At 62.3% G+C, this 56,687-nt stretch carries 54 protein-coding genes and 2 pseudogenes (1 of these 56 running past the window's edge); 27 read left to right on the plus strand and 29 right to left on the minus strand.

Annotated elements, in window-relative coordinates:
• The 6 genes from FNJ47_RS07980 to FNJ47_RS08005 all read left to right on the plus strand — a co-directional run.
• A partial coding sequence (locus FNJ47_RS07980; protein WP_163152348.1) for a TOBE domain-containing protein occupies positions 1-667 on the plus strand: 667 nt, incomplete at its 5' end.
• 12 nt (positions 668-679) lie between these two features.
• Positions 680-1,795 (plus strand): ABC transporter ATP-binding protein, encoded by a 1,116-nt coding sequence (locus FNJ47_RS07985; RefSeq protein ID WP_430649362.1) that lies wholly within the window; start codon positions 680-682, stop codon positions 1,793-1,795.
• A gap of 2 nt (positions 1,796-1,797) precedes the next feature.
• Positions 1,798-3,378 carry an FGGY-family carbohydrate kinase gene (locus FNJ47_RS07990; protein WP_163152350.1) on the plus strand — a complete coding sequence of 527 codons (1,581 nt, stop codon included), beginning with the start codon at positions 1,798-1,800 and terminating at the stop codon, positions 3,376-3,378.
• The gene (locus tag FNJ47_RS07995) at positions 3,371-4,411 is read left to right on the plus strand and encodes a 2-hydroxyacid dehydrogenase (protein WP_163152352.1); all 1,041 of its coding nucleotides are present in this window, start codon (positions 3,371-3,373) and stop codon (positions 4,409-4,411) included. The genes FNJ47_RS07990 and FNJ47_RS07995 overlap by 8 nt, the downstream gene beginning before the upstream one ends.
• Before the next feature lie 35 nt (positions 4,412-4,446).
• On the plus strand, positions 4,447-5,175 hold the full coding sequence (locus FNJ47_RS08000; RefSeq protein ID WP_165445594.1) for a class II aldolase/adducin family protein: 729 nt from the start codon (positions 4,447-4,449) through the stop codon (positions 5,173-5,175).
• Positions 5,172-6,680 (plus strand): glycerol-3-phosphate dehydrogenase, encoded by a 1,509-nt coding sequence (locus FNJ47_RS08005; protein ID WP_163152356.1) that lies wholly within the window; start codon positions 5,172-5,174, stop codon positions 6,678-6,680. The genes FNJ47_RS08000 and FNJ47_RS08005 overlap by 4 nt, the downstream gene beginning before the upstream one ends.
• A 519-nt stretch (positions 6,681-7,199) precedes the next feature.
• Here FNJ47_RS08005 and FNJ47_RS08010 read toward each other — a convergent pair.
• The 9 genes from FNJ47_RS08010 to FNJ47_RS08050 form a co-directional block, all read right to left on the minus strand.
• Positions 7,200-7,808, minus strand: coding sequence for a sll1863 family stress response protein (locus FNJ47_RS08010; RefSeq protein ID WP_163152358.1), 609 nt, complete (start codon positions 7,806-7,808; stop codon positions 7,200-7,202).
• 149 nt (positions 7,809-7,957) lie between these two features.
• Positions 7,958-8,119, minus strand: coding sequence for a hypothetical protein (locus FNJ47_RS08015; RefSeq protein WP_163152360.1), 162 nt, complete (start codon positions 8,117-8,119; stop codon positions 7,958-7,960).
• A gap of 61 nt (positions 8,120-8,180) precedes the next feature.
• Positions 8,181-8,969 carry a 3-hydroxybutyrate dehydrogenase gene (locus FNJ47_RS08020; RefSeq protein ID WP_163152362.1) on the minus strand — a complete coding sequence of 263 codons (789 nt, stop codon included), beginning with the start codon at positions 8,967-8,969 and terminating at the stop codon, positions 8,181-8,183.
• A gap of 72 nt (positions 8,970-9,041) precedes the next feature.
• On the minus strand, positions 9,042-9,833 hold the full coding sequence (locus FNJ47_RS08025; protein ID WP_163152439.1) for an acetoacetate decarboxylase: 792 nt from the start codon (positions 9,831-9,833) through the stop codon (positions 9,042-9,044).
• Positions 9,834-9,861: 28 nt separating this feature from the next.
• Positions 9,862-11,034: a DUF3734 domain-containing protein gene (locus FNJ47_RS08030; RefSeq protein WP_163152364.1), complete on the minus strand. Its 1,173-nt coding sequence runs from the start codon at positions 11,032-11,034 to the stop codon at positions 9,862-9,864.
• A gap of 40 nt (positions 11,035-11,074) precedes the next feature.
• Positions 11,075-11,677, minus strand: coding sequence for a PepSY domain-containing protein (locus FNJ47_RS08035; protein ID WP_163152366.1), 603 nt, complete (start codon positions 11,675-11,677; stop codon positions 11,075-11,077).
• Between the two features lie 31 nt (positions 11,678-11,708).
• Positions 11,709-12,290 (minus strand): hypothetical protein, encoded by a 582-nt coding sequence (locus tag FNJ47_RS08040; RefSeq protein ID WP_163152368.1) that lies wholly within the window; start codon positions 12,288-12,290, stop codon positions 11,709-11,711.
• A gap of 103 nt (positions 12,291-12,393) precedes the next feature.
• Positions 12,394-12,576, minus strand: coding sequence for a hypothetical protein (locus tag FNJ47_RS08045; protein ID WP_163152370.1), 183 nt, complete (start codon positions 12,574-12,576; stop codon positions 12,394-12,396).
• Positions 12,573-12,779 carry a hypothetical protein gene (locus FNJ47_RS08050; RefSeq protein ID WP_163152372.1) on the minus strand — a complete coding sequence of 69 codons (207 nt, stop codon included), beginning with the start codon at positions 12,777-12,779 and terminating at the stop codon, positions 12,573-12,575. The genes FNJ47_RS08045 and FNJ47_RS08050 overlap by 4 nt, the downstream gene beginning before the upstream one ends.
• A 134-nt stretch (positions 12,780-12,913) precedes the next feature.
• On the opposite strand from FNJ47_RS08050, the gene FNJ47_RS08055 reads away from it, so the two are divergent.
• The 3 genes from FNJ47_RS08055 (at position 12,914) to FNJ47_RS08065 (ending at position 14,342) form a co-directional block, all read left to right on the plus strand.
• Complete coding sequence (locus FNJ47_RS08055) at positions 12,914-13,174, plus strand: hypothetical protein (RefSeq protein WP_347341627.1); 261 nt, start codon at positions 12,914-12,916, stop codon at positions 13,172-13,174.
• A 71-nt stretch (positions 13,175-13,245) separates the two neighbouring features.
• A complete protein-coding gene (locus FNJ47_RS08060) occupies positions 13,246-13,683 on the plus strand; it encodes a hypothetical protein (protein WP_165445595.1) in 438 nt (145 codons plus the stop codon).
• A gap of 8 nt (positions 13,684-13,691) precedes the next feature.
• Positions 13,692-14,342 carry a TetR/AcrR family transcriptional regulator gene (locus FNJ47_RS08065; RefSeq protein WP_163152374.1) on the plus strand — a complete coding sequence of 217 codons (651 nt, stop codon included), beginning with the start codon at positions 13,692-13,694 and terminating at the stop codon, positions 14,340-14,342.
• 49 nt (positions 14,343-14,391) lie between these two features.
• Here FNJ47_RS08065 and FNJ47_RS08070 read toward each other — a convergent pair whose 3' ends face one another.
• A complete protein-coding gene (locus FNJ47_RS08070; protein ID WP_163152376.1) occupies positions 14,392-15,039 on the minus strand; it encodes a TetR/AcrR family transcriptional regulator in 648 nt (215 codons plus the stop codon).
• A gap of 207 nt (positions 15,040-15,246) precedes the next feature.
• Here FNJ47_RS08070 and FNJ47_RS08075 point away from each other — a divergent pair, with 207 nt between their 5' ends.
• From FNJ47_RS08075 to FNJ47_RS08125, 11 genes are all read left to right on the plus strand, one after another.
• Positions 15,247-16,116: a histidine kinase dimerization/phosphoacceptor domain -containing protein gene (locus FNJ47_RS08075; protein ID WP_347341628.1), complete on the plus strand. Its 870-nt coding sequence runs from the start codon at positions 15,247-15,249 to the stop codon at positions 16,114-16,116.
• Positions 16,113-17,237 (plus strand): efflux RND transporter periplasmic adaptor subunit, encoded by a 1,125-nt coding sequence (locus FNJ47_RS08080; protein WP_163152378.1) that lies wholly within the window; start codon positions 16,113-16,115, stop codon positions 17,235-17,237. Before FNJ47_RS08075 ends, FNJ47_RS08080 begins: the two co-directional genes overlap by 4 nt.
• Positions 17,234-18,310, plus strand: coding sequence for an efflux RND transporter periplasmic adaptor subunit (locus FNJ47_RS08085; RefSeq protein WP_163152380.1), 1,077 nt, complete (start codon positions 17,234-17,236; stop codon positions 18,308-18,310). Before FNJ47_RS08080 ends, FNJ47_RS08085 begins: the two co-directional genes overlap by 4 nt.
• Positions 18,307-21,453 (plus strand): efflux RND transporter permease subunit, encoded by a 3,147-nt coding sequence (locus FNJ47_RS08090; protein WP_163152382.1) that lies wholly within the window; start codon positions 18,307-18,309, stop codon positions 21,451-21,453. Before FNJ47_RS08085 ends, FNJ47_RS08090 begins: the two co-directional genes overlap by 4 nt.
• A gap of 785 nt (positions 21,454-22,238) precedes the next feature.
• A complete protein-coding gene (locus tag FNJ47_RS08095) occupies positions 22,239-23,636 on the plus strand; it encodes an amidase (RefSeq protein ID WP_206685296.1) in 1,398 nt (465 codons plus the stop codon).
• Between the two features lie 248 nt (positions 23,637-23,884).
• Complete coding sequence (locus FNJ47_RS08100; RefSeq protein WP_235999656.1) at positions 23,885-24,367, plus strand: fumarylacetoacetate hydrolase family protein; 483 nt, start codon at positions 23,885-23,887, stop codon at positions 24,365-24,367.
• Between the two features lie 73 nt (positions 24,368-24,440).
• Positions 24,441-25,181 carry a GntR family transcriptional regulator gene (locus tag FNJ47_RS08105; RefSeq protein ID WP_163152388.1) on the plus strand — a complete coding sequence of 247 codons (741 nt, stop codon included), beginning with the start codon at positions 24,441-24,443 and terminating at the stop codon, positions 25,179-25,181.
• Between the two features lie 18 nt (positions 25,182-25,199).
• Positions 25,200-25,997, plus strand: coding sequence for a transporter substrate-binding domain-containing protein (locus FNJ47_RS08110; RefSeq protein WP_163152448.1), 798 nt, complete (start codon positions 25,200-25,202; stop codon positions 25,995-25,997).
• A 29-nt stretch (positions 25,998-26,026) separates the two neighbouring features.
• The gene (locus FNJ47_RS08115; RefSeq protein WP_163152390.1) at positions 26,027-26,689 is read left to right on the plus strand and encodes an amino acid ABC transporter permease; all 663 of its coding nucleotides are present in this window, start codon (positions 26,027-26,029) and stop codon (positions 26,687-26,689) included.
• A gap of 2 nt (positions 26,690-26,691) precedes the next feature.
• A complete protein-coding gene (locus tag FNJ47_RS08120) occupies positions 26,692-27,345 on the plus strand; it encodes an ABC transporter permease subunit (protein WP_163152392.1) in 654 nt (217 codons plus the stop codon).
• On the plus strand, positions 27,329-28,066 hold the full coding sequence (locus tag FNJ47_RS08125) for an amino acid ABC transporter ATP-binding protein (protein ID WP_163152394.1): 738 nt from the start codon (positions 27,329-27,331) through the stop codon (positions 28,064-28,066). Before FNJ47_RS08120 ends, FNJ47_RS08125 begins: the two co-directional genes overlap by 17 nt.
• 189 nt (positions 28,067-28,255) lie before the next feature.
• Here the strand turns inward: FNJ47_RS08125 and FNJ47_RS08130 are convergent, their stop codons facing one another.
• The 4 genes from FNJ47_RS08130 to FNJ47_RS08145 all read right to left on the minus strand — a co-directional run bounded on the left by FNJ47_RS08130 (position 28,256) and on the right by FNJ47_RS08145 (position 31,680).
• Positions 28,256-29,527 (minus strand): MFS transporter, encoded by a 1,272-nt coding sequence (locus FNJ47_RS08130; RefSeq protein WP_163152396.1) that lies wholly within the window; start codon positions 29,525-29,527, stop codon positions 28,256-28,258.
• Positions 29,528-29,589: 62 nt separating this feature from the next.
• A complete protein-coding gene (locus tag FNJ47_RS08135; protein ID WP_163152398.1) occupies positions 29,590-30,384 on the minus strand; it encodes an SDR family NAD(P)-dependent oxidoreductase in 795 nt (264 codons plus the stop codon).
• A 110-nt stretch (positions 30,385-30,494) separates the two neighbouring features.
• Complete coding sequence (locus FNJ47_RS08140; RefSeq protein ID WP_163152400.1) at positions 30,495-31,361, minus strand: TauD/TfdA dioxygenase family protein; 867 nt, start codon at positions 31,359-31,361, stop codon at positions 30,495-30,497.
• A gap of 160 nt (positions 31,362-31,521) precedes the next feature.
• Complete coding sequence (locus FNJ47_RS08145; protein ID WP_163152402.1) at positions 31,522-31,680, minus strand: hypothetical protein; 159 nt, start codon at positions 31,678-31,680, stop codon at positions 31,522-31,524.
• A gap of 141 nt (positions 31,681-31,821) precedes the next feature.
• Here FNJ47_RS08145 and FNJ47_RS08150 point away from each other — a divergent pair, with 141 nt between their 5' ends.
• On the plus strand, positions 31,822-32,841 hold the full coding sequence (locus FNJ47_RS08150; protein WP_163152404.1) for an AraC family transcriptional regulator: 1,020 nt from the start codon (positions 31,822-31,824) through the stop codon (positions 32,839-32,841).
• Positions 32,842-33,790: 949 nt separating this feature from the next.
• On the opposite strand, the gene FNJ47_RS08155 is transcribed toward FNJ47_RS08150, so the two are convergent.
• From FNJ47_RS08155 to FNJ47_RS08200, 10 genes are all read right to left on the minus strand, one after another.
• Positions 33,791-33,973, minus strand: a complete 183-nt coding sequence (locus tag FNJ47_RS08155) for a hypothetical protein (protein WP_163152406.1) — start codon at positions 33,971-33,973, stop codon at positions 33,791-33,793.
• Between the two features lie 34 nt (positions 33,974-34,007).
• The gene (locus FNJ47_RS08160; RefSeq protein WP_430649363.1) at positions 34,008-35,336 is read right to left on the minus strand and encodes a cytosine deaminase; all 1,329 of its coding nucleotides are present in this window, start codon (positions 35,334-35,336) and stop codon (positions 34,008-34,010) included.
• Positions 35,337-35,386: 50 nt separating this feature from the next.
• Entirely contained in the window at positions 35,387-36,286 is a 900-nt protein-coding gene (locus tag FNJ47_RS08165) for a LysR family transcriptional regulator (protein WP_163152408.1), read from the minus strand.
• 71 nt (positions 36,287-36,357) lie between these two features.
• The gene (locus tag FNJ47_RS08170; RefSeq protein ID WP_163152410.1) at positions 36,358-37,347 is read right to left on the minus strand and encodes an isopenicillin N synthase family dioxygenase; all 990 of its coding nucleotides are present in this window, start codon (positions 37,345-37,347) and stop codon (positions 36,358-36,360) included.
• 115 nt (positions 37,348-37,462) lie between these two features.
• Entirely contained in the window at positions 37,463-38,203 is a 741-nt protein-coding gene (locus FNJ47_RS08175; protein ID WP_235999660.1) for an ABC transporter permease, read from the minus strand.
• Between the two features lie 64 nt (positions 38,204-38,267).
• Positions 38,268-39,038 carry an ABC transporter ATP-binding protein gene (locus tag FNJ47_RS08180; RefSeq protein ID WP_163152414.1) on the minus strand — a complete coding sequence of 257 codons (771 nt, stop codon included), beginning with the start codon at positions 39,036-39,038 and terminating at the stop codon, positions 38,268-38,270.
• Positions 39,039-39,043: 5 nt separating this feature from the next.
• Positions 39,044-40,036: an ABC transporter substrate-binding protein gene (locus tag FNJ47_RS08185; RefSeq protein WP_163152416.1), complete on the minus strand. Its 993-nt coding sequence runs from the start codon at positions 40,034-40,036 to the stop codon at positions 39,044-39,046.
• A 977-nt stretch (positions 40,037-41,013) separates the two neighbouring features.
• Positions 41,014-41,346, minus strand: coding sequence for a hypothetical protein (locus FNJ47_RS50460; RefSeq protein ID WP_206685297.1), 333 nt, complete (start codon positions 41,344-41,346; stop codon positions 41,014-41,016).
• A gap of 159 nt (positions 41,347-41,505) precedes the next feature.
• A complete protein-coding gene (locus FNJ47_RS08195; protein WP_163152418.1) occupies positions 41,506-42,537 on the minus strand; it encodes a glutathione S-transferase family protein in 1,032 nt (343 codons plus the stop codon).
• Positions 42,538-42,568: 31 nt separating this feature from the next.
• Positions 42,569-43,348: an SDR family oxidoreductase gene (locus tag FNJ47_RS08200; protein ID WP_163152420.1), complete on the minus strand. Its 780-nt coding sequence runs from the start codon at positions 43,346-43,348 to the stop codon at positions 42,569-42,571.
• A 128-nt stretch (positions 43,349-43,476) separates the two neighbouring features.
• Here FNJ47_RS08200 and FNJ47_RS08205 point away from each other — a divergent pair, with 128 nt between their 5' ends.
• Positions 43,477-44,379: a LysR family transcriptional regulator gene (locus tag FNJ47_RS08205; RefSeq protein ID WP_163152422.1), complete on the plus strand. Its 903-nt coding sequence runs from the start codon at positions 43,477-43,479 to the stop codon at positions 44,377-44,379.
• A gap of 308 nt (positions 44,380-44,687) precedes the next feature.
• Here FNJ47_RS08205 and FNJ47_RS53860 read toward each other — a convergent pair whose 3' ends face one another.
• Positions 44,688-44,954 (minus strand): ABC transporter substrate-binding protein, encoded by a 267-nt coding sequence (locus FNJ47_RS53860; RefSeq protein WP_347341629.1) that lies wholly within the window; start codon positions 44,952-44,954, stop codon positions 44,688-44,690.
• Between the two features lie 350 nt (positions 44,955-45,304).
• On the opposite strand from FNJ47_RS53860, the gene FNJ47_RS08210 reads away from it, so the two are divergent.
• Positions 45,305-45,487: a hypothetical protein gene (locus FNJ47_RS08210; protein WP_163152424.1), complete on the plus strand. Its 183-nt coding sequence runs from the start codon at positions 45,305-45,307 to the stop codon at positions 45,485-45,487.
• 460 nt (positions 45,488-45,947) lie between these two features.
• On the opposite strand, the gene FNJ47_RS54650 is transcribed toward FNJ47_RS08210, so the two are convergent.
• Complete coding sequence (locus FNJ47_RS54650) at positions 45,948-46,169, minus strand: hypothetical protein (RefSeq protein WP_430649364.1); 222 nt, start codon at positions 46,167-46,169, stop codon at positions 45,948-45,950.
• A pseudogene (locus FNJ47_RS08220) lies at positions 46,120-46,740 on the minus strand (IS5 family transposase); the annotation flags it as partial. The gene FNJ47_RS54650 and the pseudogene FNJ47_RS08220, both read right to left, overlap by 50 nt.
• Positions 46,741-47,290: 550 nt before the next feature.
• On the opposite strand from FNJ47_RS08220, the gene ltrA reads away from it, so the two are divergent.
• The 4 genes from ltrA (at position 47,291) to FNJ47_RS08240 (ending at position 54,845) form a co-directional block, all read left to right on the plus strand.
• Positions 47,291-48,745, plus strand: a complete 1,455-nt coding sequence (gene ltrA / locus FNJ47_RS08225; RefSeq protein ID WP_347341630.1) for a group II intron reverse transcriptase/maturase — start codon at positions 47,291-47,293, stop codon at positions 48,743-48,745.
• Positions 48,746-48,881: 136 nt separating this feature from the next.
• Positions 48,882-50,777, plus strand: coding sequence for an adenylate/guanylate cyclase domain-containing protein (locus FNJ47_RS08230; RefSeq protein WP_163152426.1), 1,896 nt, complete (start codon positions 48,882-48,884; stop codon positions 50,775-50,777).
• Complete coding sequence (urtA, locus tag FNJ47_RS08235) at positions 50,774-52,075, plus strand: urea ABC transporter substrate-binding protein (protein WP_163152428.1); 1,302 nt, start codon at positions 50,774-50,776, stop codon at positions 52,073-52,075. Before FNJ47_RS08230 ends, urtA begins: the two co-directional genes overlap by 4 nt.
• Positions 52,076-52,397: 322 nt before the next feature.
• Positions 52,398-54,845: an arylsulfatase gene (locus FNJ47_RS08240; protein WP_430649365.1), complete on the plus strand. Its 2,448-nt coding sequence runs from the start codon at positions 52,398-52,400 to the stop codon at positions 54,843-54,845.
• Between the two features lie 269 nt (positions 54,846-55,114).
• Here FNJ47_RS08240 and FNJ47_RS51105 read toward each other — a convergent pair.
• Positions 55,115-56,539: pseudogene (locus FNJ47_RS51105) on the minus strand (serine hydrolase domain-containing protein).
• Positions 56,540-56,559: 20 nt separating this feature from the next.
• Positions 56,560-56,687, minus strand: partial view of a tyrosine-type recombinase/integrase gene (locus FNJ47_RS08255; RefSeq protein WP_163152435.1) — the 3' portion only. 508 nt of this gene lie beyond the right edge of the window; the window shows 128 of its 636 coding nt (coding positions 509-636); the start codon falls outside the window, past its right edge; it ends in the stop codon at positions 56,560-56,562.

Consider the following 56,687-nt stretch of genomic DNA (forward strand, 5'->3'; position numbering starts at 1 on the left):
GCTGATCGGTAACCCGGACGTGCTGCTGCTCGATGATCCCTTGCGCAACGTCGACGCCAAGCTGCGCTACGAGATGCGGCTCGAGCTGCCGAACCTGCTGCGGCGCGGGACGGCTGCCGTGCTCTACGTGACCCAGGACTATCGCGAGGCGATGGCGATCGCCGACCGCATCGCGGTACTGATTGATGGCCGGCTCGCGCAAGTCGCGACGCCCGCCGATATCTATGCCCAGCCCGCCTCGGTCGCGATCGCGCGATTGTTCGGCGATCCGACCATCAACCTCGCCGAGGTATCTCCAGTTGTAGAGCACGGCATGCTGTCGGCCGCCGTTGCAGGCGCCAGAATGCGGCTCGGGAGCGCCGATCGGGCAGCGTCGCTCGGTTCATGCTGGCTTGGCGTCCGGCCGGAGGATCTGGTGGTGTCGTCTGCGTCGGCTGACGATGGCATCCCGGCGCGTATTCTCGCGATCACGCCGATGCATGAGAAGGCGGTACTGCTGCTCCGTCTCGCCGACGGAACGGAGTGGCTGGCGGCGCTGCCGCCGGATGCGCCGCAAGGTGCCGCCGACGATACGGTTTTCATCCGCTTCGCGCCTGAAGCTGCGATGCTGTTCGATCGCGCAACCGGGCTGCGGATCGGGCCGTCGCCCCGGCTCAAGGCGGCATAGGAGCGGATGGTCATGGACATGCTCGAGCTTCGAGGCATCGACAAGGTCTACCAGAGCCGCGGCAAGCCGCCGGTGCATGCCGTGCGCGCGCTCGACATGGCGGTCGAGAAGGGTGAGATCGTCGCGCTGTTGGGATCGTCGGGCTGCGGCAAGACCTCGACATTGCGCATGATCGCGGGGTTCGAGGACGTCTCGGCCGGATCGATCGCGCTCGGCGGACGGCGGATCCACGAGCTGCCGCCGGCGCGGCGCAAGGTCGCGATGGCCTTCGAGGGCTACTCGCTCTATCCGCCGCTCACGGTCCGTGAGAACATCGCGTTCGCACTGAAATCCGCCCAGCTGCCACGAGCTGAGGTCACGCGTCGCGTCGACGAGATCGCCCGCCTGGTCGAGATCGAGGACATCCTCGACAGCTATCCGCGCGCGATCTCCGGCGGCCAGCAGCAGCGCGTGTCGCTGGCGCGGGCGCTGGTGCGCGACGCCGATCTCTATCTGCTCGACGAGCCGATGGGGCAGCTCGAGCCGCAGCTGCGCGCGGTGCTGCGCGGCCGGATCAAGAGCCTGCTCGCCGAGCGCGGCATGACCGCGATCTTCGTCACCCACGACCAGACCGAAGCGAGCGCGCTGGCCGACCGCATCGCGGTGATGGAAGGCGGCGTGCTGCAGCAGTTCGCCAGTGAGAAGGAGCTGAAGGGCCGGCCGGCCAATCTGTTCGTCGCGAGCTTCATCGGCGAGCCGCCGATGAACCTGCTCGACGCCGAGGTGGCGCGCTCGGATGGCGGCTTCCGCCTGTCGGTCGGAACCGACATGCGTTTCGATATCGGCGGCGCCGGGCTGGACCGTGAGGTAGTGAAGGCGCTCGCCGGCACATCCGAGGTGCGGATCGGCATTCGTCCGCAGAAGATCGCGGTCGGGACCGGCGGCGTCAGGGTCAAGGTCGTCTCCAACCAGTGGCTCGGCGATCAGTCGCATATCGCCGGCGATTGCGGCGGCCGCATGCTGATCGCAGTCACGCCGGGCCGCGTCGCCGCACGGCCGGGCGAGATTGTCCCGTTCGCGCTGGAGCCGCGTCACCTGCACATCTTCGGCAGCGACGGAAGCTGCATCCGCCATGCGGAGGTGTCGTGACGATGGCAGCTTCTGCAAGCCGCGACGTCATCATCGGCATCGATGCCGGCACCTCGCTGATCAAGGCGGTAGCGTTCACGCTCGCCGGCAAGCAGCTTGCCGATGTCTCGCGGCCGAATGCGTACAGCAGCCTGGCCGGTGGCCATGTCGAGCAGGATATGGCGCGGACCTGGAGCGACACGGTCGCGGTCATTCGCGCCCTCGCGAAGTCAGTGCCCGACTTGTCCGCACGGATCGCGGCGATCGCGGTGACCGGGCAGGGCGACGGGACCTGGCTGATCGACGACGACGGCCGGCCGGTTGCTCCGGCGCTGCTGTGGCTCGACTCGCGCGCCGGACGGCTGGTCGAGGCGATCCGCGGCAGCGAGCGCAATGCGGCTCTCTATCGCCGTACCGGCTCCGGGCTCAATGCCTGCCAGCAGGGGCCGCAACTGGCATGGCTGCAGGCGCATATGCCTGAGGCGATCGCGAAGGCGACAACAGCCTTCCACTGCAAGGACTGGCTCTATTTCCTGCTCACGGGCGAGCGCGCTACCGATCCGTCGGAGGCCACGTTCTCCTGCGGCGAATTCCGCAAGCGAGGTTTCGATGTGGAGACCGCGAGGTTGATCGGTATCGCCGAGCTGACGCGCCTGTTCCCGTCGGTCGTCGACGGTGCGGTGATGACGCATCCGCTCAGCGCGGCCGCGGCCACGGAGATTGGGCTGCCGGAAGGCGTGCCGGTCTGTCTTGGTTATGTCGATGTGATCTGCAACGCGCTCGGTGCCGGGCTGTACGATCCGTCGCCGGATGTCGGCTGCACGATCCTCGGTTCGACCGGCATGCATATGCGGCTGGTGTCGAGCGCAGACGCGGTGACGCTGAACCGCGAGGCAACCGGCTACACCATGGCGTTCCCGGTGCCGGGTCACTATGCCCAGATGCAGTCCAATATGGCGGCGACGCTGAACATCGACTGGATGCTCGATCTCGCATGCGACTTGCTGGCGGCGGAGGGCGTCACGCGCACGCGCACCGAACTGATCCGCCGGCTCGACGATCAGGTGCTGCGGGCCAAGCCCGGCGAGGTGCTGTTCCATCCGTTCATTTCCGATGCCGGCGAGCGCGGGCCGTTCGTCGCGCATGAGGCCAGCGCGCAATTCTTCGGCCTGCGCTCGCGCCACCGCTATGGAGATTTGATGCGCGGCGTGATGGAGGGCTTGGCGTTTGCCGCACGGGATTGCTATGCCGCGATGGGGACGCTGCCGCGCGATGTCAGGATCACCGGCGGCGCGGCGAAGAGCCGTGCGCTCGGCGCAATTCTCGGGGCGGCGCTCGATTGCGACGTCCGCATCTGCAGCCGCACCGAGGCGGGCGCCGCAGGCGTGGCGATGATCGCGGCCGTGACGATCGATGCCTATCCCGACATGCGCGCCTGCGCCGAGCAGTGGGTTGCGCCGCATCTGAGCGCTCCGCAATCGCCTGACGCCACGCTGGCGAAGCGCTACGCCAGCATCTTCCCGACCTATCTCGATGCCAGGCTGGCGTCGCGGCCGGTCTGGAAGCAACTCGCCGCGCTGCGCGCCGGAGGCGACCATGTCTAAGTCCATCGCCATCGTCGGCGACCGCTTCATGCTGCCCTCGGTGTTCGCCGAGCACATCCGCTCAGCCTGCGGCAATGACGTCGATATCCGGACCCTGGAGCAGCCCTGGCCGGACGAGCCGATGGAGCACGGCTACGCCGGCTCGAAGCTCGATGGCCTGAAGGAATTCATGGGGCAGCCGGACGAGATCATCGACTTCATCGGCGATGCCGAACTCCTCGTCACCCACCTGGCGCCGATCTCGCGTTCGATGCTGGAGCGGCTGCCGACGCTGAAGTTCATCGCGGTGTCGCGGGGCGGCCCTGTCAACATCGACATGCAGGCGGCGCGCGACCACGATGTGCTGGTCGTCAACACGCCCGGCCGCAATGCGAGTGCGGTAGCGGAGTTCACCATCGGCGCCATTCTCGCCGAGACCCGCTTGATCCGCAGCGGCCATGAGGCGCTGCGTGGCGGCGAATGGCGCGGCGATCTCTATCGTGCCGACCGCACCGGGCGCGAGCTCGGCGAGATGACAGTCGGCATCGTTGGTTACGGTGCAATCGGCAGCCGTGTGGTCAAGCTGCTGAAGGCCTTCGGCTGCAAAATCCTGGTCGCCGACCCCTATGTCCAGCTCAGCGCTCAGGACCGCAATGATGGCGTCGAACATGTCGCGCTCGGCGAATTGCTCGGCCGCGCCGACGTCATTACGCTTCACGCGCGCGTCACGCCCGAGACCACCCGCTTTATCGGGCGCGAGGCGCTGGCCCGGTTCAAGCAGGGGGCGTTCCTGATCAACACCGCACGCGGTCCGCTGGTCGATTACGAGGCACTGTATGATGCGCTGGCATCGGGGCATCTTGGCGGCGCCATGCTCGACACTTTCGCGGTCGAGCCCGTCCCGGCGGACTGGCCGCTCTTGCGACTTCCCAACGTCACGCTGACGCCGCACATTGCCGGCGCTTCGGTGCGTACCGTCACCGTGGCCGCCGAGCAGGCGGCCGAGGAGGTTCGCCGCTTCCTGGCCGGCGAGCCACCACGCAATCCGTGCTGAAGACGCAATCTGTGTTGAAGAGAAAGGCATTACGTATGACCCGTGAGGAACGACAATTGCGCGAGGCCGTTATCGCCAAGTGCCGATGGATGAATGCGTCGGGTCTCAACCAGGGGACATCAGGCAACATTTCCGCCCGCTACAAGGACCGGATGCTGATCACGCCGTCGGCGACCCCCTACGATTCGATGAAGCCGGAGATGATCGCCTCGATGCCGCTGGAGGGCGACTACGGCACGTGGGAGGGACCGCTGCAGCCGTCCACCGAATGGCGCTTCCATCTCGACATCACGCGCGCCCGGCCCGATGTCGGCGCCATCGTCCATACCCATTCGACCTATGCGACCGTGCTCGCGATCGCGCGCAAGCCGATCCCGGCCTGCCACTACATGATGGCGGCGTTCGGCGGCGCGGACATCCGCTGCGCCGGCTACGCGCGCTACGGCACCAAGGAATTGTCCGATCACGCGATCGTCGCGCTGGAAGGCCGCAATGGCTGCCTGCTCGCCAACCACGGCATGATCGCGCTGGGCGCGAATCTCGACAAGGCGATGTGGCTCGCGGTCGAGCTCGAGACCATCGCGAAGCAGTATTATCTCTCGCTCGCGCTCGATTCGCGCGTCATCCTCACGGATGAGGAGATCGCCGATACCGCGAAGGGGTTCTCCACCTATGGCCTGCAGGCGCCAAAGCCGACCAAGGCACGCGCGACGGCGAAGGCGGCGCCGCGCCGCGCCGAGAAACGGCGTAGCAGCAAGCGATGACGGGCGCTGCGCCGGTCGCAGGCACGAATCACGGGCTGGTCGATATCGCTGTCATCGGTGGCGGCATCAATGGCGCCGGCATCGCCCGCGACGCGGCTGGTCGTGGGTTGAAGGTGCTGCTCTGCGAGAAGGATGATTTCGCCGAGGGCACCTCGTCGCGCTCGGGCAAGCTGATCCATGGCGGGCTGCGCTATCTCGAATACTACGAATTCCGCCTGGTGCGCGAGGCGCTGATCGAGCGCGAGGTGCTGCTCGCGTCCGCGCCCCACATCATCTGGCCGATGCGCTTCGTGCTGCCGCACTCGCCGGAGCAGCGGCCGGCCTGGCTGGTCCGCACCGGGCTGCTGCTCTACGACCATCTCGGCGGCCGCAAGCAACTGCCGGCGAGCCGCAGCCTGGATCTGTCGCAGGCCCCTGAAGGCGCGCCGCTGCATCAGGAGTTCCGGCGAGGCTTCGAATATTCGGATTGCTGGGTCGACGACAGCAGGCTGGTGATCCTGAATCTGATCGATGCGGCACAGAACGGCGCCCGTATCCTGCCGCGCACGCGAGCGGTGCGTGCGCGCCGCGATGGCGAGGTCTGGCTGCTGGAGATGCAGGGCCACGACGGCACGGCGCAAACCGTGCGATCGCGCGCGCTGGTCAACGCCGCCGGTCCGTGGGTCCAGGATGTCATCCAGGGCGTGGCCGGGCTGAACTCGGCGCAGAGCGTGCGGCTGGTCAAGGGCAGCCACATCGTGGTGCCGAAATTCTGGGCCGGGCCGCAGGCCTATCTGCTGCAAAATGCCGATCGCCGGGTGATCTTCGTCAATCCCTATGAGAACGATCTCGCGTTGATCGGCACCACCGACATTCCCTATCAGGGGCGCGCCGAGGACGTCGCGATCGGCGCGGACGAGACCGACTATCTGTTGCAGGTGCTGCGCCGCTATTTCCGCACGCCGCCGCAGCCGAGCGAGATCGTGCACGCCTTCTCCGGCGTCCGGCCGCTCTATGACGACAATGCCGACAATCCGTCGGCCGTGACCCGCGACTATGTGTTCGAGGTAGACGGCGCCGAGGGCGCGCCGCCGCTGCTCTCGATCTTCGGCGGCAAGATCACGACCTACCGGCGGCTGGCGGAGCAGGCGATGCAGCGCCTCGCGCCGTGGTTTCCCAAACTGTCGTCGGCCTGGACCGCGAACCGGCCGCTGCCGGGCGGCGACCTCGGCGGCAGCTTCGATGATTTCTCGAATGGGCTGGCGCGCGACTATCCCGATCTGCCGCGAACGCTCATTCAGCACTATGCCCGTCTTTACGGGACGCTTGCGCGCGAACTGTTAGGGCCGGCGCGTACCTCCGTCGATCTCGGCCATCATTTCGGCGGTGACTTCTATGAACGCGAGGCGGCGTATCTCCGCGAGATGGAGTGGGCCAGGCGTTCTGCCGATTTCCTGGATCGACGCACCAAGCACGGCCTGCATCTGACGCCGGCGCAGCGGCACGCGTTTGAGAATTACCTGTAGAACGGATCCGCATCCGGGCGGGGCGCGCTCCGGTCAAGTCATCGGTCCATTGGTGGGCCCGGCAGGACTCGAACCTGCAACCAGACCGTTATGAGCGGCAGGACAAGGGATGCGGCCGTTGATTTTTCAGCATTTTTTGTGATGTTTGGCCGCGTTTATCGCTCTTGGAGGGATCGTTTCTGGTGCGAAACTGGTGCGGTCGGCTTAGCCTTCGATCCCGACCGCTGAACGGCTTGGCTCGCGGGTTCGACTTCCACTCTCTCCGCCATTTCTACGATCTTGTGCGCCGGACTACGATATCGTCCGATTTCGTGCGCCTTGAATTCGTTGTTCGTGTCGGATGCACGCCAACGGCTAGCTATGATTACTCCAAGGTCGCAACTCCGAAGGCATCGATCAGAGGCAGAACGACAAAGCCTGGAGTTAGCACACGAACATGGTTCAGCTTGATAGGACCAATGCCCGTTTAGCCCGACGGCACCCCGGGAGGCTGCATGTCTCTGGGTGAAGTGAGTGCGCTCAGCTCTTCGAGCTAGAGCCCTTCAGCGCATTCCAAGCTGCTTGATTGGCCCGATCGAACGCCTTGCGGGATTCCGCGAGCGCTGCGCTCAGCACGGACCATGACTCGCTGCCGGCCTGCTTTAGCTGCTGCAGACGCGCTTCCGCCTCTGATGCATCGAATTTCATCTGCTTGAGAGCGGCATCGAAGTCCCCGGTGTGGGTTGCCGCCACCTTGCCGGCCGCCACCCGGAACTTGTCTGCGGCCTCGCGCCAAGCCTTTGCCTGCGCGGCGGCGATGTCCTTGAAAGTCGCTTGCTGCTGCTCGAGCTGCTTGCCGGCGCCTTCGAAGTAGGTCTTCATCTGCGCCTCGAACCCGCTCCATTGCTTCTCGAGTTCTGTCCTGCTGCGTGCCCAAGCCGCTTCGCCGGCTTCGGCTTGCATCTTGAGCTGCACCTGGAATTCGTCGCGGCGCTTCTTCAGATCGGCGATGATCTGCTCTGCTTTGACCTTGGATTCGGCCTTCGCCTGCCCGGTCTTCACCTCGAACGAGGCGAGTGCGGCATCCATCTCGTCGATGCGCTCCTTGGCCCAATTCAGGTAAAAATGCACGCTGCTCTGCTCTGTCATGATCGTCTCCGCTGACTGCTTGAATTGAATGATCTCCCAGGTCGACCCTGCAGATGTTGACTTGAGTCAACTGCCCCGATTGTCTGGTGCCGCGTCCCTCAGGCCGCGAGATAGGGAAACAGCCTTGCCCCGTTACCGTGCGCCGTTGATCAAGTGCGCGACGGTCCGGGAGCCATCGCTGCGTAGAAGTCGCTCGGAGCCATCAACTCGGCATCGCCTGGCAGCACATCCTCGTTGAATATCTCCTCACAGGCGCGGAGAGCGTTGGCAAGGCGGTTATCTTCCGAAGGGTTGAGCTGGAAATGGCGCATAGTCTCGTTCCGGTTGGCTCGCCTGACAGGAGACATGATTGAAAGCTCCGTGAATAACTGGCTAGGCGACCGTCCAGCCCCCATCCATCGAGAGGTTGGCGCCCGTGATTTGAGCGGCATCGTCGCTGCACAGGAACAGTGCCAGCGAAGCAACCTGTTCGACGGTGACGAACTCCTTGGTCGGCTGCGCGGCGAGCAGGACATCATTGATGACCTCATCCCGCCGCATGCGCCGGGCCGCCATCGTGTTCGGAATTTGCTTCTCGACGAGCGGCGTCCAGACGTAGCCGGGGCTGATGCAGTTGCAGGTGATCTTCGAGCGAGCGAGTTCCAGTGCCACGGTCTTGGTAAGGCCAGCAATGCCGTGCTTGGCTGCGACATAGGCCGACTTGAAGGGCGAGGCGATCACCGAATGGGCCGATGCCGTATTGACGATGCGTCCCCAGCCGCGCGTCTTCATGCCTGGCACCGCCGCGCGGATGGCATGGAAAGAGGCAGACAGGTTGATCGCGATGATCGCATCCCACTTCTCGGCGGGGAATTCCTCGATCGGCGAAACGTGCTGGATGCCGGCGTTGTTGACGAGAATGTCAACGCTGCCGAAGGTCTCCTCACCGAGAGCGATGAGCTCGGCAATCTCGCTTGGCTTCGTCATGTCGGCGGGCGAGTAGATCGCCCTGACCGTGAAATCGCGTTCGATAGCGGCGCGCTCCTTTTCAATATCGCCGGGCGCGCCCATGCCGTTGATGACGACGTTGGCGCCCGCGCCGGCGAAGGTTCGCGCGCACGCGAGGCCAATGCCGCTGGTCGAGCCGGTGACGACAGCTGTCTTTCCGTTCAGAATTCCCATCTCGTACACTTTCTTCTTACAAATGCGAATGACGATAGGTGCTACGCCGGAGATCGCGACGCCCAGTTGGATCTACAAGACCAGAGCTTTCTCGCCGGCTCGAATCGAGCCGCGAGCCGGCTGCTGCAGATAGTCGTGCACCACCTTTCCGAGGCCGAGTGTAAGGTCGGCGCGGATGTGGACGGCAGAGACGATCTCCAGGACCGGCAGTTCAGCAACCGGCGCCAAGGCATGCGGTGTCAAGGCGAGGGCCGCGGGTCCGGTCCAGGCACCCTTCAGCACGACGTCCTTAAGATGGTATTCGACGAGCTCGCAGATGCGGGGGCTACCGTCGACGTGTGGGATGATCTTGAGCAGGAAGTTCGGCTCGTTCAGAGCCGCCTTGATTATCGACAAGTCGGCCGCGCGGTGCTTGTAGCCCATCGTTCCGGTCGCAACCCGGAGCGGGCCGTAATCCAGCGTGCCGATCAATGTGTCGATCTCGGTTCGCAACGTCGGCTGGGCGAGCTTCTTCGGAAAGCCCCATAGCTCGCGCCCGCCCGCAATGGGGCCTTCGTCGTTGAGGAACATGCAATGCGTATAGCCGCCTTTGCGTCCGCGGAAGGAGACGGGGATGACCTGTCCGCTTTCCGTGTAATCGCCAAAGCCGGTCGAATCCGGCATGCGAATGAATTCATACTTGACCAGAGCTTCTCGCACGTCGACCTCAAGTGGCTCCGGAACCACCGCCTGGAGCTTGGCCGGGTCGGTGCGATAGGTGATGATCAGGTATTCGCGATCGACGAACCGGTAAGGCCCTGGCGGATAGGCCGGGTTGGTCAGCGGCATCGCAAAGGCTCGTTGTTTCACGTCAATCTCGCGCATTTGTGCTCTCCAGGCAGTTGGGGTGGGCCTACTCGCGGCCGTCTTGTTCGAGATCAAACGTGAAGACCCCGTCGGGGCTCGAAGGCCGCGCGAGCACCTCGGGATGGCGCAGTGTGCGCAGCGCGTCGTGGTAGCCAGCCTGCCAGTGGTCCAGCATTGAAAGGCGCGAGAACTCGTAGTCCTTGGAGTGCCCCTCGTGATTGCGCGCGCGATAGATCAGATGGACGATGTTGTAGACGTTGCGGGACACTGCCGTGCTGAGGAGCTTTACGTTCTCGTGCTGACTGAGATCGTCAGGGAGCCGGCCAAGCAGATCCGTGAGTGCGCGCCGCAGGCGCTGGACGCGCTTGAACTGGTCGGTGCTGGCGCGCGTGCGGCTCGAATACTGGATCTCCTTGTGCCGCGTGACGACCTCAGCCATGTTGCGCGGAAGTTGACCGCGGGCGCTCCAGAGGTCGACCTGGAACGCGAGCATGTCCTGCGGGGCATCTGATTCGATCACCCATTGCAGCGGCGTGTTGGAGACGAGACCGCCGTCCCAATAGTGCTCCCCTTCGATTTCCACGGCGGGGAAGCCCGGCGGCAGCGCGCCGCTTGCCATGATATGCTCGGGCCGGATCGTATGGGTCGTGTTGTCGAAATAGACGAAATTCCCTGTTCGCACGTTGACCGCGCCCGCGCTGAAGCGCGTCGTTCCGTCATTGAGACGATCGAAATCGACCAGGCGCTCCAGCGTGGTCTTGAGCGCGCGTGTGTCGTAAATGCTGGTGGCATCGTTGGTGCCGCCGAGTTGCAGCCAGGGCGGGATGGGACGGGCGGAGAAAAATCCGGCTGCGCCGCACGTCGCTGCCAGGCCGGCGCTCATTTGATTGATGAGGTTGCGCGTGTTGTCGCTCTTCCCCCAATCAAGGAAAGGCGTTCCGGATAAGTCCCAGGGCGCCGTTGAAGTGACCTGGGTCCAGAAGTCGCGCAGGCGCTCGACACGGGACTCAGGAGGGTTGCCGGCGATAATGGCGGCGTTGATGGCTCCGATCGAAATGCCGGCAACCCAATCGGGATGAATGCTGGCTTCGGCCAAGGCTTCGTACACGCCCGCCTGATAGGCGCCGAGCGCGCCGCCGCCTTGCAACAGCAGCGCGATGCAGTCAAAGGGTAACCGCCGTTGCGCGGAAAAGAGCTCGGATCGAGGCTGGAAGTTCATGGTGCGGTTGCTCTTGAGTTTTGCGATGTGAACACGCGTTTCAGCGCTGGCTTGCGCTCTGCTTTCCGACTTTGGGCGGCTCGAGCATCACTTCTTTCAAATGGTCCCCGGCGGCGACGACGACCACGAAATTCAGCTTGCCTTCCTGTCTCACGAGACCACCGGCCAGCGCACTGCCGCTCGCAGCTCTCTCGGCGACCTGCACCGCATCCGACATTTCCTGCTTGATCCATTTCAAGGCAATCATGTTGGCGAGAACGTCCCGATCCAGTTCCTTCAGGGAAGACTCCACCTCCTTGCCCGTAACGCTTTCGGTATTTGCATCGACGGCGTTTTCCCACACGCTTTCATTTCTCATGGTGCGAACGCGGTAGACGGGCGGGTTGGCAAGCTCAAAGCTGATGTCGGCAGTCTTCGAGCCGTCATGCAGGCGCTCGGCGACCTCAATTGCCCGGCTGAGCGGGACTCGTATGGCGCGGAATTCCGTGAGCACGCGCCGAATCGCAGCGTCCTCGGCTTCGCTTTGCGCCGTCGCGCTCGGCCTGTCCGCGTCTGCGGGATTTTGTGCCACGTCGGCAACGGCGCCGGTCGCCGTGAGCGCGGCGGACCATACGATCAGGGCAAACAAATGCTTCTTCGACATTGGTGAACCTCTTCTAAAGTTGGTCGATCGCCTACCAAAGGCGAGTGAGGGCGAACGTATCGCTGCAAGAGCTGTGGCGTGCCGAGCCGCAACGGCCATGCGGTGTCGCGCGCCGCGCGGCCCGACGTCGTCTCTCGGCAGAGAGGTGAGAAAGCTCGTGGGCTATCTCCGACGAAGCCAATGCAATGGAATTTCGGGAGACGTCCTCGACCGCCGACTGTGCGAGACTGCTGCGCAGTTGTGGGGGCATCGTCACGGGAGAAACCTCGTTTTCATCGGTTTGCGCGTCCGAGCCCGTGCTTCGAATCGCATCGGGTGCATGACCCGGCTGCGAAGCGGCTGCGGCGATCTCCTTGTCAGCGGATGCCGGCAGGAGCTGATTGGCATCGATCACGACACGCTCCGGTCCCTTGAGGTCGGAGTGGGTGCGAATTGTAGGCCGTACAAGATCCGGTTCCGCAAAGTGGTCCGGCAGCTGCGCAGGCAGCACCCAGCCGGTCGCCAAAAGCAAGCACGCCAGTACACTGCCGACCGTGACAAGATAGCCGCGCAAGGGAAGGCCGTGATCAGTCGATCGGCTTGCGTGCGTGAACTCGAGGGATCGTCGGTTCACGGCCGCGTCCCCTGGCAGCGATAAGTCGGTCTCATTGTCAGATACTCCAAAGGCGCGATGCCGCTTCGCGTGCTCGGCGCTTGCAGTTTCATTTCGGCGAAGTTCAGCACGCCAGGACTCCGGACGTCGTCTCACGCGTGTGCGGGAGATAGTCGATTTCGTCGGGCGCAACGCCTCTGCGCGCCAGTTCGGACTCGATCATGTCGAACATGCATTCGAGCGGCGCGAGCCAGGCGTTGACCCAGTAAATGATGCTGTTCCGGGCCATCAGCAGAGCCGGCGTCATGCGAACGTCCTCCGTTCCTGGCCAAGCCTGACGGTACTGAGCCGGTGGGCGCCGAGGGTATGGACCCAGGCGACCATCGAGATCGTGATGCCGAGCAGCAGGCTCAGGACCACGAGACACAAAGCGAAGACGACGTTCAGCGACGCAGCGGCGAGCCCCGGTAAGGGGTTTTCACGCATCAACGCGAATAGAAGAGTTGACATTCTTTGTCCTATTAATATACTACACCGTATATTTCATATAAACCATGCTTCGCGGTTGATGTCAAAGGCAAGGGCCTCACAAACGCGTTACGGCGAAGCGAGGCTCCGCTCCGGCGAACCGGAAACGTCAAGCGGTGAAAGGATTCGACCTGATGAGATTGATGCCGGCGCTGTTCATCGGAGCCGTGGTCGCGGTTGCGAGCGCACCCGCCCAAGAGAACCGCGGCACTCCGGAGCAGAGGGCGGCCTGTGCGCCCGATGCCTTTCGCTTATGCAGTGCCTACATTCCCGATCCGTCAGGAGAAGCCTGTCTGCGGCTCAGGAAGTCGGATCTCAGCGAAGCGTGCAAAACAGTGTTCGAGCAGGCGAGTACCGGATCAGACGGGACCAAATAGAAGCAGCTTCGCAGGGGCGAGATCATATCCGCGCAGATTGCATCAATCGTTTTGGAAACAGGAGCGACATCATGACTACCATGTACATTCCGGCTTTGGCCGCATTCGGCGGCTCTGCCTTTGGATCGGTTTCGACCATCGTGAGTGGATGGTTCAGCCGACGACGTAGATTGCGTGAGCGTCATCACACCCGCTCGTTCTCGAAGCGCGAGCGGCTGTATCGCAGCTTCATCGAGGAAGCATCACGGCTCTACGCCGACGCCCTGATCAATGATCAGGCAGAAATTCCGCAGCTCGTCAGTCTCCATACGCTGGTGGGACGAATGCGAATTCTCTCGAGCAACGAGGTCGTTCAGGCCGCCGAGCGCACCGGGCGCCTGATCATCGAAACCTACCTGTCGCCAAATCGCACGTTTGTGGATCTGCCCAACTTTATCGAGGAAATAGACCCATTGCGCGATTTCGGCGAAGCCTGCCGCTGCGAGCTCACGAATCTGCCGGCCCGGTGAGAAGCATCATGCGCGAGCAGATTGACGAGCGGACCAGGAATGCGGACGGGCGCTACAGAATCGTGCAGGCAGCCAAGACTCTCTATTGTCAGATTGGTCACAACAAGACCACCGTGGCCGACATCGGGCGGAGCTTGTCGATGTCCTCAGCCAACGTCTATCGCTTCTTTCACTCAAAGCGGGCGATCGAGGAGGCCGTCGTAGGAGAGGTGCTCGACGACATCCTGAGCGCTGCAGCCGAGGCGGGGCGCAGCGGCGGGTCGGCGCTGCGGCGCCTGACTACCATCCTGAAGGCGATTGCCGAATGTAACGAAGGTCGACCTGCAAAGGACCGGAGATTGCAGGACCTTGTGGCGTTGGCCGTTCGGCAGAATTGGTTCGTCGTCCTCGCCTACGAAGACCAGATCAGGGGGCTGGTCCGGCCAGTGATCGGCACCGGGCAAGAAAACGGGGAGTTACGGGACGGCAATCCGATGGCATTAACCCGCTGTCTTCTGGCAGCCATGGATGTCTATCTCGATCCCTCGCGGACCGGTGTGACGACGCTTCGACCAAGCTTCGACGAAATGTTGAGTTTCTGTACGGGTGCGCTGCGCCGCACGCCGTTAGTGCAAGCGCTCAAGATAGCATCGCACCTGGAACTGCCGGTAGGCCGCTGACGGATCGGCTCCGGCGCCTCGCGATAAGACGGCAAGCCTGCAACTAGTGCTACCAATCCGACTCGCATGCCGCCAGGAAAAAGCCGACCCGTTCTCGCACGAATCCGGGAAGCTCCTTCTTCAGGTCTTTCGGCGGCTCGCCGATGAGCGATCGAAACAGCATCGGCAGCAGGATCAGGTCGAGGAATATCTGCGCCGTGGCGCGGCTTCGTTTGGCGCTGAACGGACCCCTTGGTGAGCGGGCGAGCTTCTGTGTGGCGTTATCCAGCCACTGCGACACCGCGGCCAGGGAGCGATCGCGTGCGGCGTCGTGAACGTTGCGGCTCAGTTCGGGAAACCGCTGAGATTCGGCGATCGTCGCCCGGACCATGCCGAGCGACTCCTCGATAACCCTGTCGATAATGGCGGTTCCGAGGCTCATCAACTTGTCCTCGATGGTGCGGCCTTCGGGCGAGAAGCCTTCAAAATCCGTCAGCCCGTCGATGCTGCGGGCCACCACGGCCGCGAACAGTGCTTCTTTGCCGGGGAAGTGAGCATAGATGGTCGGCTTGCTCGCGGGAGCAAGTTCGGAAATGTCGTCGATGCTTGCGCTGCGGAAGCCTTTTTCGAGAAACAGTTGCTGGGCTGCATCGAGAATTCGCGCCTGCGCGTCGCCGGCAAGATCCTTGGGCGGTCTGCCTCGCTTCGTCTTCTTCATTCTTGGACCTCCAAAATCACGAGTCTGTGCGCGTCGCTTTCCCACTTGACATGGGCTGCGAAGAAAGGCAAGGAAAAGAAAATATACGGTATAGTTTATTAAAGCGAGCCTCGATGGCTGCGGGCCTGGCGAATGCTTCCGCGACGACCAGGCTCGCAGAGGTGGGGCGTTCGAGCCCAATCGTCCGAGCAAAATGAGGAGAGTGTCGTGACTGTCTTGAGCCCAGACCCGTCCGGCTTGCTGGAGCGCGTTCTGTTGCGCGAACTGCATCACAGGGTCACCAACGGGGTTGCCTTCGCCATTGGTCTTGTCTCCGCCGCCGCTATTCGGGCTGAGGGGAAGGAAGCCAAAAGCGCACTCAGCGATGTCGTGGAACTGCTGCACGGTTATGCCGACGTGCATCGCGCTCTGGCGATGCCCGCGGGAGATACGCTGATTCACGCCGCCACCTACATTCGCAAACTGGGACGTGGCATGCGCCGGGCGCTGCTGGACCGGATGAACATTCAACTGGCCTTCGCGACTCACTGCCTCGCGCTTCAGCCGGAGCGCTGCTGGCACCTGGGACTGATCGTCCATGAACTCGTGATGCACGCGGCTAGGCACGCCTGCTTCGACGCGCGGGCCGGGCAGATCAAGGTCAAGCTGACGCGCGCCGGCACCCTGGTGAATTGCGTCGTCCTGGACAACGGCTCGCGCCCGGCGCGTGACGTCTCTGACCGCGAATTGCGAACAGCGAGAGATCTTGCCAGGGCTCTCGGCGGCCGGATCGAGCAAGGCTTTGGCGCCGAATTCACCTCGATTGTCCTCTCGTTCCCGCTCAGCGAGCGCGAACTGGGTCCAAACCGGTCAATCGCGACGCGCCAGATGAGGGTTCCGCGCCGCACGAGAGCTGCCGCTCCAGACAAAGTGGTGTTCAACGCCCGCGCAGCGGCCGATCAACGCGGGCCTACCGCTGTGATTGATCCCCTTGCGGGATTGCTGTGCCAGCACGACCGCGACCTGGTCGTCCCCAGTCAGTCCGCCGATGTCCTTGGCGGGCTGCTGTCGCCTTCCCATCCTACGGACGCCTCATGACAACCCATTCTTCCAACCCGACCGATCCGCTTCGGACGCTCCCTGCGGCGAAGGTCCTCGTCGCGGCGGCCGTGCTTGCCGGCGTCGCGCTGAGCGGCTGCAACGACCGCGCGGCGCAGACGGCCACGCGCGCCACACTGGTCCGGACCACGATCGTTCAGCCGCGTGACCGGCAAGCCTCCCTCACGCTGACCGGGGAGATCCAGGCGCGCTTCCGTGCCGATCTATCTTTCCGCCTCAGCGGACGCGTGGTTGCCCGCACCGCGGACGTCGGTGCTCACGTCAACAAAGGCGACGTTCTCGCCCGGCTCGATCCGGCGGAGCAACAAGCCGACGTCGATGCCGCGACCGCGGCAGTGGCGTCGGCCGAAGCCCAGCTGCGCGTGGCGAAGGCTACGTTCGAGCGGCAGAAAGCGCTGATCGCGAGCGGCTTCACCACCCGGACCGTGTACGATCAGGCCCAGGAAGGTTTACGAACCGCAGAGGGCGTGCTGGAAGCCGCCAAGGCTCAACTGGGCACCTCTGGGGATGCGCTCGGCTATACCGTCCTGCGCGCTGAAGCCGACGGTGTCATTACAGCTCGAAACCTCGAGGTCGGCCAGGTCGTTCCGGCTGCCCAACCTGTGTTCTCGCTTGCCCAAGATGGGGAGCGGGATGCCGTCTTTGAGGTCTATGAATCCGTATTTCTTGGCGAGACCGACAGCCGCCGCGTCACGCTGGCGCTGGTCTCCGACCCCGGCGTGACCGCGATGGGTGAGGTGAGAGAGATCTCACCGGCGATCGACGCGAAGAGCTCCACGATCCGCGTCAAAGTGTCCATCGAAAATCCGCCGGCCGCGATGACGCTGGGCAGCGCCGTCGCGGGAACTGTCAAGACGAAAGCTCAGAAGGACATCACCTTGCCCTGGAGCGCGCTGATGGCCGCGGGCAGGAAGCCTGCTGTCTGGACGGTCGACCCGAAAACGCAGACAGCGTCGCTGAAGCCCGTCACGGTCGGCGCTTACGAGGCCGGCCAGGTGCTGATCAAGGCAGGCCTCGAGCCCGGCGAGCGCGTCGTCGTCGACGGCGGCAAGCTTCTGAGCGTCGGCCAGTCGGTCACTGAGGAGGGAGGTCAGTCATGAAGCGACAGGTCATGATGATCGCTGGCACGCTCGCGGCGGCCTCGTTGCTCACCGGCTGTCAGCAGGAGACGAAGGCGCCGGAGCCCGTGCGCCCCGTGCTCTCAATGGTGGCCAAGCAGAACAGCGGTGACGGCACGGTTGCCGTCGGCGCCGTCGAGCCGCGCTACAAGACCAACCTTGGTTTTCGCGTACTCGGACGGCTGACTTCGCGCCCGGTCTACGTTGGCGACATCGTCCGTGAAGGACAAATCATCGGCACGATCGATCCCACCGCACTCGATCTCGCCGTTCGCGCGGCCAAAGCTCAGCTTGCGAAGGCCGAGGCGCAGCTTGCGACGGCCAGGGCCACGGAGGAGCGGCAGCGCACGCTCATCACCAGCGATGCGACCACCAGGCAGACGCTGGATAATGCCGAGCAGGCCCGCGCCGGCGCCGAAGCAAGCGTCGCGCAGGAGCAGGCGAACCTGACCAAAGCCATCGAGCAACTCGGCTATGCCCAGATCAAGGCGGACTTCGGCGGCGTCGTTACCGCCGTCGGCGCTGAAGTCGGCCAAGTGGTTTCGCCCGGTCAAACCGTAGTGACGGTCGCGCGGCCGGACATTCGCGAGGCGGTCGTCGATATCGGGGAAGACCTACCTGTGCCGCTCGAAGTCGGTCTCCCGTTCACCGTCAGCCTGCAGCTCCTTCCCGCGGTTCAGGTCGAAGGCAGCATCCGCGAAATCGCGCCGCAGGCCGATGCGGTGACGCGGCTGCGACGTGTCCGTATTGCGCTCGAGAACCCGCCCGAAAGCTTCCGTCTTGGCGCGACCGTCACGGCAAGGCTCGGGAAGGACCAGAGCAGGGTCTTGCGCCTGCCCGCATCAGCGGTGCTCGCCAGGGACGGCGCCGATTTCGTCTGGGTGGTCGATCAGTCCGCCGGCACCGTCTCGCTGCAGAAGATCGATGGTGTCGCCGAACAGGCGGGCATCCGCGTCACCGGCGGGCTTGCCGAAGGCACCCGGGTCGTCACCGCCGGAATTCATAGCCTCAAGCCCGGACAACATGTCCGTATCGAACAGGATCAAGAGCCATGAAGTCGTTCAACCTCTCGGACTGGGCGCTCGGCCATCGCTCGCTCGTCTGGTATTTCATGATCGCCTTCATGGCGGCAGGCCTGTTTGCCTATCTCCAACTCGGGCGGCAGGAAGATCCTGACTTCACCATCAAGACAATGGTGATCCAGGCGCAGTGGCCGGGCGCCTCGCCCGAGGAAATGACGCGCCAGGTTACCGACCGGATCGAGAAGAAGCTGGAGGAACTGGAATCGCTCGACTACACCAAGAGCGTGACGGTCGCAGGCCAGACCACCGTCTTCGTCTACTTGCGCGATTCGACCAAGGCGGCCGACGTCAAGCCGACCTGGGTGCGCGTCCGCAACATGATCGCGGACATCAGGGGCGATTTCCCACAAGGCGTGATCGGACCCGGTTTCAATGACCGTTTCGGCGACGTCTTCGGCAACGTTTATGCCTTCACCAGCGACGGCTTGAGCCAGCGACAGCTCCGCGACCAGGTCGAGGACATCCGGGCCAAGGTGCTGACGGTGCCCGATGTCGGCAAGGTCGACATTCTCGGCGCGCAGGATGAGGTGATTTATCTCGAATTCTCCACCCGCAAGATCGCGGCCCTCGGCCTCGATGTCCACGCCATCATGAATTCGCTGCAAGGGCAGAACGCGGTGGCGCCCTCCGGCGTGTTCCAGGAGGGGCCGGAGCGGATCAGCGTGCGCGTGAACGGCCAGTTCGCCTCAGAGGCGAGCCTCAAGGCAGTCAATCTCCGCATCAACGATCGCTTCTTCCCGCTAACCGATGTTGCGACCATCACGCGCGGCTACGCCGATCCGCCGTCAACCCTGTTCCGATACAATGGTCAGCCCGCCATCGCGCTCGCGATCGGCATGAAATCCGGTGCCAATTTGCTCAAGTTCGGCGAGGGGTTGAAAAAGGAGATGGCTGGAATCATCGCCGACCTGCCGATCGGTGTCGGCGTACACCTCGTGGCCGACCAGCCCGTCGTGGTCGAACATGCCGTTTCCGGCTTCACCGAAGCGTTGTTCGAGGCCGTCATCATCGTGCTCGGCATCAGCTTCCTGAGTCTCGGCTTGCGTGCCGGTCTCGTGGTCGCCATCGCCATTCCGCTCGTGCTCGCGATCACCTTCGTTGTGATGGCTTATTGCGGCATCTCGCTGCAACGTATTTCGCTTGGGGCCCTGATCATCGCGCTTGGCCTGCTGGTCGACGATGCCATGATCGCGGTCGAGATGATGGTGGCGCGGCTCGAGATCGGCGATCCCCTCGAAAAGGCGGCAACCCACGTCTACACGTCGACCGCGTTCCCGATGCTGACGGGAACGCTTGTCACCGTGGCCGGCTTCATCCCGATCGGGCTCAACAGCAGCAATGCCGGCGAGTTTACTTTCACCCTGTTTGTGGTGATTGCGGTGTCATTGATCGTCTCCTGGATCGTGGCCGTCTTGTTCACCCCGCTGCTCGGCGTCACCATCCTGCCGGCCAGGATGAAGGGGCATCACGGGCAGAAGGGCCGCCTGGCGCAGATGTTCGCGCGCCTGCTGCTGTTCTGTATGCATCACCGGTGGAGCACCGTCACCGTGACGGCCGGCGCCTTCCTGCTGGCCGTGTTCGGCTTGCAGTTCGTGCAGCAGCAGTTCTTTCCCTCGTCGGACCGCGCCGAGCTCGTGATCGACTGGAATCTGCCGCAGAATGCCTCGATCACCGACACCAATACGCAGATGGCGCGCTTCGAGCGCGAGCAATTGCAGGGCAACGGTTCAGTCGAGCATTGGTCGACGTTTGTCGGTACCGGCGCGCCGCGCTTCGTGCTGTCATTCGATCTGCAGACCGCCAACACATGGTTTGGCCAGCAAGTGATCGTGACCAAAGGGGGTATTGCTGCGCGCGATCGCCTCAAGTCGCAGTTCGAGGACTACTTGCGGAAAACCTTCCCGGGCACCGACACCTACGTCAAGCTGCTCGAGGTTGGCCCTCCCGTGGGACGTCCGGTGCAATATCGTCTGAGCGGCCCCGATATCGCTGAGGTCCGCGACCTGTCGCAGAAACTTGCCGGGGTTATTCGCAGCAATCCTGATCTGGGGAACGTCGTGTTCGACTGGATGGAGCCCGCGCGCGTCGTCAAGGTCGACGTGCTCCAGGACAAGGCACGCCAGCTTGGCGTCACGTCGGAAGACATCGCCACCACGCTGAACTCCGTGCTCCAGGGCACGCCGGTCACGCAAGTGCGCGACAGCATCTATCTGGTCAATGTCACGGGACGGGCGACCGCGCCGGAACGCGCCTCGATCGATACGCTGCGCGACCTGCAATTGACCGGGCTCGGCGGCCAATCGGTTCCGCTCGGGGCGGTTGCCAATCTGCGCTACGAGCTGGAGCAGCCCACGATCTGGCGCCGCGCCAGGATTCCGACCATCACTCTGAAAGCCGCCGTCGTCAGCAAAGTTCAGCCGAAGACGGTCGTCGATCAGCTCGCGCCGAAGGTGGCGGAATTTACCAAGCAGCTGCCCGCGGGATACTCGGTGAAGATCGGCGGCTCGGTGGAGGAGAGTGCCAAGAGCCAGGGGCCGATCATCGCGGTGGTGCCGCTGATGCTGTTCGTTATGGCCACGGTGCTGATGGTGCAGCTGCAGAGCTTTTCGCGTCTGTTCCTGGTGTTCGCGGTCGCGCCGCTCGCGTTGATCGGTGTCGTCATGGCGCTGCTGCCGAGTGGGGCGCCGCTGGGCTTCGTCGCCATCCTCGGCGTACTCGCCCTCATCGGCATCCTGGTCCGGAACTCGGTGATCCTGATCGTGCAGATCGAGGATCTGAAGAAGGAGGGCAGGCCGGCCTGGGATGCAGTGGTGGAAGCAACCGAGCATCGTATGCGCCCGATCCTGCTGACGGCCGCGGCCGCCAGTCTCGCGCTGATTCCCATCGCCCGCGAAATTTTCTGGGGCCCGATGGCCTTTGCCATGATGGGCGGCATCATCGTCGGTACGCTGCTGACCTTGCTGTTCCTGCCGGCGCTGTATGTGGCGTGGTTTAGAGTTCATCCTGATCACAGCGATCAACTGCATGGGGCCGATGCTCCGGTGCACGAAATCCCCGAGCCCGGGCGAAGCTTCCCGCGCGCTGCGCCAGCGCCGACCCTTGAACCGCAATTCTAGCAAAGGAAACGCTATGTCCCTATGACGCTGGCTGCCACGTTCGCAGCGATCTCGCAGGTGCCAGCTGCGACGTTTGCGCAATTCCCGCCACCTCCGCCGATTGGGAGGGCCGCCTCCGATGCCAGCAGGAGGTTCTGCCGGACTCGGGGGGCCGCCTCCGTTGAGGCCCGTGGGGGCGGCACAGCCGGTCCAGCGCCTCGCCTCGGCGAGGGTGCCTGCTTCTCACGGCGATCTCAGGGCAGTTGCGCGCGTCAGCGGCGGACCCGCCGCAGCGGATCTTCTCCTCGATCAGTATTTGGGCGTCCATCCTTAAGTCCCACTCCCGATAGTGCCCGCCTTCGACCAACGTGCTCACGCAGAGGAATTTTCAATTCTGCGGGTAGTTGAATTGGTAGGTTTTAGTCCATGAAAGTCGAAAAAGCGTTATCTCTCAAAGGGGATTGACTGACACTCTCTCCCCCGCACTGCTTCTCCATTGTGGGACAAGCAACGTTCTCAAAGGTGCATCGTCGCCGGTCCTGAGCAGCACCCTGTCTAATTTGGGAAGAAGCGCCACGATGTACAGGCCAGCCAACGCGCAATTTCTTATGAGAGAGATGGCGCGCCATCCGGAACAAAACTACGAACTCATATGTCATTGAAATACAGATATGAATCATTGATCTTTTTGGGAGGAGATGCGCGACGTTAGATCTGGCTTCCGCCCGAGACGTCCTGTTGCGCTGCCCGGGCACATCGCGCATGAGATTGTTCGTTGCAATTCTGGAGTTCTCGACATGCTGAACTTGTGGCAGCTCGACGCCGCCGAACTCGTGGACGGCTTCGGCGCCAACGAGTTCACGCCGATCGAAGCGCTCGAGGCGTGCCTGGCGCGAGCCGCCGCCTGCCAATCCGCGCTGAACATGTTCGTGTCACTGGACCAGAATGCGAGGCGGGCTTCAGAGGAAAGCGCGCGCCGCTGGGCACGGCGCGAACCGATCAGCCCGCTGGATGGGGTGCCGATCAGCGTCAAGGACAACGTTCACGTGGCCGGGCTCTCGACGAGCTGGGGCAGCCGGCTCCTGGAGGGCTATGTCGCGCCGCGCGACGAAGCGCCCGTGGCGCGACTTCGAGCGGCCGGCGCCGTTCTGTTTGGCAAGACGAACTGTCCCGAATTCGCCATGCAGGGCACCACGACGAATGCCCTGGCGGGGACGACCGGCAATCCGTGGCGCGCGGACCTCACACCTGGCGGTTCATCCGGCGGCGCGGTCGCCGCTGTTGCCGCATGTTGCGGCCCGCTTGCACTCACAACGGATGGTGGCGGGTCAACGCGAAGGCCTGCGTCGCATACCGGTCTCTACGGCTTCAAGCCGTCGATGGGAATCGTCCCGCGTGGCGGCGGGCTGCCCGAGATTTTTCAGGATTTTGAAGTCGTGGGAGCGGTCGGCCGTAGCCTTCGAGACGTCAGCACGATGACCGACACTCTAGCGGGGCGCGCGTTGCCGGACGGAGCACCGCTGCGCCGCATCCTGTTCGTGCCTCGCTTCGGAACCCATCCGGTCGATCCAGCAATCGATGCCGAGGTGCGGGCGGCCGCTCATCGCTTCGAGACGCTGGGCTGCGTCGTCGAAGAAGCCGTCGAATTCGGGATCGCCGACCGCGTCAACGCGCTTTGGCCGACGCTCTCCAGTGTGGGACTTGCTTGGATGATCGAGTGCGCAGGGCAATTCGACGAGTTGTCGCGGCGCGCAGTACCGCTCGACCTCGATCTCCTGACGCCCGCGAGCCGAGCCGCCCTTGAGGCCGGACGGAGTGCGTCCGCGACGCTGCTCTTCGAGGTGTTCGCTGCGGTCCGCGAGCTTGAACGCGAGCTCGCCGTCATCTTCTCGCACCACGACGCCATTCTTACGCCAGCCACGGCAGCCCTGCCCTGGCCGGCAAATGAAACACATCCTCTCGTCATTGCCGGCGAGCCCGTCGGCCCTCGCGGACACGCCGTCTTCACGGCCTTCGCCAACGCGGCGGGCTTGCCGGCGATTGCAGTGCCCAGCGGCTTTGTCGATGGTCTCCCGACCGGATTCCAGATCGTCGGCCGACGCGGGGAGGACAGCGCCTTGTTGGCGCTCGCGCGCCTCTATGACGACATGCACCCATGGCGGCCGAGTTGGCCGGATCCGAAAATCCGAAAGGTGCAGCGATGAGTGTCCCAGATTTCGCCGAGCGATTGCTCGAGGCGCGCCGGAGCGGGACCCCGGCCTCATGGCGAGATATCGAGCTGCCGGATCGAACTGCTGCCTATGCCGTTCAGGACATCGTCGCCCGTCAACTCGGACCTGTTGCCGGCTGGAAGGTCGGAGCGGCCGACCCAGAGGCCGAGCCGATGGGAGCGCCCTGTCCAGTAATCGGAATTTCCAGCTCGCCTTCAGCGTTCGACGGAGCTGAGTGGCGTATGCGGGGTGTCGAGGTCGAGGTGGGACTACGCCTCGGGCGTGACCTTGTGGGCGCGCCGTCCCGATCCGATTGCATCCGGGCCGTGGAGGCGTTGCTTCCGGTCGTCGAGGTTGTCGAGACCCGGCTCGCCAATTGGTCGGAGAGTCCTGCTTTGGCCAAGCTCGCCGATTTTCAGAGCCATGGCGCGCTCATCCTTGGTCAGCCATCCGCGATCGATCCTGCGACGCTCGATCTTCGCGACGTGCGCGCGGAGCTGGCTTTTGACGGTCAGACCGTCGCATCGACGCGGGGCGGCAATCCCGCCAGCGACGCCTGGCGTCTACTGGTCTGGCTCGCGGGGCACGCGGAGGCGCGCGGCCGACCGTTGCGGGCCGGCGACGTGATCACGACCGGCTCCTGCACGGGCCTGCTGTTTGCGGCACCGGCGGCCAGGGTTTCCGCGCAGGTGCTCCGCCTTGGCGAGGTCGTGCTGCACTTTTGAACCGCCCCCAAATTTGGGAGCGCCCCGCCCGCTTATCTTGTATACCTGTTCTGGCGTAGCTATGCTGCGCGGAATGCAGACGTCCGCCGATATCGCCGAGCGCCTCCTGGAGGCCCTACTCGCCGGAAAGTTTGAGCCCGGCTCGCGGTTCGGCGAGCAGGATCTCGCCGCTGTTTTCGGCTGCAGCCGGACAATGGTTCGGGAAGCTCTCACGCGGCTGAGTGCGCGTGGTCTGGTCAACGTCAGTCCGCGCCGGGGGTGGTACGTCGTCGAGGTGACGCGAGAGCAGGCGCAAGAAGTGTTTGAATCGCGGCGCATCATCGAGGTCGGGATTCTGAACAACGCAAGGCAGGTGAGCCCTGAGTCGCTCAGGCGACTAGATGCACATATCAAGCGTCAAAAAGCGTCATTTTCCCGCGATAATGCCGGCTTGCGCAGCTTCCTGCTCGGCGATTTTCACGTCTGCCTTGCCCAATGTCTCGGCAACAGCATTCTGGCGGAATCCTTGCGCGACCTGACCGTGCGCACCACGCTCGCGGCGATGCGCTTTCAGTCGTGGAAGGACGCCACGCGGTCCTTCAACGAACACCGCGAGATCGTCGAGATCCTGCATGCCGGCGACTTGGCGGCAGCCGCGTCCGCGATGTCGGCTCATCTCGGGACATGGGACGTCAAGCTGTCGGTACCGTCCGAGCGCGATTCTGTTTCCCTGCTTCGCGAGGCTCTTCAACCGGTCGATCGCCCGGCACGTGACTTGCATACAAGATCAGTCGCCAAGTCGCGCCCGGCGAGGCCGGCGCGGTCCACCAGCTAGGAGGTTTCCATGTACGCCATGACGTCCAAGACGACCCGCCGGACCGCCGTTTGTGCTCTCGCCGCTTGCGCCGTCCTGATCGCGGGCGCCGCGCAGGCCCAGAATGCGCTCGACGACATTACAAAATCCAAGACGATCAAGATCGCGATCCCGACGGATTTCCCGCCTTACGGCTTCGTTGGCGCGGACATGGCGCCGCAGGGCCTCGACGTCGACATGGCGAAATTCGTTGCCGCAAAGCTCAACGCCAAGGTCGAACTCGTCCCGGTCACGACTGCGAACCGGATTCCGTATCTCCAGACCAAGAAGGTCGACCTCGTCATCTCCACGCTCGGAAAGAACCCGGAGCGCGAGAAGGTCGTCGACTTCACGATCGCCTATTCGCCTTTCTTCATTGCGGTGTTCGCGCCGAAGGCCGCGGCCGTGAAGGCGGCCGAAGATCTTGCCGGCAAGTCCATCGCAGTGACGCGCGGTTCGGTCGACGATCAGGAACTGACCAAGGTCGCGCCCGCGACCGCCGAGATCCGCCGCTTCGAGGATAACAACGCAACCATCTCGGCCTTCCTGGCCGGCCAGACGCAACTCGTCGCGACGAGCGCCCAGGTTGCGTCCACGATCATGCAAAAGAATTCCTCGCTCGGTCTCGAGTACAAATTCCTGCTCAAGGATAGTCCGAACTTCATCGGCGTCGCGAAGGGCGAGGACGCCCTTCGGACCCGGGTCAACGAGATCGTCGCGGAAGCGCGCAAGTCCGGCGAGATCGACCGGCTGTGCAAGAAGTGGCTGGGCCGCGAAGCCGGCGACCTGCCGATCTAGGCGAACGCATTTCACCCTGGGCTGGATGCATGACGGTTGAACTGGATTTCGGTGCTGTCCTGGCGAGCTGGCCGCTGCTGCTCGTCGGCGTCGCCTGGACGCTCGGCCTGACGGCGGTGTCGGCCGTGCTGGGTGTCCTGACCGGCATCGCGTTCGCGTGGGCCAGAAGCGAGGGGCCGGTGCTGCTTCAAACTGTGGTCGGCGCCTACGTCGAGCTGATCCGCAACACGCCCTTCATCGTCCAGCTCTTCTTCATCTTCTTCGGGCTGCCCGCCGCCGGCTTTCGCCTGTCGCCCGAAGTTGCGTCCGTGATCGCCATGGTCGTCAACCTGTCCGCCTACGCGACGGAGATCGTTCGCGCCGGAATAGAGGCAACGCCGCGGGGACAGCGCGAAGCCGCGATCAGCCTCGCGCTCTCGCCGACGCAGACTTTCGTTTACGTCGTCACCCCGCCGGCGCTTGCCCGGATATGGCCCGCGCTGGTCAGCCAGATCATCATCGTCATGCTCGGCTCAGCGGTGTGCGGCCAGATCTCGGTGCCTGAACTGACCTTCGCGACCAGCCTGATCCAGAGCCGCAATTTCCGGTCGTTCGAAGCCTTCATCATCGTCGCCGCGATCTATCTCGTTCTGGCGTTCACGGTCCGGCGGCTGCTGCGCTGGGCAGGACCCAGATTCGTGTTCGGACGCTGACCGTGGTCGAGTTCACGCTCTGGGACATCCTGCGCAACCTCGCCCTCGCGGCGCGCTGGACCGTGGTGCTGTCGCTGATCGCCTTCCTCGGCGGAGGCGTGGTCGGCGCTGCATTGCTCGTGCTGCGGCTCTCGCCGTCGCGGATCGGGCGGGCGCTTGTCGAGGGCTATGTCGAGCTGTTCCAGGGCACGCCGCTGCTGGTGCAACTCTTTCTCGCCTATTTCGGGATTGCGCTGCTCGGCCTGAACACCTCGGCCTGGACCGCCGCGACACTGGCGCTCACGCTCTATACCAGCGCCTTCCTGGTCGAGATCTGGCGCGGCTGCGTCGAGGCCGTGCCGCGCGGCCAATGGGAAGCCGGCACCAGCCTGGCGCTCTCGTTCAGCGAGAACCTTCGTTACGTCGTCCTGCCGCAAGCGCTCACGATCGCCATCGCACCCACGGTCGGTTTTCTGGTCCAGGTCATCAAGGGTACTGCGCTCGCATCCGTGATCGGCTTCGTCGAGCTCACCAAGGCCGGCTCGATGGTGACCAACGCCACGTTCCGTCCTTTTGTCGTCTACAGCTGCGTCGGGCTCTTCTACTTCGTGCTCTGTTATCCCATCAGCCTCGTCGCGAAGAACCTTGAGAGGAAGCTCCATGCAGCCCATCGTTGAGATCAAGGGGTTGCGAAAGTCGTTCGGAACGCACGAGGTCCTCAAGGGGATCGACCTGACGGTCCAGCCCGGCGAGGTCGTGGCGATCATCGGCCGCTCCGGGTCCGGCAAATCGACGCTGCTGCGCTGTATCAACGGACTGGAGGCGTTTCAGGAAGGCAGCCTGACGGTCGACGGCAAGCCGCTGATCCATGGCGACCCCAATGCGATGCGGGCGCTCCGGCAGCGCGTCGGCATGATCTTCCAAAGCTTCAACCTGTTCCCGCACCTCTCGGCGGGCCGCAACATCATGCTGGCCCCCGGCCTCGTGAAGAGGAAGGTCTCAAGCGAAGCTGCCGATCAGGCGCGCGGCCTGCTGGCCCGCGTCGGGCTCACCGACAAATTCGACGCCATGCCGGATCGCCTGTCGGGCGGACAGCAGCAGCGCGTGGCGATTGCCCGCGCACTCGCCATGGAGCCGGCCGTGCTGCTCTGCGATGAAATCACGTCCGCGCTCGATCCCGAACTCGTCGGGGAGGTCTTGCGGGTCGTCGAGAGCCTCGCCGAGGAGGGCATGACCCTTCTGATGGTCACCCACGAGATGAGCTTTGCGCGCAAGGTGTCGGATCGACTTATCTTCATGCACCAGGGGCGCGTCCACGAGATGGGTTCGCCGGATGAGTTGTTCGCCGCCCCCAAGACGCCCGAGCTCAGACAATTCCTGTCGTCGCTTCACGAGTGAGCAGGCCGGATTCGCGTCTCGTCCGATGGTGGTCGATCAGCAGCGATTGACATCGCCGGCGCGTGAGCGGCGAATGAGAGCAACGGTGGAGTTCGCAGTTCTATTTGGAATGGTCGCAAATGGCGCACGATTTCTTCATGCGTTTGGCTCCTGCGAATCAAATCTCTCAATCCACGCTTTCGGTCCCCACTACGCACGGGCAGGCACGTGGATCACCAAATCACGCTGCCGCGCTGAGAAGAAGGCGGCCAGCGCAAAGAAAGCTCCCGAGCCGATGCCGATGAAATCGGTCGCCAGAACCACGTGCGTCAGCGGGGAGGAAACGCACTGCGCCACAAGCACGTCGACCGCTCGGCCAGCCGCCAAGTTTCCGATGGCGATCGCAAAAACATTGATGCACAGCATCGTGAACCCGGCCACCGTGGAACGTGTCTGGGCCGGCACCATGCCCATGATCGCGGCATTTGCCGACCCATAGCAGGCCAATGGCAGAAAAAATCCGGCGCACATGCCAACATAGAACGCCCAGGAACCTGGAGCGACGAAGCGATAGGCGACCATTGGGACAGCGCACGTGGCAATGAACAGGACGATGACAGCCGGATGGCCCCCGGGAAGTCGACGCGCCAGGCGATCGCCGACGACACCACCGATGACAGACCCCATTGCGCCAAACAGCAACTGGAATGTACCGATGTGCACCGCGATAGACGACGTGTCCATACCTCTCTCCTTCACCATCCAGAGCTGAGTGAACGACAGGCCGGCGAAGAGGATGTGAAGCAAGACGAACCCAATGATCAGGAACAACAGCGGCGGACGGCTCCGCATCAAGCCCAGCACCGTGCGGACTTGCTGAACGAACGGTGCGCCGCGCTCGTGAGTCATGGTCTGGCTGCGATCCTCCTTCAGGAAGGCCAGCAGCACGGCGATGACAATCCCCAGACCTCCCAAGGCATAGAACGTTGAGCGCCAACCAAGCGACGCTCCGAACGTGCCAGCCAGCAGGAAGCTGGCGCCGATCCCCATGGGAATGCCCATGAAGAAGATGCCCATGATTGTGCTGCGCTTCTGCTCCGAGAACAGCTCCGTCAGGATTGAAACGGCAGCAGGCACCAGGGCCGCCTCGCCGCTGGCGACAAAGAAGCGCGCCAACGCCATCTGCTCGAAGCTCTGGGCGTGACCAGAAGCCCAGGTACAGAGGCTCCAGATGAACACGCCGACGGCGATGATGCGCGTGCGGCTAAACCGGTCGGCCAGCGACCCGAGAAAAAGGGCCATGAAGCCGAAGCTCAGGACCCACACCACTCCCACGAGAAAGCCGTACTGGGTGTTGCTGATCTTGAGGTCCGTAATGATCTGCGGCGAGAAGCCCAGCAACATGTTGCGGTCGATGTGAGCCAGCACGTGAATGACCAGCAAGCCGGCCAGTACCGCAGTGGGGCGCTTCTTCCAGAGCATTCTTGCCTCCCGTGGATGGTCACGTTCGCTACGAGGTTCTCGATCCAGATTGGATTGGGCCTTTAGATGGCTCCGAAGCGTTGCGCGTCATCGACGATCAGCGTCGAACCGGTGATGAAGGCGCTGGCTGGCGACGCCAGCAGCAAGATCGCACCGTCCAAAGCCTCAGGCGAGCCCACCCGCTTGCGTGGCAAGCGTTCGATCATCTGTTTTCCCGCTGCGGTTTGCAGCATGGCACGGTTGATATCCGTCTCGATGAAGCCCGGGTTGATGGCATTCACGTTGATGCCTTGCGCCACCCATTCGCGAGCCATGGTGCGGGTCAGGTGCTCGAGAGCCGCCTTGCTGGCCCCGTAGATTCCCAGACCCGCCGGATTCGACTGTACTGCGAGTGAACAGATATTGACGATGCGACCCGGGGTGCGCAGCGCGATGAGGCGCCGCGCAAAAGCTGTTGCCACAAACAGTGCCGCCTTGGTATTCACGCCGAAGATGTTGTCGACCGCCGCTTCGCTGACCTCGGCCAGCGGACTGCGTCCCCCGACTCCGGCATTGTTGACCAGTGCCCACAGCGAGGACATGTCCTGCTGAATCTGATCCAGAACCCCGGTCAGCGCCTTCTGGTCGGTCACGTCGACCGGGAAACTCCATGCACGCCCACCTGCGCCAAGAATTTCGGCTTCGGTCTCTTTCAATTGCTGCTCGCGGCGCCCTAGCAACGCCACCTCAGCCCCAGCGGCGGCGAGTGTCTTCGCCGCCTGCCGACCGAGGCCCGATCCGGCCCCCGTGACGATCACCGCACGACCTGCCAGGCCGAAGCAGCGAGTGAGGAAGTTCGTGTCGATATGATCCGTCATAGAGTACCTTCAATCGTCAGGATGCTGTTGATCAGGCTCGGGCGACGTCACCGCCGTGTCGGCGTTGCTGGCACGTCGCGGAGGAGGTAGCCCGGATCACCAAGGCACGTTCAGCTAGCCGCGAGGCTCGCGTTCGACATCTGCTTGGCGACGCCGAACGGCTTGTCGCCACAGATCGTGACCCGGTGCCCATAGCGCCGATGCGGCCAGTAATCGAAGATTGCCTGGTGCTGTGCGGAGCGATTGTCCCAGAACGCGATCGAGTTTTTCTGCCACTTGAAGCGACACGACAGCTTTGGCGTCTCGATGTGCTGAAACAGGAAGGAGAGCAGCGCGTCACTCTCGGCCCGGCGAAGCTGCACGATGTTTGTGGTGAAGCCGCGATCGACGAACAGCAGCTTGCGGCCGGTCTCCGGGTGAATACGCACCACGGGATGCTCGAAGCGCGGGAACTGCATGTCGCTTCCCTCGCCGGGCTTGCGGTCCGAATGCGCCTTCCAGGAATCGTGGATCGCGGTCAACCCGTCGAGCATCTTGCGCAGCGGCTCCGACAGGCTCTCATAGGCTTCGTACATGTTGGCGAACATCGTGTCGCCGCCACCATCCGGCGGGATCTCCTGGATATAGAGGATCGAGCCCATCGGCGGCTCCTCGTCGCAGGAGACGTCGGAATGCCAGGATTCGCCGGCGACGCGCTTGCTGTTCTCGTCGGCCTTGATCACGAGGATTTCAGGGTGGTCCGGCAGGCCCTTCGGCGCGTTCGGATGAACGTGCAGCTTGCCGAAGCGGGCGCCGAACGTCTTCTGCTGTTCGACCGTCAGTTGCTGGTCTCGAAAAAAGATGACGAGATTTTCCATCAGCGCCCGATGGATTTCGTCGAATTGCCGGTTGCTCAATTGCTGCGAGAGATCGACGCCAAAAATCTCTGCACCGATCGTTGGCGTGGTTTTGCGCACTTCGATGGTTTCGTAAACCATATCCGGCTCCAGTTTGCTTGGGTGTGGTTGGGTGGCTCTGGGAATTATGGTGGTGCTCATGCGGGGCGGAGGCATGGCCGTCACGATGGCGTCCGCGGCTGCTCACGGAGACCGATCATCGCGCGTGCATTGCACAGGCTTCGGCAGGCGTCGCACGGCCTCAGACCGCCATCACGACGGCGCTGTTCGGGCAGCTCTGACGACCGATCAGCCGTGACGGTGGCAGAGCTTCGGCGGTGATGGCCGGTGGGACGACCGAGATTGTTGCGCCGCTGCCGGTCAGTCGATTCGCGCCGATAATGCGCTGCTTCGCTTGCACGCATCATTGTTCCACCGTTTCCGCCCTGTCGTGCCGCCGCTGTGCGGCCGCTTCTTGCCCAATCAATACGTCGGGCTGCGACATCGCATTTGACGATTCACGACATCGACTTTACATTTCGCGACAGGGAGGGATTTTGCGATGGTCGACCTGATCCGCGCGGCCTGCCTGATGCACTATGCGGAGACCGCGCGCAGCGTCGGGCTCGATCCGGCGAGGATGCTGAAAAGTGTGGGTCTGCCACCTGGCGTGACCGATCCGGATATCCGGATTCCGGGAGGTGGCGTACGTCGCCTGTTGGAGGCCTCCGCGGCCGCCGCGGGGATCGACGATTTCGGCCTTCGGCTGGCCGAGCGCGGCGGGTTTTCAAATCTCGGGCCAGTGGCACTCATTGCGCGCGACCAGCCAACCGTCGGAGCGGCGATGGAGGCGATCGGACGTTATATGCACATCCACAATGAATCGCTGCGTCAGCGCATCGAGCGACACGGCGACGTCGTGGTGATCATACCCGAGATATTGCTTGGCCGCCCCGTCCCGGCACGGCAGGCAGTGGAACTGGCGGTAGGGGTGTCCTATCGCATTCTCAGCGCTTTTCTTGGATCGGGGTGGCAGCCGCTGGACGTACACTTCACGTATCCGGCACCACGCAATCGCCAGACGTATCGGCGCTTCTTCAAGTGTAATGTCGTGTTCGGGGCCGAATTCGATGGGATCATCTGCCACAGCACCGACATGGATCGTCCGATGGCTGCCGCAGACCCATCGATCGCGAGATACGCGCAGAGATATATCGAGACCGTTGCCGCACGCTCATCCACATTTGATGGCAAGGTCCGGGAGTTGATCGCGGCACTGCTGCCAAAGGGGCACTGCTCGGTGGAGCGCGTGGCCCAGCATCTGGGCTGCGACGGTCGCACCGTGCAGCGCAGGCTCGCCGAGAGCGGCAAGAGCTTTTCCGAGATCGTCGATAAGGAGAGAGCCGAAGCGGTGGTTCGCCTTATCAAAGAAAAGGATCGTTCACTCAGCGCCGTCGCCGCACTTCTGGGCTTCTCCGCGCAAAGCGCGCTTGCACGTTGGTTCCGAGAGCGATTCGGCTGCAGCATTACGGAATGGCGCAGCAATCCTCGGTCACTCTTGATGGATCAAAAGACGCGCTGACCCCATCGCCGCAGAGCTTTTGCTCCAGCACAGTCACACGGCAATCGGCGCGACTGACGGTTGCGACGAGCGGGTTTGTCTGGGTTCATTGAAGCGCGTCACCAAGCCGCTGGTGTGACTTTGGATCGTCGGTGCGGATAGGCGGGGAGCAATGTTCGCTCCAATGGACGCCCGCTATCACGCACTGTAAACCGAATGGTTCAGGCTCCAACGGCCAATCTGCGAAGCAGGCAAGACCGAAGCCGCGACGCTCTCCACGGCAGCGACGATGATGTGGCCACGTCTGGTACCCTGCAGGTCTCCTATTCTGCATACCGCGGGCATCACGCGCGCAGCGCTGATCAACGAGTGTCTTGGTGAAATTCGAATCTGGCCGGGATGCGAGACAGTCGAGGAGGTCGGTGTGCTTGGCGGTCCGCGTGGCGGTTTTACTGTCCACATCGTCCAGTATGGTACCACGAGGAAGCGGCTGGCTGATCGCGCCATTCGCTGCATCATGCGCGAAAAGCTGCGACGCAACCATCTGCGGGAAGAATAGGGCGCATTACACGCTACTCCCGGAAACCGACGTGCCGCGATGCGGGTGACCAATTTTTTCGGGGCCGGCGTCAACCGGCTCGTCTTCTCGCTGCTCATGGTCGTCATATCCCTCACACATCTTGACGCGCGGTCGCCGCGCCGCCTGTGCTACGCTGGACGCAAGCCGTTAGGTCATAATCTGTCGCAGGTTGCGCTCCGACCGAGGGGCTGGCATGCAAGCAGACTCCAGAATGTCATGATTGAGGACCACAGGTCTGCGATGCTGATAGATCAGAAAATTCTTTCAAACTCGCCGGCCTTCAAGGAGGCATCGCAAGCCCCCGCCGGGGCCGGACATGGAAGAACGCATCCTGGGTGCAACTGAATTCGTGTTCGGTCCATTTTGGACTTGGGGGATCGACGACTGCGCTCAAGTCGGAATGCCAAAAATACCAAAGACCTTGATCGGTTTGTCTTCATCCTCGAATGCCGGTTTGTGTCGTTCTCGAATGCCGCCGTCGCCCAGATGGAAGCCGCTCGCAAAATGCGAACGGTGCCGCGCTTCGGCTAACCTTTTGTAAGCCACCCTGATGCTAATCAGCCGTCTGAACATCCCTTAGACTGCAAACCTCCGACCTTGCTGGAGGTCATCGACCTGCGATCGTTTCGAGCGATGCGTAGGAAGGAAGGCAAGCGGACGACGCGGTGCCGGCGCGAATGACTAGGCGGTCCGAGTGAGGCCGCGCAATCACCTGATCGAGGCTCCATGCCTCCAGGATCATCAGGTCGGCGGGGCGGCCGGCGGCGATCACGCCGGCCTGCACACCCATGATAGCCGCCGGAACAGCGCCAGCCATGGCGGCGGCATCTGCGAAGGGATGATCGAGATGTGCGATGCGCACGGCCTGCCGCCAAGTATCGAGCATGTCGTGATCGCCATAGGCGTAGAACGGATCGCGACAATTATCACCGGCGACGGCGACACGCACGCCCGCCGCGCGCAGCTCCTTTACCGGTGTCACCCCGCGCCAGCGCGGCGTCACGCCATCGGCGCGGTCCTGCAGATACATGTTCACGGTCGGCAGCGTGATGATCGAAATTCCCGCGGATGCGACGAGTTCGATGACACGGGCGGCTTCATCATCCGGAATCAGCGCGAGCGAGCAGCAATGACCGCAAGTGACGCGGCCTTCCCATCCATGACGGATGGTAGCCGCCGCGACACTGGGCAGCGCGTCCGCGCGCGCGGCCTCGTCGACATGAAGATCGACGTCGAGATCGCGCTCCTTCGCAAGCAGGAACAATGCGTCAAGCAGTGCATCGATATCCTCAAGCGCTTTGCCGTGAGCCCCGCCGGAAGCCCGGGTGACGCCGCCAAGCAGTCCGCCTTGCGCGGCGACGAGATCGGCGAGCTTGCGACCATAGTCGCCGCGATAGGCGTCGAGCGGCACCAGCGCCACCGCTTGTAGCGCGATAAGCGCCGCCCAGCGCTCTCGGGTCTCGCTGAAAGCGGCCCATGTCGTCTCGGCCTGCCCTTCGTGGCTGTCGAGATGGGAGCGGATCGCCGCGACGCCATGGGCGTCCGCGCAATTGAGAGCGAATTCCATGCGGTGCAGCAGATCGTCGCGACGCCAATGCGCAATGCGGTCTGATGTGGTGGCGTCGCGTGCGCCAGGATGCGTGCCGCCGGAGTCCGGCGCTCGGCCGATGACATGGCCCTTGTCGAGATGCGTATGCGCATCGACCAGGAGCGGCCAGACGTGGCGGTCGGCGAGATCAACAACGCACTCCGCCTCGCCATGGCCGGCCGGAAGGACGGCGGCGACGGTCTGGCCGTGGACGACGATATCGATCAGCGCCGCGCCGTCGCGATCGCAAGCAGCGCCGCCCGGTACGCCTGCGCCAAGCAGCGAGGCCGGCGTGCGCGCGTTGCGCAACAACAGCCGTTCCTTGCCGGTGAAAAGCCCTGGAGCGATGGTTTTGGGTGAAAGCGATGTCACAGGCAGCGGTCCGGATAAGAGGGGTGTCAGGCGGAATCTGGGAGCTTCAGGTGCTCAACGGCAAACAACATGAAATGGCTGGCCACCGGAGAGAGCGAGCCGCGTACGCGATGAAGCACGTTGAGTCGTTGCAGGCCGGCGGTGCCCGACAGTGGAATGAAGGCGAGCTCTTCGTTCGTCAGTTCCTGATCGACGTCGACACGATTGAGGAAAGTCACGTGGGGCGAGGTATGTGCAAGGCGCTTCATCAGCTCCATCGAGTTAGTCTCGACCATCGGCGTCAGGCTGGCGTGAGACGGCGCAATGTTCTCGACCACCTCGCGCAATGACAGCGATCGATCCGCCAGCACCAGGGGATAGACGAGGCAATCCGAGATGCGCACGCTTTTGCGCGCCGCCAGCGGATGGTCGGGGGCGACTACGGCGCCGAGGCGATGCTGGAATTCACCGGCGCGCTGCAGCCGACTATCTTCCGGCAGATTGTAGGCTACCGCCAGGTCGGCCTGGCCGGACGCCACCATGTCGGCGACCCCGGTCCGGTCGCCTACCATGATGCGCAGGCTCACCTGGGGATGCGCCGCCCGATAGGCGGCGACGATCTCGGCGAGGCGTCCGGCGGCGAGCGTCGCCATCGTGGCGACGAATACCTCGCCGCGGCTCAAGCCCCGCAGCGCATTGATCTGCGTGCGCATGCGATCGTGGGCGCGCAGCGTCTCACGGATGTGCGCGATCAGGATCTCGCCGGAACTCGTCAGCCGCAGACCGCGCGGCAGGCGTTCGAAGATCGGCGCCTCCAGCTGCTCCTCCAGATCGAGGATGTGGCGGTTGATGGCAGAGGCGGCGACGTGCAGCGTCTTGGCCGCCTTGCGGATGGAGCCCTGGCGGGCGACCTCGTCGATATAGCGCAGCGCTCGGCTGTGAAGCATGGTCGGTCCGATATGTGGAAGGGGCGTTTGCCCCTTCCACACGATGACGCCGGCGCGGCTCATACTCAACTTCAGTTTTTCGCGAAGTTCGCGCTGATCCGCATCGTCAGGTAGTCGCCGGCCGTGATCGGCGGATACTTGCCGAGCGGCCCCCGCATGACGGCGTCGCGGTTGGCCTGGCAGAAGAACGGCAGCGACAGGCGCCGGCCAAGATATTCGTCCGCCCGCGGCATGCGCACGCGGTGGAGCGTCGACTGCAGCTGATCGTCCGACCAGCGCATCAGCATATCGCCGATGTTGCAGGTGATGTAGCCGTTGCGCGGCGGGACGTCCGTCCATTTGCCTTCCGCAGCGTCCTTGCCGGGACATACCTGCAAGCCGCCTTCGCCTTCCTTCTGATGCAGGATGGTGAGGCAGTCGAAATCCGAATGAGCGCCGGCGCGCCAGGTCTTGAAGTCGTCCGGCTTGGCGTTCTCCATCGACATGTAGTGGATCAGGCGCAGTGTCGACTGATACTGATCCGAGTTCGGATCATGAGCCTTGGCGAAGAAGTCTTCGGCGAAGCCCATCTTGAGCGCGAAGCAGGACAGGATACGCACCCCGAGCTCCCAATTCTGCCGTTCGAACTCCAGCATCTTCGCCTTGAAGCCCGGCAGCTCTTCCTCGCTCGGCCATAATCCCGTCATGTTGGGCGGGGTGATCTGGTAGCTTTCCTTGTTGTCCGGCGTGCCGGTGGACGGTCGCACCTGTGCCTTATACTCCCAGCCCGCGTTCGTGCCTTTGGGCATCGGATACCTGGCCTTCGTGTCCGTTGGCAGCTCGAAGAACGTCCAAGCTGTCTCGAAGGCGGCATCGATGTCGGCCTGAGGAATACCGTGGTTGCAGACCTGGAAGAAGCCGATGTCCCTGGATGCCTGCCAGAGCGCGTCGGCGATTTCGTGCTTCCGCCTGTCGAAATCCGAAAGGTCGATGACGGGAATTTCGCGTTCGACGGTTTTGCCGATGCCGCCAATGGTAGCTTCCTTGTTCAGTTCGGCGAGGGCATACGGTTCGGTAGTCATTGCAGTCTCCTGATGTTGAGGCCGACGGGCCGGCGGTTGAGGAGCAATGTCCGGGCTTGGCCCGACCGCTTCTACTCCGGGGTGAGTGGCGCAGGGGCTCGCCTGCGCCGAAATTTCAGTCCTTCTTCGGCAGGCTCCACGGGAAGAGGGACTTCTGCGCGAACAACACAAGTTGGAACAGCACGAGAGACATCGCAGCGAGAACGATCAACCCGGCCCAGGCCTGCGGCAGGCGGAACATCGATGTCGAGAACTGGATAAAGTAGCCGACGCCCGCCTCGGAGGCGCAGAACTCGGCCACTACCGCCCCGATCACGGCGAGGGTGATGGAAATCTTCAGTGCGGAGAAGATGTACGGGACCGCGAAGGGCAGACGGATCTGCGTGATCTCCCGCCAGGCCGGCGCGCGCAGGCTGCGGGAGAGTTCGATCAACTCCGGCGGCGTGGCCGCCAGACCCGTCGCTGTGGAGACGACGAGCGGAAAGAAGGTGATGAGACAGGTGATCACCACGCGCGGTGCGTCGCCCGCGCCCAGCGACACGATGATGATGGGCGCGACCGCCACCACCGGCGTCGATTGCACGACGACGAGCAGCGGATAGAGCGTCCTGGAGAGAAATGGCGAGCGCAGCATCAGGATCGCGAGCGGAATGGCGATCACGATGGAGAGCGCGTAGCCGATCATCGCGACTCGCAGCGTCGCCCAGACATGAACGAACCAGCGGTCGTATCCGATCGAAGAGAACGATTGGATCACCGAAGACGGCGTCGGCAGAAGATAGGACGGAATTGCAAAAATACGCGCGGTCAGCTCCCACAGCACAACCACCGCAATGAGGGAGCCGAGCGTCGCCATGCCCGGCGCGGTCGCAAGTCGCCGAAAGAACGGCGAAGCGCCGGCTACCGGGTCGGTCATGGCCTTAGGCTGCCTTTTGGAGGAGGAAGCTGCGTAGGTAGGCACTGAGGTCATGGATCGCTTTCTCATTCGCGGTTTCAGGGCCGCGCGGACGTCCCACCGGCACGACGACGTCAGTCAGCACGGAGCCCGGGCGGCCGGTCATCACCAGGACGCGGTCGGCGAGGAGCGCCGCCTCGCTCACCGAGTGGGTGATGAAGACGACTGTCTTCGGCCGTTCGGCGAAGATGCGCAGCAGGTCGAAGCCCATGACCTCGCGCGTCAGTGCGTCCAGCGCAGAGAACGGCTCGTCCATGAGGAGAATGTCCGGGTCCATGAGCAGCGCCCGGGCAATGCCGACGCGCTGCTGCATTCCCCCGGAGAGTTCGTCCGGCAAACGCTTGGCGAAGCCTTCGAGGCCGACCATACGCAACAGGGCAGCCGCGCGCTCGCGTTCCTCGGGGCTTACCCGGCCGCGCTTGTGACGGGCCGGAAAAACGACATTATCCTCCACCGTCGCCCAGGGCAGCAGCGTCGGCTTCTGGAAGACGATTCCGATATCGTCGCGCGGCTCGCCGACTTGCAAGCCAAATACCTCCACGGAGCCCGACGTCGGCCGTAGCAGCCCGGCGATCAGACGCAACAGCGTGGACTTGCCACAGCCGGAAGGACCGAGGATCGCGACAAACTCGTGCCGCGCGACCTCGAAGCTGACGTCACGGAGCGCCTCGGTCCGGCCGGAGCGGGTATCGAATACCTGCCCAAGTGTGTCGAAGCGGATGGCGGGTGAGGCCATGATCTTCACTTCGCTGGAATGAAGTGGCGCGTGACGGCCTTCTCGGGATCGAACTTGGCCGGATCGATACTCTGCGCCGCGGAGACGCGGCGCCACGTCTCGGCAAGACGTGCAGGCTCGAATACGCCGAGGCCATCCTTGTCAGTGACTTCGTTAAAGATCAGCGGCAGGGTGTCGTTGAGCGAGCCCTCGACGTCTTCGGTAGAGATCTCGGCGACGATCGCCTTGACCGCAGCGGCGGCTTTCGCGGGTTCGGCTTTGGCGAATTCGATCGACATTTTGTAGGCTTCGACAAAACGTTTGGCGACCTCAGGGCGCTTGGCGAGGAAGTCATCGTTGGCGATCAGGGACGCGGAATAGAGTTCGAGGCCGGCCGCCGACCACGGCAGCACGACGATTTCCTTGCCGGCTTCCTTGCCTTGATTCCTGTATCTGGTGAGATCGGTCATCCACGCGACGATGCCATCGACATTCCCGGCCATCAGCATGGGGCCAAGCGAGCCGGGCTCCGCCTTGATCAGCTTGACGTCCGAAGATTCGACACCCTTGTCTTTCAGGACCAGCGGCAGATAGAAGTTCGACGAGGTGAAGGGCGATGTGGCGATGGTCTTGCCCTTGAGGTCCGCCATGCTTCCGATGCGGCCGCTCTTGATAACGTAGAGAGCGTGCGGCCCTTTGTTGAACTCGGAGAAGATTGCGGTGACCTTGACATTCTCATTGGCCTTCGCGGCGAGAAGCGCGCCGATATCGGCGACGCCGACGTCGGCGGAGCCCGCGGCAAGACGTGAGATGGCGTCGGTTGAGCCGCGGCCCGAGGCGATGGTTACGTCGAGGCCGGCATCGCGGCAAAAGCCGTCATGGATGCAGACGTAGATCGGCGCCTTGTCGCCGCCCGGCAGCCAGTCGAGTTGAAAGATCACCTTGTCAGCCGCGAGCGCAGGCGCCGCGATGAGGCTGGAGGCGAGGGCGAACGAAGTAAGGGTGGCGCGCAGGGACATGATGGCCTCGTGGCTAAGTGTTCGATTTTACAGGACGCGAACGGGACGATGGACGAGCTGCCCCGGGGCGATTGGCTTCGCTCCGAGCCGCACATAGGGTCTGGACGGCTGCCCGAAGCAGTGCCGGCGAGCACCTCAGCCCCTGGACCTGGGGCTCTCGCGGTGGCTCGAGAATGGATGATTGCGAGCATCTGGAGGCCATGGCATTTTGCATCGCCGAGCAATGTCCAGAGCCGAGGCTCAGACCGCTTCTACTCGCAGCCCGTTGATCTCACGGAGCTACTTGTCCCTGCAAGCCGATAGAAGCGGCGATGGTGTGGCTTAAATCTAGGCAGGGGTTGTTCGCGTGTAATCAAGTCGGATATTAAACCCGCCAAAGTTCTTGATCTGTTTGTGATCATCGAGTCGGAGCTCGAATGCCGCCATCGCCTAAATAATGACCGTTCGCAAAATGAGAACGGTCAAGGCGAAATTCTCTTCCCGGTTAGCGGCGTCGTTCGCGTGCTATTGGGAACGCAGAGCGTCTTCCCTTTGTAATCGCTTCTGTGTCGGTTCTCGCGGGCGCGATCTATTTGCGTGCCGGTGTGCTTGATAGCTGCCGGATAGCTGAGGGCGAGTGTCTTGGCGCTATGGCCACTGCGTGGGTAGTCGCAATAATTTGGGCCTTGTTCACCGTAGCTTTTCTTGCCTACTTCGCTTCCGCGAAGGGAAGGCCACACTAAATTAGGCGTCTTTGGAACCTTACCCACATGCAAACCCACAGTGCAGGTTGAGAACGTGGGGTTGGCGTCGGAGCTGACCTAATCCTTCCGGGTGATGCCATTCGTCACTGTGAATGAATGAGCAACTCGTGCTCATCTTTGGAGGCTCGGGGTCACGCCCGCGCCTTGGGCTGAGGCGGCCTCGGCTTTGGTGCCAAGCCCTCGTCCCAGTCGGTTGAACGCCGGGCCGAGGCCGCCTCATTAGGGTGCGACTCCTTAACGGGCGTGAATCCACGCAACGTCACGCCTTCTACCTTCTTTGGATTGCCGCCGCGTGTAGCCGTGCAAGTGCAGGCGATGGTATCGGCTGATTTTCTTATCGAGCACCCTGATCTCGCGCTTGATCGCGGCAATGCGGTCGACGGCGGTGAAGATCTCGGCGGCGTCGGTGGTGGTCTGGGTGGTTTTCCTGGGGATAGTTTTCGGCGCTGCCGAGGGCGGCACGTCCATATAGGTCATGCGAACCGGCTGGCCCTCGAGCGTGGGATCCAGATACTGCACCGGATAGGGATAGTTGATCCCCTCAAGCGCGATGCCGAGTGGCGGCAAGGCGGCGGGTTGGGTCTAGGCTGCGGGTGCCGGGGACGTCTGCGCTGCTGCGGGGGCCGCTCAACGCCGTCGCAAGCAGCGCGGTGAAAATTATCCGGAAACGATTGCTCATGGCGAAATGCCTCCCGAGAAGTCTGCTGGTGAACGATTGAAGGACGGTCAGACCGCCGACCGGGGCGAGGGGCGATGCCACGACCGCGGCGTGTCCGCAGCGGCGAGGTGCTCGCGCCCGTGCGGCGCGGTGAAATCAAGGAGAGGCCCGGCGGGCACGATTCCGGAGGGATTGATCGAGCGGTGGCTTTCATAATAGTGCCGCCTGATATGTTCGAAATTCACTGTCGCGGCGATTCCGGGCCATTGATAGATGTCGCGCGTGTAGGCCGAGAGATTGGGATAATCGGCGATGCGGCGGATGTTGCACTTGAAATGCCCGGCATAGACCGCATCGAAGCGGATCAGCGTCGTGAACAGGCGGATGTCGGCTTCGGTGAGGCCGCCGCCGAACAGAAACCTGCGGTCGGCAAGTCGCTGCTCCAGCCAATCCAGCGTGTCGAACAGCGGGATGACGGCTTCCTCGTATGCGGCTTGCGTGGTCGCGAAGCCGGCCTTGTAGACGCCGTTGTTCAGCGTGTCGTAGATGCGGGCGTTGACCGCGTCGATGTCGCCGCGCAGCGCTTCCGGGTAGTAGTCGCCGGACCTCGCGCCGATCGCGTCGAAGGCCGAGTTCAGCATGCGGATGATCTCGGACGATTCGTTGCTGACGATCGTGCGCGCGTGCTTGTCCCAGAGTAGGGGAACGGTGACGCGTCCGGTGTAGTAGGGATCGGCTGCACTGTAGATCTGATGCATGAACCGCGCATGGTAGACGGTATCCGGGACGACGCCTGGGCCGTCGGCGAAGGTCCAGCCGTTTTCGAGCATCAACCAATGCACCACCGAGACGGAGATCATGTCCTCGAGGCCCTTCAGCGAGCGCATGATCAGCGTGCGGTGCGCCCACGGACAGGCGAGGCTGACGTAGAGATGGTAGCGGCCGGCTTCGGCCTTGAAGCCGCCCACTCCGCTCGGGCCGGCGCTGCCGTCGGCCGTAATCCAGTTGCGGAAGGCTGCATCCTTGCGGATGAAGCGGCCACGCGTCGACTTGGTGTCGTACCAGGCGTCGCGCCATTGACCTTCAACCAGCAGTCCCATGTCAGCCTCCTTGTTGTCCTGCGCGGCCTGCTCAGGTGCGGGTGATGGAAAGGCCGCCATCGACCAGCGATGCGGTGCCGGTGACGAAGGCGGAATCGTCGGATGCCAGATAGAGCACCGAGCGCGCGACTTCCTCCGGCCGTCCCAGGCGCTTCAGGGCATGAAGGTTGGTGATGAACGCCGCCTTGTCGGGGGTGTCGTTCATCTCCCGGTACATGTCGGTTTCAATCGCGCCGGGCAGGATCGCGTTGACCCTGACATTCTGCGGGCCGAACTCGGCAGCCAGCGTCTGTGTCAGCCCGATCAGGCCCGACTTGCTCGCGGCGTAAGCTGCGACGCCGGGGAACGACGAACTGTGGCCGACGAAAGTCGAAGTGAAGATGACGGATCCGCCGCCGTGCTTGACCATCTCGGCGATCTGATGCTTGGCACCGAGAAACGAGCCGGTGAGATTGATGGCGATGGCATCATTCCAGCCAGCTTCCGAGACACCGGTCGACGCGCCGCCTTCGCCCAGCGTACCGGCATTGTTGAACGCGATGTCCAGCCTGCCGAAGCTCTTGACGGCCAGCGCGACCAGGTCGCGGGCGTAGGCTTCGGAGCGGACGTCGCCGGCGAGCGCCACAGCCGTGCCACCGCTGGCCTTGATTTCGGCGACGAGGCTTGCGAGCTCGGCTTCGCGCCGTGCGCCGACGACGACCTTGGCGCCTTCGGCGACGAAAAGCTTGGCCGTGGTGCGGCCGATACCGGAGCTTGCGCCGGTGACGATGGCGACCTTGTTGTGAAGACGTCCGGTTTGCTGCTGTGTCATGTCCGTTCTCCCTTGGTGGGCTGCGTCCATCGCGGCCCGATGGGTTGGTAAGTAGACCCATCAAGGAGTTGAAAGAAGGCACGGAAACTGGTTACATCATTCAGTTTTTATGAATGATTGGATGCGGCATGGACCGTTTGCGGGCTTTTGAGGTTTTCGCCACCGTCGTCGGCCAAGGCAGCTTCACCCGCGCCGCGGACAAGCTCGACACCTCGCCGGCCAATGTCACGCGGTATGTCAACGAACTCGAGCAGTCTCTCGGCGCCCGGCTGCTCAACCGCACCTCGCGGCGGCTGTCGACGACCGAGACGGGAAAGATGCTGTACGATCGGGCGCTTTCCATTCTCGACGACGTGGCCGAGGCCGAGGCGCTTGCATCCACAGCCGCGATCCAACCCCGCGGACGGCTGCGGGTCAACGCGCCGTTGAGTTTCGGCATCCTGCATTTGGCGCCGCTCTGGCCGCGCTTCTGCGCGCGCTACCCTGATATCGAGCTGGATATCAGCCTGGTGGATCGGGTCGTCGATCTGGTCGAAGAGGGCTACGATCTGGCCGTCCGTATTTCACGTGGCGGATCGTCTGCCCTTGTCAGCCGCAAGCTCGCGACCACGCGCCATCTGATCTGCGCTTCCCCCGACTATGTTGCACGTCACGGCACGCCGGCGAGTCCGGAGGATCTCAAGGATCATGCCTGCATCGCGTATACCTATTCGGATTCGGTTGATGATTGGCGAATGCTCGACGATGCGGGCGGGGAGCATATCGTTGCGGTGCGCCACATCATGCGCACGAACAACGGCGATACCGCCCGCGCAGCGGCCTTGGCTGGCCTTGGCGTTATCCGGCAGCCGACCTTCCTTGTGGGGGAGGATTTGCGGCGGAAGCGGCTGGTGCCGCTGTTGACCGGCTACCGCATGCCTGAGATCGACGTGCTCGCGGTCTATCCCAGCCGCCGCCACCTCAGCGCCAAGGCGCGCGTCATGGTCGATTTCCTCGCCGAGGCATTTCGCGGCAGGGCGCCCTGGGATTGAGGACGTGCGTCCCTCGAGCCGTACTGGGAGATGACGGATGATGCTTGCCAAACGGTTGCATGTATCGAGGATCGCGCAGTAGAGATCATCAGACACCTGCAAGATCGCAGTGTCATGGGCAAGATGTTGGTGGTGAAATAGGATGGCGACGTCTCCCTAGAGGGCGGCCCCCAATTTCCGACCGCGGTAACTGTCTGACCAAACCGCCGCCGTCGCATTTTGCGACAGCAGCCAAGTCAATGGAGAGGCAGACAACCGGTCTGCCAGCGGATTGTCAGTTGTTCTTCGACACGAACGAACACTTGCCGTCAGCAAGCGAGCGATATGCTTGGTCGCCGGGGAGGGTCCCAACTCTCTTGAAATAGTCCCACGGGTATTTCGATTCCTCTCGCGACTTTACCTCGAAGAGATACATGTCGCGGATAACACGGCCATCCTCGCGAAGGTATCCCGTTTGTCCCCGTCGGGTCGTCGACCTTGAGCTCCTTCATCTTGGCCATCACCGCCTGCATGTCCATGCTGCCTGCAGCCTTAATCGCCTTCAGGTAATGGTAGAGGCCCTCATAGGCATTCACGGCCCAAGGCCTCCGGAGCTTCTATCGCCCCGATCTTGTCGCAATCGAGAGAGTAGACGATGGCACTCGACTGCGAGAGCGGGCGAATCCACGTAGTTCTTTCGAGGGCCACACGCCCGCAACTCCTTGGGACGACCTGCAACTCGCATATTTCAGCGGCTACGCGATGTGGAATTATCTGAACACACCGTTCATGTTCGCCCTTCCCGGGTTCGTCACTGAAGAGATAGACCCTTGGAATGAGAACGGGGAATCGTGGCGGCGTCTCAAGGTGACGTTTCCGGAGTCGGTCCCGACACACTCTTCGGTTCAAGTGTTTCACGTCGGCAGGGACCGGATTTATTACGCGAATGGATTATTTCGCCGACGTGACCGGAGGAATCCCGACGGCCCACTATATGTCGGACTACCGCGATTTCGACGGCATCAAGGTTCCGACCAAACGTCGCGCCTATCGCCGCAACGAAGATAACACGCCCGTTGCCAACGCCCCGGGTGTATCGATCGATATCTCGGACGTTCAATTCTCGTAGACCAGCCGGGTTGCGTGCGTGCGCCCTAGATCCGAAAAGGTAGAAAGGGCTCTCACGTCGTATGGTAATGCCGAAGGGCTCGCTATTGCGTGCGCTCGACGACAAGGTGGGGAGGTTATTCGCTATGCCGTGGGTTGAGCCAGATAGCGGCGTGACGCGCCCGTTGTTGCCAGTAATTGTGCCGTGCCCGCAAACGGAGGCGGGGAGCATGAAGATGGAGCCGTGGCGAGCTTGTCCTCGCCCTGATGTCCATTCTGGTTGCCCTGCTTGTCCTGATATCCGATCTCTCACCTGATAGGACTTCGGAGGGAACGGCCGTCGAGCCGACTACTGTTCCGTCCATCGATTGAAGATGGCACTCGCAGTCATCCCGCCGAAGCGCGTTGGAGCCGGCATGCTCCATCGCCAGGCTCTTGGCATCATCGGTGACCGGATCGATGCCCTCGGTTCTGGATCAGGGTTATCGAGAGTTAGTGTCAGGCGCCATCTGAACGCGAGGAGCGAGAATCGTGGAGATTGCCTCAGCGCCGCTGGCCGCTCCAAGCAAATGACCCGTTGCGGACTTGGTCGCGCTTACCTCGATGCTGCCATTGGTCCCGAATACAGACCTGACGGCTCTTACGGCCGCTAGGGTTGCGAGCGCGGTAGAGATAGGGGCTGAAGCAGATCGGATCGCTGCGATTGCTTTTCGGCGGGATGTTGGCCCATGCGCCCTTCTTCATGGTAAGCTCTCTGATCCAGTCGGCGTCATAGCCACGGTCGGCAAGCAGCATTGACCCGGATTTCAGACGAGACAGCAGTTTTCCGGCAAGCTGGACGTCATGGGCCTCACCCGGGCTAAGCGCCGGCCGCACGGGCAGACCATTGCTATCGACTACCGCATGAATTTTGGTCGTTAGACCACCGCGTGACCGGCCCATCGATTGGCGCCCGTTCCTTGTGATGCAGGCCCCGTGCTGATGCACGCGGACAATGGAGGTGTCTATCATCTGAACAGCGGCGTCATGGGCAGCGGCAAGCGCATCAATGATGCGGCCGCAAACGCCAGCCCGCCGCCAACAAACGAAGCGCTTGTAGCAGGTGGTGTACGGACCAAACATATCGGGAAGATCACGCCAAGGTGCTCCAGAGCGCAAGACCCAGAAGATGCCATTGAGGACACGACGGTCGTTCACCCGAGGAACTCCACGCGGCTTGTTCGGCAGCATGGGCTTGATGGCAATCCATTCATGATCGGCGAGTTCGTAGCGCATGATTCGAGCCCCCAGTTTGGAAGCTTGAATCACAGTGATCTGGTCCGCCGCAACGCTTCGAGGCAGGCGCCAGTTGGGCGCTTACGGGCAGCAGCGGACATCAGCCCGCCGACAATCCCTGTTGAAACGGTCGAAAATGACCCTGAACGGAGTGCGCCAGTTCGCTGGCAAAGAATAGGAGGTGCAAGTCCCCCACGGGGAAGATCTAGCCAACCACCCCGACCCCGAGTGATGCGCGGCGTCCCGCGAGGGGCGACGTGAAGCGTTCACAGGGGAGACCACGGGCCAAGTATTGAGCTGCGAAACGGGTCCAATTTCGAGGTGCCGATCTCGTTCCGTTGAAGAGAAGGCAACATCGTCCCATGGCGTAGTGGCTTGCATGGGAAGAACCTCGCGCAGTCGGAGACCTTGTGCACGTGGAGAAGTTCTTCGCACGGAAACTGGGAGATCTCATCCGTGTCCGGAGAGGCACGCCGGACCGGTTCATGAAGGCGACAGCCGAACGATGAGCACGTACGCGGATGAGAAGTCGGACGAGGGAGTATTACCGATGAAGCGGCCGAACAAAGAGGGTGCGCCCTCAGCGAAGGCCGTGGAGGAAAGGACCTCGCCCGAGGGGAACGGCGGCCAGACGACCGCGGCCCGGACACAGCGCCGGGGTACCGCGTCGAACGGGCTTGCCGCCGTGCGCCAAGCGGCGCGACAGAGCAAGAGTGTGCGGTTCACCGCACTGCTGCATCACATCACCGTCGACCTCCTGGAGCAGAGTTACTGCGCACTTGAGCAAGACTCGGCGCCAGGCATCAACGGCGTGACGTGGCAGGCCTACGGAGAAAACCTCGAAGAGAAACTGACGGATCTGCACGACCGCATACACAAGGGTAGCTACCGCGCCCGCCCGGCCCGACGGACCTACATCCCGAAGGCGGATGGATCTCAGCGGCCGCTCGCCATCTTGTGTGTCGAGGACAAGATCGTCCAGCAGGCGGTCGCGACAGTTCTGGAAGCCATCTACGAGGAAGACTTCGTCGGTTTTTCCTATGGATTTCGACCGGGGCGCGGTCAGCACGATGCGCTGGACGCTCTTCACGTCGGCATTCTCAGGAAGCAAGTGAACTGGGTGCTCGATGCGGATATCCGGGGCTTTTACGATGCCATGGCCCACGCGTGGATCATCCGTTTCCTCGAGCACCGTATCGCGGACAAGCGCATCCTGCGCCTGATTGCAAAGTGGCTCAAGGTCGGCATCATTGAGGATGGACGCGTGACGCGCAGTCAGTGCGGCGCCCCGCAAGGGGCGGTGATTTCACCGATCCTTGCCAACGCTTACCTGCACTACGCGTACGATCTGTGGGTCCTCAGATGGCGCCAGACCAAAGCGACCGGCGACATGATCGTCGTGCGCTTTGCCGATGATACGATCGTTGGCTTTGAGCACGAGCATGAGGCGAAGGCCTTTCTGCAGGACCTGCACGAAAGACTGCGCTCGTTCGAACTGGCGTTGCACCCGGACAAGACCCGGCTGATCCGCTTCGGTCGTCACGCGGCCAAGCAACGTGAGAGAAGTGGAGAAGGGAAGCCCGAAACGTTCGATTTCTTGGGCTTCACCCACTTCTGCACGCGATCACGCAAGTGGGGCTCTTTCGTCATCGGGCGCAAGACGATCAAGAAGCGCATGCGAGCCAAGCTCAAGGCGATCAAGATGGAGTTGCGCAAGCGTATGCACGACCCCGTCACGCAAACCGGAGCCTGGGTGAAGCAGATGCTGCAAGGGCATCTGAACTACTTTGCCGTCTCGGGTAACCACCCGAGCACGTGGTGGTTCTGCAATCAGGTGCGGTGGCTCTGGCTGAAGACGCTTCGGCGACGGAGTCAGAAGGCCGATCTCTCCTGGGAGCGCTTCATCCGCCTCGTCGAACGCTTCTTTCCGCCAATTAAGACACTACACCCGCTGCCCTGTCACCGTTTCGACGCCAAAACCCGAGGGAGGAGCCCGGTGCGTTAGCAGCGCTCGCCGGGATCTGGGCGGGGGGCGAGGAGCAATCCTCGTCCCTACCGCGACCATCCTTTGATCTAGATCAACCCGAAATTGAGCCCTCCCGTTTCTGTATGCCTCGGGACGTCCTGAAAGGCGCGGCAAGATGTTCACATTCCGAACATCGATAACCTTCGCTGTGATGGCATTCATTGCCGCGCTGGCTGGACTCTTGATCTTCATTCAGTTCTGGACCCTACGTCTGGCCGCCGAGGAAGCAGCGTCCGCCCGCATGGATGCGGCCAGCGCAGAGACGCTGGGGCGCCTTCAGAATGAAATCTCCAAAATCACGTCACTTGTTCACGTGCTGTCGAGCAGTTCAAGCGTCGCTGATTCAGAGGAAAGATCGGAAATCGGCCGCGCAATTCCACTGTTCAAGACCGCTCTCCTCGAAGTGCCCAAAATGGACTCAATCTATGTCGGCTACGACAATGGAGCCTGGTTGCAGGTGCGGCCTTTGAACCAACTGAATGGGGAGGAACAGGCGAAGCTAAGGGCGCCGCTGGGCGCTTCCGTTAGCGTTAGCATAATCCGTCCTACCTCATCCGGCGCCTTGTCCATGCGACGAATCTTCGAAGACCCGCAAGGCAACGAGCTCGAGCAGCTCGATCTGTGGAAATACGGTTACGACCCACGTAACCGGTTTTGGTACATTGACGTGATCAAGGCCGACCGGGTCGTCATATCGTCGCCCTACGTTGCATTCAGCATCGGCGCACCCGTGATCACCGTGAGCGCGCCGTTGCGGGGGAAAGTGCGCGGCGTCATCGCGGCCGACCTCAAGCTCGACGATTTCAGCGATTTCGTCTATGCACAACGGCCAGGGGAGCACGGAACAGCCCTGATTTTTGATCAGGCCGGAATGCTTATTGCTCATCCCGATTTTGCGCAATTCGTCGCAAATGCGATGACGCATCCCTCGCACCCGCAGCTTTTCAACCTCAAGGAAATGGACGGTGGACTGGCCGCGTCGATCCTGAAAGCGTGGAATGGCGACGGCCAGTACGATGGAAGTATTCGCGAGCGAGGGCTCGATTTTCTTTTCCGGCTGAGGAAATTCAAGCTGGGTGAGCAGTTTAGCGTCAACGTTCTGATGATCGCGCAGCAAGATGATTTCGTAAAGGATATCCAGAAGTTGCAGCGCGTCGGGCTAATCATCGCGGTGGCCGCTTGCGCTGCCTTCGTGCCAGCTGTTTGGTTTTTCGGGAGCAAGATATCACGTTCTTTGAAAACCATTACGGTCCAAGCCGGCAAGCTCCAGACGCTGCGTGCCCCCGACAGCTCACCAGTCGGTTCATACATTAAGGAGGTTCAAGAGCTCGGCCTCACCGTGAGCCTGGCGCAGCGCGCAATCTGGTCGTTCTCGCGATTTGTCCCCAAGGAGCTCGTCAGGCGCGTCGTCGACAATTCAATCTCCAGTGAACTTGGCGGCGTCAGGCAAGAAATCACCGCCCTCTTCACCGACGTTCGCGGCTTCACGACCATTGCTGAATCGTCGGACCCCGATGCTCTCATGCACCAGACATCCCGCTATTTCACAGTGTTAACGGAGGCCTTTCTTGCCGAGGCCGGGACGGTTGACAAGTTCATCGGCGATGCGGTGATGGTTTTCTGGAACGCCCCAAATCCACAGCCCGATCACGTCGAGCGCGCTTGTCGGGCAGCTCTTGCAGGCAAGATTGCCAGCGAACAGCTTAACGCCCAATTCGAATCCGAAGGCCTACAGCCGTTTTTCACGCGGTTCGGCATTCATGTCGGCGAGGCCGTGGTCGGCAACCTCGGCTCGGCCGAACGGATGAACTACACGGCCCTTGGAAGCACAGTGAATCTGGCCGCCCGCCTCGAAGGCCTGAACAAGGAACATGGAACCGTTATCCTCGCCAGTGAGGACGTTTACTCTCGAGCCCGGTATTGCTTCCGGTTCAAGGAGATCGGTTCGGTCATTGCCAAAGGCATGACCAAGGCAACCCTCATTTACGAACTCATTGAGGCAGGGGCATGAAGACCTCGTCGTCGACAGCGCCCCGTCGCCGGCTCCGATGGGGATTGCTTTTGTTGCTCCTGCTGTTCGCCGCTCCTGTAGCTGGCGCAGACGACAACACGATTCGGGTCGGCATTCTTCATTCGCTTACCGGCACCATGGCCATCAGCGAGTCGGTGCTCAAGGACACGGTTCTCATGCTGATTGACGATCAGAACCGGAGGGGTGGTTTGCTCGGGCGGAAACTCGTGCCGATTGTTGTCGATCCCGCCTCCGACTGGGATCTCTTCGCCGAAAAGGCCCGGGATCTGCTCACGAAAGAAAAGGTCGCAGTCGTGTTCGGCTGTTGGACCTCGGTATCACGCAAGTCCGTCCTCCCGGTCTTCGAGCAAATGAACGGCCTGCTCTATTATCCGGTCCAGTACGAGGGTGAGGAAAGCTCCCGCAACATCTTCTACACGGGAGCCGCGCCCAATCAGCAAGCGATCCCGGCCGCTCGATACCTGATGAGCAGGGAGGGCGGCGATGTTCGTAGGTGGGTTCTTCTCGGCACCGACTATGTCTATCCGCGCACGACCAACCGGATATTAGAAGCCTATCTCGCCTCAGAGGGCGTTTCGCAGAAAGACATCATGACGATCTACACGCCATTCGGCTACTCCGACTGGCGTGAGATTATTGAGCGCATCAAGAAGTTCCGAACCGAGGGGAAGAAGACCGCGGTCATTTCAACCATCAATGGGGATGCCAATACATATTTCTACAAGGAGCTGGCAGCGCAAAAGGTGGACGCCAATTCCATTCCGGTCATGGCATTCTCTGTCGGCGAGCGCGAGCTACTGGGCATGGACGCGAAGTCCTTGGCCGGCCACCTAGCGGCCTGGAATTACTTCCATTCAGTCGAGTCACCCGAAAATGACGCATTCATCAAAATGTGGAAGGAGTTCACCGGAGGCAAGGATGAAACGACCAATGACCCGATGGAGGCCACCTTCGTCGGCTTCAGGATGTGGGCGCAGGCTGTGGCGCAAGCGGGCACGACAGACGTCGATTCGGTTCGACAGGCCATGTACGGGCAAAGGGTAAAGGCGCCAAGCGGCTTTGAAGAGGTTATGAACGCCAACCACCACCTTTCGAAACCGATCATGATTGGCAAGATCGACGCCGCCGGGAAGTTCGAGGTCATTTGGCGATCGATCAATCCGGTCAGGGCCGACGCCTGGAGCAAGCACATTCCCGACAGCGCCAAGCGTACCGCCGATTGGACTTTTCCTTGGGTGTGCGGAGGGTGCATCGAACCGACCTTCAAAGAGTGGTGAGGGTTCGTTGCTCCGGTCGATTGATCGGACTGTATGCGAGCGCTACCCCCAACCGATGTCTCCAATTGGCCCATCTGTGAAATGCGCCTCGGCGGTCGGAAGTCCGCTCATTGAGCCAGAGCGGACCAGATTTGCTCAACCTGAGTTCTTCGCGTTTCGACCCGAAGCGGAATAGCTTGATCTATATCAATCCTTGCCCATGTCGATCTGTCTGGAATGCAGGTCCGCGAACGTGCTTGCGGCCCACCTGCGTTCAAGGACCTCGCTGACACAAGCCATACAGTTGCTGCACAGAAGGAGGCGAATCGTGAACACGTCCGCGCTGTTGCTCTCTGCCGCCACGCTAACGATACTCACAACGGTACCGACTTTGGCACAACAAACCACCGGCACGCCGGGATCTCCCGGCGCGACAACGACGATCGACGGAAAATATCTTCCGCCGCCGCCGCCGAAGTTCGGCGGCGAGATCAACCTGCAAGCCGACCAGTCCAAGCCGTATTGGCAGCCGCAGGTGGTCCCGCCGAAGGGCGCGCCGAACGTGCTGCTAATCATGACCGACGATCAGGGGTACGGCGTTTCGGGCACGTTCGGTGGCGTGATCCCAACGCCGGCGATGGACCGAATCGCCAATGCGGGCCTGCGCTATACGCAGATACACTCGACTTCGCTGTGCTCACCGTCGCGGGCGGCGTTGATCACCGGGCGCAATCACCACTCGGTCGGATTCGGTATCATTTCCGAGCAGTCCACCGGTTATCCCGGCTACGATTCCGTCATCGGGCCGGACAACGCCACCATCGGCAACATTCTCAAGCAGAACGGTTATGCAACATCCTGGTTCGGCAAGAACCACAATACGCCGAGCTACCAGATCAGCGCCGCCGGCCCGTTCGAACAATGGCCGAGCGGTATGGGCTTCGATTACTTCTACGGCTTCATGGGCGGCGAAACCGACCAGTGGAATCCTTGGCTGTACCAGAACACGACGCAGATTTTCCCCTTTACTGGAAAGCCTGACTACAACCTCATCACCGATATGGCGGATGAGGCAATCAGCCATATGCGGAAGCTCAACGCGAGTGCCCCCGACAAGCCATTCCTCGTCTACTACGTCCCCGGCGGCAGCCACTCGCCTCATCAGCCGAAGAAGGAGTGGAGCGACAAGTTCAAGGGCAAGTTCGACATGGGCTGGAACGCCATGCGCGAGCAGATTTTTGCCAACCAGAAGCGGCTCGGGGTCATTCCGGCAAATGCACAGCTCACTCCCTGGCCGGACGAACTGCCAAAATGGGACACGCTCTCAGCCGACGAGAAGAAGCTGTTCGCGCGCCAGGCGGAGGTGTTTGCCGGTTACACGGCCTACACGGACCATGAAATCGGCCGCGTCATCCAGGCAGTCGAGGATATGGGCAAGCTCGACAACACGCTGATCATCTACATCAGCGGCGACAACGGCACGAGCGCGGAAGGCACGACGCGCGGGACGTTCAACCAGTACACCGCCTACAACGGCATCCTCGATCTGCCGATCGCCGAACAGATGAAGCACTACGATGCGTGGGGCTCGGCCACGACCTATCCGCACATGTCGGTGGCGTGGTCGTGGGCGTTCGATACGCCGTTCAAGTGGACCAAGCAGGTGGCGTCACACTTCGGCGGAACCCGGCAGGGCATGGCGATATCCTGGCCGGCTCGCATCAAGGATGCCGGCGGCATCCGTACGCAGTTCCACCACTTTATCGATATCGTGCCGACCATTCTCGAAGCAGCGGGGATACCGGCTCCGTTGATGGTCAACGGCATCGCGCAAAAGCCGATTGAAGGTGTGAGCATGGCCTACACCTTCGACAAGGCGAACGCCAACGCGCCGTCGACGCGCACGACACAGTATTTCGAGATGTTCGCGAACCGCGCGCTCTACCACGACGGCTGGATCGCCACGACGACACCGCCTGCGCCGCCCTGGCTCCTTGGCACGGTGAAGCTGCCTACAGACATCGTCAATGGCTACAAATGGGAGCTTTACAATCTAACGGAGGACTACTCCGAGTACAACGATCTTGCCGCCACGAGGCCGGACAAGCTGCGCGAGTTGCAGGAGCTTTTCCTGGTGGAAGCGACGAAGTACAACGTGCTCCCGCTCGACAACTCAGTCCTCCAGCGTGTTGTCACGCCAAGGCCAAGCGCGACGGCAGGACGGAGCACCTTCGACTACTCCGGGGAGCTATCCGGCGTGCCCTACAGCGACGCACCCGACATCCTGAACAAGTCCTATACCATCACCGCTGAAGTGGACGTTCCGCAGAACGGCGGCGATGGGATGATCGTCACAATGGGAGGCCGTTTCGGCGGCTATGGCCTGTATCTGCTCAAGGGCAAGCCCGTCTTCACCTACAACTTCCTCGATCTTGAACGCTTCCGCTGGGAAGGTCAGCAGGCGCTCACGCCGGGCAAGCACATCATCGCTTTCGACTTCAAATACGATGGCCCCGGCTTCGGCAAAGGCGGAACCGGCGTTCTCAAGGTGGATGACAAGGACGTTGCCACTAACACGTTGCTGCACACAGCCCCATTCCTCCTCACAATCGATGAAACGTTCGACGTGGGCGTCGATAGCCGCACGTCCGTCGACGACAAGGACTACCAGTTGCCGTTCCGCCTCGAAGGCAAGCTCAACAAGCTCACTTTCAAGCTCGGACCGGTGCAGCTTACGGCTGACGAGCAGCGGGCGATCCAGCACGCCCGCGCCAGCGCGACGCATAACTGACCTGGGTGTCGGGGCGGGCGTCCTTTCATCGGATGCCCGTCCCCCATTGATGCTGTGGACGGCTCCTTCACCGGGCGCAAGTGCCACCTGGCGAGAAAGCGGTCAGCGGTTGCGATCGCCGACGAGCTCCCTTTTTGGCCCATCGCGTCGGTTGGCGCGGTGCAGCGACGGGTCCGGAGTTGAGGTAAGGTCGGAAGTGGCAGGCCGACCGTCAAAGTGAAGCGATTGACCCGAAGCGGTCGATCTGTCGAGTTTGTCCCGAGCTATTGTCAGCCTAGCTGATCGACCAGTGCCGACCATAGGACCCATGGCTCGTCTCGATGTACCGGCTCCTCAATTGCAGTGTGCACCATGACAACCTTTGAGGTCGGATCAACGCAAATATACTGACCCTTGTATCCTAACAACGCGAACTGTCGCCTCTCACCGGGAAACAGCCACAAGAGATAACCGTAGCCAAATCTCTTCGTCGCCGCGCCCGGTTGCAGATAGCCATCCGAAGCTCGAACGGTCGTTGCATCGATCATCCATTGCGCCGGAACGATCTGCTTGCCATCCCATGCGCCATCATGCGCCAGCAAACGCCCAAGCCGGGCGTAATCGCGCAGAACGGCATTGAAGCCGAAGTGCCCCAGTTCAAATCTTCAAATCCTTCTGAGTCAATCAACCAATTGGCATCCGCTTCCGCGCCGGATCGGCTCCCATACTTTCTCGCGCAGATAGTCGGACGCTGACTTGTTGACAGCACTCTGAAGCACCATGCCGAGCACGTCGGCTTCTACGCTGGCGTAGTAAAATCTCGTTCCCGATGGAGCGATACGCTGATTGAATTGCACGATGCTCTTAACCGTGCCCATCTTCCATTCCGGGAACGCTATCCCCATGCCGTTCCACAGGCGATTGAGGTCGCGTCCTCCGTCTCTCGTTTCACCGAAATCGACGCCTGAGGACATGTGCAGCAGATCGCGGATTGGCGTCCTGCCGTACTCGGTGCCCATAAAGCCCGGCACATAAGTTTCGGGGATATCATCGACCGACTTAATCGCACCCTCGGAGATGGCGATCCCGATCAACAGGCCGGTTATTGACTTGACCATCGACTGGGATACGAACCGATCTTGATCAGTTCGCGCGTACTGATAGCGCTCGAAGATAATCTGGTCGTCCTTGGCGATCAGTAGGCCAGTGACCGGATTGCGCGACATGTAGTCGAGGGGCGAAAACTTGCTTCCCTGAAAATTGTAGTAAACTTCTGCCCTTGAGCATTTGAACTTCCAAGGCGTCACAGCTCGCTCGATGAACCGTGTTGGATAGATACGATCGATATGGGTGAATGCGCCGACACGGTATCTTGGCTCCCAAGGGTCGCCTTGCCTCCGCGCCTCCGTAATGTCGGGAAGAGGATAGCCATCTTTTGCGCCGTAAAGCTCGGCGTTTGGACCTGTTGTGGAGAAAATCGGACCGGCGCAGTCTTGCGTCTCGCGGGGGGAAACTGGTTCCGCGGTTGCGGGGATGGGGCCGCCCAACGCACAGGCGACTGTAGCAGCCGGCGATGAAACAGCCTTACGACGGAAAATTGCTGCGCCGACATGTAGTCCCCCAAGGGTCCTGTAAGTAGAGACCAAATTGAGCGGAAACTTCAAGGAGTATGTCTTTTGTTGTCCCGAAGGTGCCAAAAGCAACGGGCAGAGCATGTCCGCTCCGCCCGGTTATTTCAGACGTCAATCTGTTCCGCTATGGCGAGCGCGTCGTCGACCTCAATGCCCAAATATCTAACGGTGCTCTCGATTTTTGTGTGGCCCAACAAGAGCTGCAGGGCTCGCAAGTTGCCGGTCCTTCGAT

Source organism: Bradyrhizobium uaiense, from assembly GCF_010811875.1.
GTDB classification, from domain to species: Bacteria; Pseudomonadota; Alphaproteobacteria; order Rhizobiales; family Xanthobacteraceae; genus Bradyrhizobium; species Bradyrhizobium uaiense.

Bases quoted from the DNA above. Each gene is read 5' to 3' on its own strand.
- FNJ47_RS07985 (WP_430649362.1), top strand. From the start codon at position 680: ATGGACATGCTCGAGCTTCGAGGCATCGACAAGGTCTACCAGAGCCGC.
- FNJ47_RS07990 (WP_163152350.1), top strand. From the start codon at position 1,798: ATGGCAGCTTCTGCAAGCCGCGACGTCATCATCGGCATCGATGCCGGC.
- FNJ47_RS07995 (WP_163152352.1), top strand. From the start codon at position 3,371: ATGTCTAAGTCCATCGCCATCGTCGGCGACCGCTTCATGCTGCCCTCG.
- FNJ47_RS08000 (WP_165445594.1), top strand. From the start codon at position 4,447: ATGACCCGTGAGGAACGACAATTGCGCGAGGCCGTTATCGCCAAGTGC.
- FNJ47_RS08005 (WP_163152356.1), top strand. From the start codon at position 5,172: ATGACGGGCGCTGCGCCGGTCGCAGGCACGAATCACGGGCTGGTCGAT.
- FNJ47_RS08010 (WP_163152358.1), bottom strand. From the start codon at position 7,808: ATGACAGAGCAGAGCAGCGTGCATTTTTACCTGAATTGGGCCAAGGAG.
- FNJ47_RS08015 (WP_163152360.1), bottom strand. From the start codon at position 8,119: ATGCGCCATTTCCAGCTCAACCCTTCGGAAGATAACCGCCTTGCCAAC.
- FNJ47_RS08020 (WP_163152362.1), bottom strand. From the start codon at position 8,969: ATGGGAATTCTGAACGGAAAGACAGCTGTCGTCACCGGCTCGACCAGC.
- FNJ47_RS08025 (WP_163152439.1), bottom strand. From the start codon at position 9,833: ATGCGCGAGATTGACGTGAAACAACGAGCCTTTGCGATGCCGCTGACC.
- FNJ47_RS08030 (WP_163152364.1), bottom strand. From the start codon at position 11,034: ATGAACTTCCAGCCTCGATCCGAGCTCTTTTCCGCGCAACGGCGGTTA.
- FNJ47_RS08035 (WP_163152366.1), bottom strand. From the start codon at position 11,677: ATGTCGAAGAAGCATTTGTTTGCCCTGATCGTATGGTCCGCCGCGCTC.
- FNJ47_RS08045 (WP_163152370.1), bottom strand. From the start codon at position 12,576: ATGACGCCGGCTCTGCTGATGGCCCGGAACAGCATCATTTACTGGGTC.
- FNJ47_RS08050 (WP_163152372.1), bottom strand. From the start codon at position 12,779: ATGTCAACTCTTCTATTCGCGTTGATGCGTGAAAACCCCTTACCGGGG.
- FNJ47_RS08060 (WP_165445595.1), top strand. From the start codon at position 13,246: ATGACTACCATGTACATTCCGGCTTTGGCCGCATTCGGCGGCTCTGCC.
- FNJ47_RS08065 (WP_163152374.1), top strand. From the start codon at position 13,692: ATGCGCGAGCAGATTGACGAGCGGACCAGGAATGCGGACGGGCGCTAC.
- FNJ47_RS08070 (WP_163152376.1), bottom strand. From the start codon at position 15,039: ATGAAGAAGACGAAGCGAGGCAGACCGCCCAAGGATCTTGCCGGCGAC.
- FNJ47_RS08080 (WP_163152378.1), top strand. From the start codon at position 16,113: ATGACAACCCATTCTTCCAACCCGACCGATCCGCTTCGGACGCTCCCT.
- FNJ47_RS08085 (WP_163152380.1), top strand. From the start codon at position 17,234: ATGAAGCGACAGGTCATGATGATCGCTGGCACGCTCGCGGCGGCCTCG.
- FNJ47_RS08090 (WP_163152382.1), top strand. From the start codon at position 18,307: ATGAAGTCGTTCAACCTCTCGGACTGGGCGCTCGGCCATCGCTCGCTC.
- FNJ47_RS08100 (WP_235999656.1), top strand. From the start codon at position 23,885: ATGCGGGGTGTCGAGGTCGAGGTGGGACTACGCCTCGGGCGTGACCTT.
- FNJ47_RS08105 (WP_163152388.1), top strand. From the start codon at position 24,441: ATGCAGACGTCCGCCGATATCGCCGAGCGCCTCCTGGAGGCCCTACTC.
- FNJ47_RS08110 (WP_163152448.1), top strand. From the start codon at position 25,200: ATGACGTCCAAGACGACCCGCCGGACCGCCGTTTGTGCTCTCGCCGCT.
- FNJ47_RS08115 (WP_163152390.1), top strand. From the start codon at position 26,027: ATGACGGTTGAACTGGATTTCGGTGCTGTCCTGGCGAGCTGGCCGCTG.
- FNJ47_RS08125 (WP_163152394.1), top strand. From the start codon at position 27,329: ATGCAGCCCATCGTTGAGATCAAGGGGTTGCGAAAGTCGTTCGGAACG.
- FNJ47_RS08130 (WP_163152396.1), bottom strand. From the start codon at position 29,527: ATGCTCTGGAAGAAGCGCCCCACTGCGGTACTGGCCGGCTTGCTGGTC.
- FNJ47_RS08135 (WP_163152398.1), bottom strand. From the start codon at position 30,384: ATGACGGATCATATCGACACGAACTTCCTCACTCGCTGCTTCGGCCTG.
- FNJ47_RS08140 (WP_163152400.1), bottom strand. From the start codon at position 31,361: ATGGTTTACGAAACCATCGAAGTGCGCAAAACCACGCCAACGATCGGT.
- FNJ47_RS08150 (WP_163152404.1), top strand. From the start codon at position 31,822: ATGGTCGACCTGATCCGCGCGGCCTGCCTGATGCACTATGCGGAGACC.
- FNJ47_RS08155 (WP_163152406.1), bottom strand. From the start codon at position 33,973: ATGTTCAGACGGCTGATTAGCATCAGGGTGGCTTACAAAAGGTTAGCC.
- FNJ47_RS08165 (WP_163152408.1), bottom strand. From the start codon at position 36,286: ATGCTTCACAGCCGAGCGCTGCGCTATATCGACGAGGTCGCCCGCCAG.
- FNJ47_RS08170 (WP_163152410.1), bottom strand. From the start codon at position 37,347: ATGACTACCGAACCGTATGCCCTCGCCGAACTGAACAAGGAAGCTACC.
- FNJ47_RS08175 (WP_235999660.1), bottom strand. From the start codon at position 38,203: ATGGCGACGCTCGGCTCCCTCATTGCGGTGGTTGTGCTGTGGGAGCTG.
- FNJ47_RS08180 (WP_163152414.1), bottom strand. From the start codon at position 39,038: ATGGCCTCACCCGCCATCCGCTTCGACACACTTGGGCAGGTATTCGAT.
- FNJ47_RS08185 (WP_163152416.1), bottom strand. From the start codon at position 40,036: ATGTCCCTGCGCGCCACCCTTACTTCGTTCGCCCTCGCCTCCAGCCTC.
- FNJ47_RS08195 (WP_163152418.1), bottom strand. From the start codon at position 42,537: ATGGGACTGCTGGTTGAAGGTCAATGGCGCGACGCCTGGTACGACACC.
- FNJ47_RS08200 (WP_163152420.1), bottom strand. From the start codon at position 43,348: ATGACACAGCAGCAAACCGGACGTCTTCACAACAAGGTCGCCATCGTC.
- FNJ47_RS08205 (WP_163152422.1), top strand. From the start codon at position 43,477: ATGGACCGTTTGCGGGCTTTTGAGGTTTTCGCCACCGTCGTCGGCCAA.
- FNJ47_RS08210 (WP_163152424.1), top strand. From the start codon at position 45,305: ATGGATTATTTCGCCGACGTGACCGGAGGAATCCCGACGGCCCACTAT.
- ltrA (WP_347341630.1), top strand. From the start codon at position 47,291: ATGAAGCGGCCGAACAAAGAGGGTGCGCCCTCAGCGAAGGCCGTGGAG.
- FNJ47_RS08230 (WP_163152426.1), top strand. From the start codon at position 48,882: ATGTTCACATTCCGAACATCGATAACCTTCGCTGTGATGGCATTCATT.
- urtA (WP_163152428.1), top strand. From the start codon at position 50,774: ATGAAGACCTCGTCGTCGACAGCGCCCCGTCGCCGGCTCCGATGGGGA.